Origin of the sequence: Acetobacter musti (genome assembly GCF_011516835.1) — a bacterium.
Lineage (GTDB): Bacteria > Pseudomonadota > Alphaproteobacteria > Acetobacterales > Acetobacteraceae > Acetobacter > Acetobacter musti.
Genome location: NZ_WOTB01000001.1, coordinates 115,169 through 170,058, shown reverse-complemented (window position 1 = coordinate 170,058; position 54,890 = coordinate 115,169). Strand labels below are relative to the sequence as shown.

Genomic DNA, 54,890 nt, shown 5'->3' with positions numbered 1-54,890 from the left:
GTCAGCCTCCGGCCGATCTGGTTCAGCACCAGACGGATCAGCGGCTTGGTGCGGCTGATGTCAGACGGTGGCACGGTAAGGTAGAGCGTCACCGGGCGATCGGCGCCGACGATGTCGGCGATCCGCCATTCGCAGCGCCGCGTCACCTCCGCGACCACCGGGTCGCGATAGAGGCCGAGGAAGGACATGGCTGTGGACAACACGCCCGAGCGCTCGTTGGGGGACTTGTTCAGCAGTTCGCGCGCGGCCGAGGCCACGACGGGATGCGGGCCGGCATCGCCAAGATGCTTCGTCCGCATCATCGCTGACAGCGTGGTGGCGATCGGGCGCTTCGGGTCCGACAGGAAATTGGCGACACCGGCCAGAGTCTTGTCGGGCTCGGCATAGAGGACATGCAGGATGGCGCCGACGAGAAGGGAGTGCGAAGTCTTCTCCCAGTGGTTGCGCTTCTCCAGGCTGCCTTCCGGGTCTACGAGGATATCGGCGACGTTCTGGGCATCACGGACTTCCCACTCCCCGCGCCGAATCTCCAGCAAAGGATTATAGGCGGACGAGGCTGCGTTGGTGGGATCGAACAACACGACACGTCCGAAACGGGCGCGGAATCCCGCCGTCAGCTCCCAGTTCTCACCCTTGATGTCGTGGACGATGGCCGAACCGGGCCAGGTCAGGAGCGTGGGGATGACCATGCCGACACCCTTGCCGCTGCGCGTTGGTGCGAAGGTCAGGACGTGCTCTGGCCCGTCATGCCGCAGGTACTCTTGACGATAGCGGCCTAGTACCACGCCGTCGGGGTCAAGTAGGCCGGCCTGGGCGATCTCCTTGGCGTCAGCCCAACGGGCCGAGCCATATGTCTCGATCCGCTTCGCCTCGCGCGCGCGCCAGACCGATAGCCCGATCGCAGTGACCGCAGCCAGGATGCCGCCCGACGCGGCGATATAGGCACCCCGTGCGAAGACCTCCGGCGCATAGGCGTCATACGCATACCACCACCAGAAGAACGCGGGCGGAAAGTAGAATGGGAACCGCAGGATTACGAACCAGGGTCGCCCGAGTTCAGCCTGGAAGGCCAGCTTCCAAGCGATCCATTCGGTCGCAGTCCACATGGTCAGCAGGACGATCGCCAAGACGACGATGATCTGCCCCCAAAGAATCTTGGTGCCCGACATCGGGAGCCCTCCCTTTTAGAGGAGGAAGGAACGGCGGATTCCTGCGTTCAAGTGCTTTTAAGCGTTGTTCGCAGCCGGGCAAACCAGAGCGAAAAAATACTTGCGCTGTGCGGACAAGGTCCGCCCAGCCGATCCTGGGACACACCGGTAGCAGGCGATTCGGAGATAGGGCTGAGCTTCAAAATTACGGTGACGGCAATGACAATGAGGAATGGACGATCGGCAGCGCAGCCTGCATCGGATGGAAAATATGTTAAAAAGAATAGGAATTATAGGAAATATAGAGACATGGAATTTCTTTTTAGAAGAATGGCAGAGTATAGGAACTTCTGAATACAGTGTTGGTCAAAGCAGAGAATGCTACGACTTCATTAATCAATACTCGCTTCATCTCCAAACTTTTTGCCGAGTTGACGGATATGCATCGCGAAGGTGCAGCGCGCACGCGCGCTTACGTAAGGGTGACATGGGGATATCCCATGTGCTATCCTGAAATCAGCGTGTCGAAACGCTTTTTTGCAACTGGGCGGCCTCCTATGTCGGGTGGCCTGCCGAATAGAACACCCGGACCTACGGTCCTGCGGTGAACAGCTTTGGCTGTTCTCAGCAGGGGAATAGGCAGGAGGTGGCTACGCCCAGTGCAAAACACCTTTCGACCCGCCCGACGCCAGGCGGGTACGGGGAGTCACGCCCTCAATTCGCTTCCGTCGTCGTCATGTCGTGCGAGACGGAGAGCGGATTTGGCGATAGAAAACGATGACGAAACTTCCGATAAGTGTTCTGCGTCAGACATGGCAGACGCCTTGATCCGATCCTTCGGATGGAGTGGAGCGCGGAACAAAGCGCATACGCATGTCTTGCGATGTGTTGACGCGGGTCAGAGCGACAGCGCGCAATTCTGGATGAATGTACGAAATATCGTGGATCACCTCATGACGTTGGGGCCGCAGGACCGTGACTTAATTCACTGATCGGTCATGGAAGGTATTCGGAGATGGACATCGAGTCTGAGGACCAGATCGTCAAATTCTGGATAAAACAGCATTTTCGTGCGCGGTTTGGTAGCATTATCAATGAGCCCGTTCCTGATGCACTTCTAGGTCTTCTTCGTGAATCGAACGAGTGTACAGACTTTGAAATTCCTGATGATCGGCCGCATCCTAACCGACCGACATCCACCGCACAGGAAGGTTAGTGTGGGATGCAAACGCCATGGTTGGCGGCAACGGTGAAATGAAGTAGTCACAAAAGGCTCGTATGTCCTCTGAATTCAGCGCTTCCGAAACAGGCTAGCATAAAGGGTTGGTAGAACAAGCAAAGTGAGCAGGGTCGATGTCACAAGACCTCCAATCACAACAGTCGCAAGCGGCCGCTCGACCTCCGCGCCCATGCTTCCCGAAAACGCCATCGGGAAGAAGCCCAGACTAGCGACGCTTGCGGTCGCGATGACAGGCCGGAATCGGGCGCGTGCTGCCTCGAATGCCGCCGTTGCCGCATCAATGCCGGCTTCCTGAAGCGCGCGGATCTGACTTACAAGAACGACGCCATTGAGAATGGCCACACCAAACAGCGCAATGAAACCGATGCTGGCAGCAATACTAAACGGCAACCCACGCAAGGTCAGTGCGAAAATTCCTCCCGTCGCTGCTATAGGGAGATTGATGAATACCAGGGAGGCCGCCCTGAATGATCCTAATGCTGCAATCAGGAGCGCAAATATCAACAAGAGAGCGATGGGTAGAACCAGACCCAGACGTTGCATTGCCGATTTCAGGTTCTCGAACTGTCCGGCCCATTCAAGACGATAGCCTGACGGGAGTCTGACCTTCTCCGCAACCGCTTTTTGCGCCGCTGCGACAAAGGAACTGACGTCCCGCCCCCGGACATTGGCCTGAACAATGACGCGCCTATGAATACGGTCCCGATCAATCCGGGAAGGGCCGTCTATCACCTGTAGTTTCGCAATATCCGACAGCAAGACCCACCCTTGTCCGTCCAACCTGCGCACGGGCAGATTTCCGATCATCGAAACTGACAGGGTCGAAGTCGGATCAAGGCGGATCTGAGTTGGTATGATCGCGTTGCCCACAACAACAGGTTTTCCGATCAATCCACCGATAGCCGTGATCTGGGCAAGAGCGTCGGACACGGCCACCCCACGTCTGGCTGCGGCATCCCGATTGATGTCGATATGCATGAAGGGCACTGTTCCGTCGCCCTGTGGGGCAACATCCGCAGCCCCCGGAACCGCCGCCACGGCTGAGGTCACTTCATCGGCCAGTTTCGCCAGTTCCTCCAAGTCATCGCCATAAACGGAGATAGCTATTTGAGTGCGAACACCTGAGAGCAATTCATCCATTCGCATCTGGATCGGCTGTGACCATTCGTAATTGGCACTGGGGAGCTTCGCCTTGAGGGTGTCGGCCATCGCCTGAACCAACTGATCCTGGGTCCGCCCGGTCTTCCACTGCGAGAGGGGCTTCAGAATGATGAAACTGTCTGACTCGTTGGGGCCCATAGGATCTGTCGGAACAGCCGGTGTGCCAATATTTGTTACCACCGTCTGAACTTCAGGGAACGAACGGATGATTCGTTCCTGTTTCCCGATTTCATCAATGACGGTAGGCAGTGAGGCGCTCGGCCAGCGCGTGACCGTTGTCGTCAGGGAGCCTTCTTCCAGCGTCGGTACAAACTCCCCACCCAACCGCGTGGCCAGGCCAACCGAAACGAGGAACACAGAGATCGTGACGATGATCACTGTCCTGCTATGCTTTTCGCTCCAGGCCAGCATCGGCTCGTAATAGCGTCGCACAAACTGCACGAACCTCGTCTCCTGGTGAGACTTCGGATCACGCAGGAGTACTGCTGCAAGGACGGGGATGCAAATGAAGCAGTAAATCAGTGATGCCAGCAACGCCATGGCGACGGTCTGCGCCATGGGGCGGAACATCTTGCCCTCGATATCTTCCAGAGTGAGGATCGGCAGGTAGACCATAATGATCACGAAAATCGAAAATGTCACCGGCCTGACGACAGACTTCGCCGCTTCAATAGCTGTGTCCCGCATGGAACGCTTTGTGCCTTCAGCCTCCCTCAACGTCATGAAGTGCTCGACGACAACGAGAGAGCTGTCGACAATCATACCGAAATCAATTGCGCCGAGGCTCAGCAGGTTGGCCGAGACCCCGAAAACCCTCATGCCGATGAAGGCTGACAACAGCGCGGCGGGGATGGCGGAGGCAATGACCAGCGACGCGCGCCAGTCACCCAGAACCACGATAAGAACGACAAGCACCAGAGCCGCGCCGATCAGGAGATTTTCCTTGACGGTGGAAATGGTTTCTCCCGTTAGCGTCGAGCGCATATAGTAGGGGTCAAGCGTCACGCCGGCTGGCAACAACTTCTGGATACCAGGAAGTGCTTTGCGGATATTTGCAAGAACGGCATTCGAGCTTGCTCCGTCCTGCATCATTACCGCGCTCAGGACGATCTCTCCGTTTCCGTCCCGGGTCGCCGCGCCGAGGCGCGTCCGCGGACCCAGTGCGATACTCCCCACGTCCTGGACCCGGATGACATGCCCGTTCCGGCCGATTCTGACCGGGATCAGACCGAAATCATTCAGGTCGCCGACCAGGGCACGGCCAACAATCACCTGCTGCTCGGCCTGGTGGGCAATCCAGCCACCACCAGCCGAGGCGTTATTACGGTCAACTGCCTGATAGACGTCTGTCACCGTGACTCCGTAGGTACGCAGCCGAAGCGGGTCGAGCGTGACCTGAAAGGTCTGTTCCGCGCCACCATTGATATTGACCTCGGCCACGCCCGCTAGAAGTCTCAGTTCAGGCGCGACCGTCCAGTGCATGATGCGGTTGAGGTCCATGAGCGAATAGCCAGGTCCGCGGATCTGGAACTGCATGATCTCGCCCATGCCGGTCGTCCGCGGCCCCATCTGAACGCTGACACCCGGAACGGCGACACTCTCACGAGCGGCCGGCAGACGTTCGGCGACACGTGCGCGGTCCAAGTCGATGTCTGTCGCATCGTCGAATTGTAGATAGACCGCAGATACACCCGTCCTTGATACCGAGCGCAAATCAATGAGACCCGGAAGAGCAGTCAGACTGGTCTCGACCGGAAAGGTAATCAACTTTTCGACTTCCTCGGTCGCAAGCCCGGGAGCAGTAACCGTCACCATGACCTGGCGGGGTGAAATGTCGGGAACAGGCTCGACAGGAAGCCCTTCGACACAGGCCAGTCCGGTTATCGGGAGGGCAAAAATCAGACCGAAAACAAAAAAGCGTTGCTTCTGGAAGAATTCAAAGAGCATTTTCAGTCTCCATCGAGACCGGACAGAAGCGCCATCGCCTTGAGCGTAAAGCTCCCCTTTGCGACGATAGTGTCATCAGGCTTGAGATCTCCGGACACCACGCTCTGCTCTGGCCCTTCGAGGAGCACACGAACGGGAACAGGTTGAAACGTATCGGCGCCGGTCTGCCGGTACACCACCATATGCCCGTCGACATTCTGCGGGGCGGCGGACGGCACGATCAGACCGCTGGCCTGCTCCTGCGCAGGAAGCCAGGCATTGAGCTGGGTGCCGGGCCGGAATCTCCGACGCGGATCCGAAAATGTCGCGACAACCTTCACCAGCCCAGTTTCGGGATCGGCAGTACCTTCAATGGTCTGAACCTTTGCCATCGCGGCTTGCGCGGGATCGGCTCCCACGGGCATGAACGTCATCTCAGTGCCAATTGAAATGTCTGATGCATCTTCGGGGCGGACGTTAGCCACGACCCATACGGTTTCCAGACTCGTAATCCTGATTACGACGTCTGTGGGCGAAATATCATTATCGACAGCCGTACCGACCTGTTCGACCATGCCATCAACCGGCGCGATCAGGACCGAATTTTCGAAGTCCACGATCCGTTCCGTTGGCGAGGTGAATTCTTCCTCAAGACGATGGGTCAGGGTTTTGACCGCAGCGTCCTGAAAGTGGACAGCGTTCTGCGCCTCGTGCATCACGGCAAGGCGACGCGACACTTCGCCCGCGGAGACTGTGGCCCCGGCCAATGACTTACCACGACGGTACGCCAGTGCAGTATCAGCGAGGTTGGCCTGGGCGCTGGCCAGACTAGCTTTCGCCTGGGCAAGCTGGAGATCGACGACATGCAATGAGTGATCAATATAGGAGACGAGCGTCTGGCCGACGGTGACTTGCTGGCCGGGCAGGACGGAGACCGCGCGGACTTTGCCATCGCCTGCCGGCCGTATGGACACGGAACGCGCGATGTTCTCCGTTACACTCGCCATCGCCTGAATTCGGGGTCTTACGGAGCCTTTTTTAACCTTGACGGTTTCAAGACCCTCGGCCTGCCGGGCTTCTGCATCCATGGTCACGGTCTGCTGCCACCCCTCTGTTTCTTCCGCCAAAGCCAGGTGAGGTAAAGCCACGAATAGGGCTGCGACAACGAGGATACAGGTCGATCTCATGGTATGTACCCCAAGGCGATAACAGTTCTGACGATCGCAATGCGATGATCGATTTCGGCCTGGCTGAAGGTCAGCAGGGCGTTATAGGCATCCATGCGGGCACGAAGCGCCTCTATGAGTGATGTTTCACCGGATCGCCACGACCGCTCCATGGCGTCCGCGCGCACAAGCATCTCGTGCGCGGCCTGAGCCGTACTGACGATCGAGGCCGATGTGTTTTTCAGATGTGCCTGGACGCGCGCCATCTCGGCCCTGACGGTCCTCTGGGTGGCGATCTCCTGCCGGATGGCGGTGGAAAGCGCACTCTGAGCGGCCGTTCTCACGGGAACCGATGTGACGTCACTTGGGATCGGCATCCTGAGACTGACCCCAACCTGCGTGTCCCATGGCGAACCGTACTGGCCCTGATTGATCACGCCGACGCCGATTTCCGGATTGGGCATATAACTGTGAGCGGCAAGATGATCCTGTTCCGTGGCGACCGTGACGCTCTGGTGAGCCGCACGCACGCGCGGGTCGTTCGCCTCGCTCCATGGCCGCGCGGTCGCTCGCAGGAATAGCGGCCAGTGCGTGTCGATTTCCGACAGACCGGCTTTCGTCGGATGGCCGGTCAGAATATCCAGATTGGCCTGGCCGGCCTCGACTTCCTCGTCGATGGCATTGCGATCGCTTTCCGAAAGAGCGATCCGCGCATCCACCGCCTGCTGTTCCGCCGATGTGCTTTCTCCTGCATGGCTCGATGCCCGCACGGCCCTGGCCATGCGTCGCAACGCAGCCAGTGTGGAATCCATGGCAGATCGCCGTCGCTCGGCGAGCAGGACAGCCCCGATGGCATCCGTGGCACGAATGGCCACCGCCATATGGGCGACATCCTTCTGTACTACAGCGGCCTGTGCATCGGCTTCAGCCACATGCTCAGTTGCCGTTCCTTGTCCTGGCAGCCAGAGAGGAACGGAGAGACCCACCTGTGTCGTGCGGTACGCATAGTTACGGCCGCTGGGTCTGTCGTCATAATATTGAGCATCGACCGATGGCCCACCTGCGAACCAGGATTTCGCGGCACGCTGGCGTTTCTTTGCCCCAGCTTCCTGAGTCGCGAGATCATTCTGGGCAGGATCATTCGTCCATGCTGCTGCGATGACATCATGCAAGGTGGCGGGAATCGCTGTCGTATCGTCGGCTGTGGCCACGCCACCCGACACCAAAGCCATTGCGAGGCTCGCCGCCACAGATTTCCACCGACACCGAACACAACACACGGACATTCGACTGAAAATTCTCATAATATTTTACGATGTTGCATCGAGGCTGCGGGAGCGCAGCAGCCTCAGCGCGTTGAGGGTGACGAGAACGGTTGCCCCGGTATCGGCCGCAATGGCGATCCAGAGCCCTGTCAGCCCCGCGATGGTGGCAATCAGGAACACTCCTTTCAGCCCAAGAGCGATCGAGACATTTTGACGAACATTTCGCATGGTCGAACGGGCGAGGCGGATCAGCGCTGGAATATCGGAGACTCTGTTCCGCAGGATGGCGGCGTCGGCTGCCTCCAGGGCAACATCGGTCCCCGAGCCGATTGCGACCCCGACAGTTGCCTGTTTGAGTGCAGGCGCGTCGTTGATGCCATCTCCGACCATCATAACACCGCCCTGCGCGGCCAGAGCCCGTATTTCGGCCAACTTCTGCTCCGGCAGCAGTTCGGCCTTGTAATGCGCCCCCAGCATTGAGGCGATCGCGGCGGCTGTCCGGCTATTGTCGCCCGTCAGGATGACCGGCGTAATACCGAGGTTGCGTAACTGGCGCATGGCTTCTGCCGCGTCCGCGCGCGGCTCGTCACGGAGGGCAATCAACGCGAGTGCCTTGTCACCATACAAGACGGCAACGGTTTTTCCTTCCGCCTCAAGTTCGGTGGCACGTGCGGTGTCAGTAGCTGACAACGCGCCGTCGCGTACCGCCTGAAGGGGGCTGGAGATCGTGAAATCCATTCCGTCAATGCGGCCTGTCACCCCTCTTCCGGGAATTGCCCTGCTCTCCTGTGCAACGGGAATGTCGATACCCGGCCCGTTACTCTGGGCTCGGCGCAGGATAGCCTGGGCCAATGGATGGCTGGACGCGCCTTCAACGGCGGCGGCGACAGCAAGAACCTGAGTTTCGGGCAAGCTGTCCAGCACGATGATGTCGGTGACGTCAGGCCGTCCCAGTGTGAGGGTTCCAGTCTTGTCGAGTGCGACTGTCTTCACCCGCGCAGTGGCCTCGATGACCGCTCCTCCCTTGATGAGCAGCCCGTTATGTGCCCCCAGGGCCAGCGCGGACGCTATGGCTGCGGGAACCGATATGACGAGCGCGCAGGGGCAACCAATCAGCAGAAGGGACAACCCGCGATAAACCCAGACCGACCAAGCCTGAGCAAACGCCAGTGGGGGAAGGCATACGACGACCGCCGAAAGCACGACGATCGTCGGCATGTACCAACGGCTGAAGCGGTCGATGAACCGTTGAGTCGGTGCGCGTGCCTCCTCGGCCTGCTCTACAAGATGGATGATGCGGGAGATGGTGTTGTCCGCCGCAGTGCGGGTCACGCGAACCCGCAACGCAGCTTCCGTGTTGACCGAGCCGGCGAAGACGGCATCCGTCGGCCCACGCGACACTGGCACGCTCTCACCAGTGACCGGACTTTCATCAATGCCACTTACGCCGGAAATAATCTCTCCATCCGCCGGAATGCGGTCTCCCGGCCGGACCAGGACCACATCGCCTAGTCGGAGTTCGACAGCAGGAACCTCCCGGATACCGGCAGTGTCTTCGCGCAAGGCGATTTTCGGTACCAACGCTCCGAGCGCGCGGATACCATCACGGGCATGACTGACGGCAACGCCCTCAAGGAGTTCCCCGACCGCGAAGAGGAAGACGACGAGTGCAGCCTCCTGGGCCGCGCCGATAAATAGCGCACCGATCGCCGCGATCATCATCAGGGCTTCGATGGAAAACGGCTGAGCAACCCGGAGCGAGGCTAAGGCGCGGCGGGCAACCGGAAAAAGCCCTACCAGGCAGGCCCCGACAAATGGCCAGGGTTTCATCTCGTTTGGTGCGATCAGGCTGATACCCCAGGCCAGCACCAACAAAATACCGGTCGTGACAACAAGTCGTCCCTTTCCGGTTTTATACCAGGGCGTATCAGGCGCGCCGGCGTCATTCGTCGCATCCTGAGCAAATACAATGTCAGCTACAGTGGCAGGATTGAGGCGCCGGATACCATATCCCAGGCTCCTGACCATCTCTTCGACTTTGGTCACGGAAATCGCATTCTCATCCATGGTCAGTCGCAGTTTCTGAGACACCAGGGAAATCTCTACATTCTGGACGCCTGCGATTTGACCAAGCGCGCCCTTCACCTTGCTGACACAAGCAGCACAGTCCATGCCCGTGACATCCCACTCGCGCCTGTCCGGCATCCGGATTCTCCTGTTCACCCAGCAGCGAATCCGTTATCTACTTCCTCTAGTCGCTAGAGGTTCAAGGGGGCTTTTATGTTCAGTATCGGAAAATTATCCGGGTCAACTGGCGTCAAGGTGCCGACCATCCGCTATTACGAGCAGATCGGCATCCTTGAGGAGCCCGACCGAAGTGAAGGAGGGCAGCGTGTCTATGGAGAGGAAGCAAAAGAGCGCCTGAGTTTTATTCGCCATGCGCGGGAACTTGGATTTTCACTAGATGAAATCCGTGAATTACTAGATCTTGCTGACGATCCCAATCAAAACTGTATGGCCGCATATGAGATAGCAAAACGCCAATTGATCGAGGTCAGGAACCGTATTGCCCGCCTGACGGCTCTCCAGGGCGAATTGCAACGCATGTTGGATCAGTGTTCATGCAACACAATCGGGACCTGTCGGATCATTCAGGTCCTGAGCGATCATTCTTTATGCACGTCAGAACATCTCGGCACGGAGGCAGGGTGCAAAGCGTCGTAAACAAATCATCGAGTATCGCAAACGGGTCGCAGCATGCAGGAGTAGTCCCCATGAACCGCACCATAAAGACCGCATGGGGCACACTTGCCGTCAGTCTGGTCGTTCTGGCCCTGAAGCTTGCCGCCTACTGGATGACGGGCAGCATCGCGCTTTACTCGGATGCGCTGGAAACAATCGTCAATGTAGCGGCCGCCGTCGGCGCGCTTATCGCCCTGTGGGTCAGCGCACAACCCGCAGACGCAAACCATCCCTATGGCCACCAGAAAGCGGAATATCTGAGCGCGATCATCGAGGGTGGCCTCGTGCTCGCAACGGCAATTCTGATCTTCCAGGAAGCCTGGATCGGCTGGCAGCACCCGAAAGCACCGGACACGCCGCTTCTGGGCTTGGCCCTGAATGGCAGCGCCGGGGTTATAAACCTGTTCTGGGCGCTGCTACTGATCCGCAATGGCAAGCAGTGGAAGTCGCCCGCGCTCGTCGCGGGCGGCCGGCACATCCTGACGGACGTCTGGACGACCATTGCGGTCCTGATCGCTTTTGCGCTGATCCCGGTGACTGGTTGGCTCCGGCTTGACCCGGCCATCGGCGGCCTGGTCGCAGTCAATATCCTTTGGGCAGGTTATGGTGTCGTGCGGGAAGCCGTCGCCGGGCTGATGGATGAAGTCTCCGATCCCGAATTGATTTCACGCCTGGACCGGACGATCGCAGGGAATGCATCAGGGGCGATCGAAGCCCACGACGTGCGGGCGCGTGTCGCGGGCAACACGACATTCATTGAATTTCATCTCGTGGTCCCGACGGGGATGACCGTCGGCAGGGCGCATGAGATCTGCGACCACATCGAGCACGCACTCAGGACACAGCTCGGGCAGGCTGTGATCAACATTCACATCGAGCCCGAGGAGAAGGCGAAGCATGGCGACGTCATCATTCTGGACCGACACGCACACGTCAAAAATCGCGAAGAACTGATTTAGCCGCAGCAGGACTTTCGCTCGGCCTGAACCGCCGGGCGCGGAGCCGCTCCGTGATCCGCAGCGTATCCACTCCAAAGCCGCGTTTGCCAAACCTTGTGGTGTCTGCCCCGTGGCGGCATCGAACTGGCCACCTCTAAATGGGTCAATTGGATCAATAATCGTTGCCTTCTGTCATCCATTGGAAACATCCCGCCAGAAGTGGCTGAGGCACGTTTCCATGCACAACAGAAATCGCATGCATTGGCCGCTTAAACCGGATAGAAAACGTCTCCGAAAACCCGGGGCCATTCAAATGGCGGGATATGGTGATCGTGGAGTGGCTGCTTCACGATCCTGACTGGAAAGTATGTAACAGTGGGGTTTGTGCTACCTTTCATCATCTATGTCGTCGCGGGTTTTGCAGAGATCGGCGGATGCTTCGCCTTCTGGAGCTGGCTCCGGCTGGGGCGTTCGCCGCTGGTTCTCGTTCCGGGCATGGTGTCGCTGGTCCTGTTCGCCTTTCTGCTGACCCGTATCGATACGGATACGGCGGGGCGGGCCTATGCAGCCTATGGCGGCGTCTACATCACCGCCTCGCTCATGTGGATGCGACTGGTCGAGGGGCGCACCCCGGACCGGTGGGAGATTGTTGGTGCCCTAGTGTGCCTCGGCGGGGCCAGCCTGATCCTGTTCGCGCCCCGGACGTAAATTGAGGGGGCTATGCTGCCGCGCGGTGCTCATTGCGCGCGGCCTGCCAGACTTCGCGGGCGGCGTCGGCGTTCATCGCGGCGATACCGAGCCCGACAAGTAGGTCCGGCCATGCGGCGTGCCACAGAAAGGCCGTGACCAGGCCTGCGACGATGATCGCGATATTGGCCAGCACGTCGTTGCGCGCCGACAGGAAGGCAGCGCGCGTCAGACTGCCTGCATGATAGCGATAGCGGGTCAGCATGAGCGCACAGGAGAAATTTACCACAAGCGCCCCCAATCCTGTCACCGACAGGACGAGCGGCTGGGGCGGTGTCGGAAGATTGAATTTTTGCCATGCGGTCCAGAGCGTCGCGAGCGCCGGAACCAGCAGGATAGCGGCAAGGGCCATTCCGACCCGCGCCCGGCTGCGCGCCGTCCAGCCGAGTGCCGCTACGATCAGGAAATTGACGGAGGCGTCTTCCAGGAAATCGACGCTATCCGCGAACAGGGAGACCGAGCCGATGGCAAGCGCTACCGTGAATTCGATGCCAAAATAGGCAAGATTCAGAAGTCCCACGAGAGAGATGACCCGTCGCAGGGTGCCGGCCATGTCGTTCGGTGGTGTGGAATTCATCGTTTTTATCTCTTTCGTTCTATCAGGTTTCTCCCATCCGAAGATGGATTATAGGCGAAGATCAGACCGCACTTTCGCAGCATGCGCGGTTCCCCGCCGGCTCGATGGTGGCAAGTTCGTCAAGAATCACGCACTCGGAGCCGGGACCGCCGGCGCATTGTGCGTCGCAGGTCGCGACGAACCCGGCGATGCTTTTCTCGAGCGCCTTCAATTCGCGCAACTTCGCCCGGACGTCCATCAGGTGAGTATGCGCGAGGTCGCGGGCTTCCGCACAGGATCGCGTACGGTCCTGTACCAATTCGACCAATGCCCGAACCTGATCGATCGAAAAGCCAAACGCCCGGCAGCGCCGAATGAAGGTAAGCCGTCGAACATCGTCTTCAGCATAACGCCGCTGATTGCCTTCCTGTCGTTCCGGACGTGGAAGCAGGCCGATCTCTTCATAATAGCGGATCGTGGGGGCATTGGTACGGGTGCGCTCGGCCAACTCGCCGATCTTGTATCCGGGCATGGGGGGAAACTCGCGTAAAAAATATCTTGAACCTCAAGTTACTTGAACTCGTAAACAAGCGCCAGACCGTCACGCGAACGGGCGGAACGGCATCGAAGTAGTATCGTGACGAAGCCAAACGAGCCTGCCCCACTTGCCTGCACACTGGAGAACAGCGATCTGGCGAGGCGGCTGGAGTGGATCGCCAGTCTCAACGCCAGGGCGCTTCGGTCAGCGCACCGAGATGGTCTTCATCTCGTGCTGGATTATGATCCTGCCGCACGGGACGATATCGCGCGTATGGTCGAAGGCGAACGAACCTGTTGCGCGTTCCTCGCGTTTGACATCGCTGAACGTATGGATGCGCTGACTCTGACGATTACTGCCCCGGAGTATGCGCGTGAGGCTGCGGAAACGCTGCTTGAGCAGTTTGCGTCGCGCAGTCAGCCAGCAACCGCGCCGATGAAAAAGACCTGCGGGTGCGCGGCGGAGTGCGGCGCATGAGCGAGGCGAGCGCATCGGGAAACAAGGCGGCCAGCGCGGTTGCCATGACGGCGTCCAGTGCGGCGCTGGCCTGCGGCGTGTGCTGCGTCGTGCCGCTCGCGCTGCCGGCCGCGATCCTCGGGTCAGTAGGCGGTATTCTCGCCTGGTTCGCCAACGCCTATCGCTGGCTGACGCCGGTCGCGATCCTGGCGGTTGCTGTCGGTTGGTTCTGGGTGGGTTATCAGGCGTACCGGACAGGACACAGGCCTGGCTGGCAGACGCTCGGCATCATGGGGTTCGCCACGATCATGGGGTGTCTTGCATGGCTCTGGCCACGGATCGAGCCGGTGGCGATTGGGTTCTTGCGCGGGTAGCCTGCCGCGGATCGGACGCCATTATTGGACCCACGCCAAGACCTTAACCGCCTCCCGGAACGATACGTCACGGGTTGGGCGTGCTTCCGATCGCAGAGGCACCCAGCATATCGAGCACCGGGCAAGTCAGGGCCTCCGACTCACGGCATTGTTCGATGCTTGTTGTCAGGAGCGATGCGAGCCGTTGCAGGTCGGAGATCTTGCTCTGGATGTCGCCCAGATGAGCTATGGCGAGTGTTCTGACCTCGTCGCAGGAGGGTAGGCCGGGTTCTGCCAAGGCGAGCAGGGTTCTGATTTCCTCGATGTCGAAACCAAGATCCCGCGCGCGTCGGACGAATGACAGGCGCCTGACATCCTCGGCCCGATAATGGCGATAGCCATTACGCGCCCTTCGCGGCGCGGGAATGAGGCCGATGCGCTCATAGTAGCGCACCGTCTCCAGATGAACGCCGGTTTCCGATGCCAGCTTGCCGATCGTGATGGCGACCATGCGTCACTCCTGCTCTTGAGTCCGTAGCCACTACGGGGTGTAGCATGAAGCGCGACGCAATGGGAAAGTGACGATCATGGATGAGACGGCGGACCTGCCTCAACGAACATCACGTAGCCGCATGGGCATGGAAAGAGGTGGAGTCCTGTGTGTCGCGGGCGGTATGGCCGCCGGTGTGGGTGCGCTGATCGCGTCGTCCTGCTGCCTCATTCCGCTCGCCTTCGCTTCTCTGGGCGCCGGTGCGGGGGTTTTCAGTGTTCTGTCGAGACTTGCGCCATGGCGCGTGCCATTGATTGCGCTGGCGGTCGCGGCGCTGGTCAGCGCCTGGGCGCTCAATCGGCGGCAGGCCAGGGTCTGTTGTGCGGGTGTGGAAAGTGGGTCTATCCGGCGACGCATCGGGGTTATCCAGATGCTATCCTTTGCCACCGCGCTCATCGTGCTGGCGGCATTGGTGTGGCCACGCCTGGAACCCGTCCTGCTCAGGAGCCTGTCTGTAAGATGATTCGGCCTGCCTCGCTTCTGACCTGTCCCGCATGTGGCCAGCAATCACTGGAAACCATGCCGACCGATGCCTGCCAGTTCTTTTACGATTGCCCGCATTGTGGCGTCGTCTTGAAACCGAAGCCGGGGGATTGCTGCGTCTTCTGCTCCTATGGCGACGTTCCTTGCCCGCCGGTTCAGGAACATGGGCGACTGGCATGCTGCGGAGACGGTTCGACATAGACCTGGGGCGGCAGCGGCGATGAAGTAATGGTGTCGTCCTGGCCAGTAATGTGACGATCGCCGTTTGACGGTGCGGTCCATGCATCGTGTATCCATTTGGAAAACCGGCACGTTATCATCAAAATCGAAGCGTAGAGCGCGGGCGGTAGTCTGCTCATCGCTTGCAGCGGGGCCCATTCTCGATTGAGCCACCGTGCGGTAGGATCGGGCCATGAACCGCATTGGCATCCTTTTCGCATTATTGTCCGCGATCCTGTTTGGAGCCAGCACACCGTTCGCCAAGCTTCTCCTTGGCTCCGTCGATCCGTGGATGATGGCCGGGCTGCTCTATCTCGGTTCCGGGATCGGTCTGGCGGCGGTGCATCTGTTGCGCTGGATGCGTGGACGCCCCGTTGCGGAAGCGCCGTTGCGGCGTGGGGACTTGCCCTGGTTGGCGTTGGTGATCCTGGCGGGTGGGATTGCCGGCCCATTGCTGTTGATGCTGGGGCTGGCGCGCACCGACGCGGCCAGCGCGTCGCTGTTGCTCAATCTCGAAGGGCTGGCGACGATGGGGATTGCCTGGATCGTATTCCGCGAGAACGTGGACCGGCGGCTTCTGCTGGGCGCCTTCGCCATTCTCTCGGGCGCCGCGTTATTATCATGGCAGGGGCATGCGATGCTTGACCAGGGCGCCCTGTTCATCGCAGCGGCCTGCCTGTGCTGGGGGATCGACAACAACTTGACCGGCAAACTTTCTGCGGCCGATCCGATGCAGATCGCAATGCTCAAGGGGCTGGTCGCAGGGACGGTCAATCTTCTGCTGGCGTTCGGGAGGGGCGGTGTCCTGCCGACTGTCGGGGGACTCGGCGCCGCTGGAGCCGTGGGGTTCATGGGTTACGGGGTGAGCCTTGTCCTGTTCGTGCTGGCCCTGCGCCATCTCGGTGCCGCGCGCACGGGGGCCTATTTCTCGCTTGCGCCGTTCGTCGGCGCGCTGCTGGCGGTTGTGGTGCTCCACGATCCCTTGTCGCTGAGGTTGCTGATCGCCGGCGGCCTGATGGGTTTCGGGTTGTGGCTCCACCTGTCGGAGCGCCACGATCACGAGCATGCGCACGAGGCCATGGAACATGAGCACCGGCATCGCCATGACGAACACCATCAGCATGCGCACGGGCCTGGCGATCCGACGGGCGAACCGCACACGCATCGGCACCGGCACATGCCGATGGTCCATCGGCATCCGCATTATCCCGACCTGCATCATCGGCACGGCCACGCTCACTGACGCGGTGCCAACGCCTCAATGATACGGCAGTCGGCGACGGTGCCATGGTGGCATTGCCCGATCATCGCGACCAGTTCCCGACGCAGGGCCTGCAAGTCACGCATCTTGCCGTCGATCTCCGCCAGATGCGTGCGGGCGATGACGTCGTTCTTCGCGACGTGCGGGGAACGCATCCGGGAATGCCCTTCTTGGCATTGAAAACAGTCGGGACAATGCCAACGTCGTCATGGTTCGTGCGGATCGCCATGGCGGGCCGCATCATTGCCTCATGGGAGGCCGTCATGATGACAAACTGCATGCAGGGCATGGGATGGGGCATGGGCCTGTTCGGCCTGCTCACGCTGATCGTGCTCGTGCTCGCGATCGCGGCACTGGTCAAGTATCTGTGGTGCGCGGAGGGATGGAGGACGCGGATCGGCCGAGTCCCTTCCGCAGATCGGACATTCAAGTGAGTTGCCCGGCCTCGCGTGGCGAGGGATGTCCCAGCCCAAACGACCGGCCCAAGAGCGCGGCATGACTTCCGCTCCGTGCATAAGAGATTGCCCCCTTTGCCTGTTTGCGAGATGATGGCCGGTATGCGGTGGTGCTTTCTCCGACGTCTGGTATTCGTTATCGTTGGTCTTGCCTTTATGGGCGCGGCCACCGTGCAGGCTATGCCGCCGCAGAATGCCGAGCAGGCCACGAGCCTGGATGCGGCCATGCCATGCTGTGATGGGTCGGTCTCGATGCATCCCGCCGGAACGACCGCACCGTTCAAGGGCATGACGCCGGAGTGCCTGAAAACCATGCAGTGCCTCGGCGTGCCTGATCGCCCAACGCAGGCCGCGGCGATCGGAAGCCCGGTCCGCTACAGCATGATCGCCTATAGCCTTGCCGAACGTGTTCCTGTCGGCCGCTCGCCCGAGCCGCTTTCCTTCCCTCCCAGAACCGCCTGATCCCACCGGCGCCGTGACGGCGTTGGTTTCCGCACGTCCTGCGTTCAGGAGCGCGCGTATTCGCGCGTCCTGACCGCAACCGGACGTCGATCAGCGCTCTATCCCCGGATTTCCGGGGCGGGAAGGATTCCATTATCATGCGTACATATCTGATCGCGGGTGCGTTGGCGCTCGCCTCCTGCGTCGTCGTGACCGGTGCCTTTGTGTCACCGACATTCGCGGCAGCGACGGATTATCGTTTCGAGGCTGCCGGCAAGCAGGCACATCTGAGCGGTGACAAGGCTGTCATGATCGTGCGGCTTGTGCATGTGCCCGACGGCAAGCCGGTCATGGACGCCGTCATCTTCGAGAGCAAGGCCGACATGAGCCCCATGGGCATGGCGACGATGACCTCGCCCACGACCATCGAGCCGGCGTCAGGCGATGGGCTCTATCGTATCGACCTCGATGCCGGTGCTCCCGGCCCGTGGGCGATCACGCTCGCGGCCAAGGTGCAGGGTGAAACCGAGACGGTGCGCGGTTCCGTTGTTGTCACGCTGGAGAAATAGCATGGCAACCCGGCGGAACCGTGACGCGGCGGGGCGCCTGCTCCTGGCTGCGGCTGCTCTTATCGTTTCATCCGGGGCTGCTCGTGCGGCTGAAGGGCCGCCGGGTGCCACCGTAGAGAGCCTGCTCGCGCTCGGCGAGCGCCTGAACCCCGCGGTGCGGGCCGCCGGACTCGATACGACCGCCGCTGCGGCCCAGGCGGAAGCGGCCGGTGCGCTGGACGATCCGGTGCTGACGGAGAATTACCAGAATTATCACTCCGGCGGCCTGTTCAGCATGAACTTCATCACGATCTCGCAAACTTTCCCGCTCTGGGGAAAGCGGGATCTGCGTCATCGTGCGGCGCTGTCCGAGGTGGACGCGGCGCGCGGCCGGGAGCGGGCCGCCCAGGACGAACTCGACGCGCAGATCAAAATTGCCTTCGCGCGCTATTACGCTTTTACCCGCGCGCTGGTGGTCAACCGGCAGATCCAGACGCTCGCCCGCAAGATGCGGCAGGCGACCATGGTGCGCTACGGCCAGGGCGACGGTGCCCAATCGGGCGTGATCCAGGCCCAGGAGGAGGAGACGAACACCGTCATCGAGGCGAGCCGGCTGGAGGCCGAGCGAGAGTCCGCCGCCGCCCAACTGAATGCGCTGCTGGCCCGCCCCCCGGGCGCCCCATTGGCCGAGCCCATGCGGCTACGTCCGATCCCAGCGGTTCTGCCGCGCGTGGAGAGCTTGCTCGACCGGGCGCGCAGCGGGAATGGCGCCGTCCATGCGAACAGCGCGGCAATCGACGAGGCGGAAAGCCGGAGACGGCTGGCCGAGCGGGCCTGGTATCCCGATGTGACGGTCGGCGGCGGCCCGGTCGTGCAGACCAATGCCCCGACGGGGTTCAGCGCCATGGTCTCGCTGAGCATCCCCGTGCAGTTCGGTGCCAAGCGCGCCGACGAAGACGCGCAGACCGCGCGCCTTGATGCCGCCGAGCGCCGTCGCGACGGAACGATGGCGACCATCCAGGCAGCCTTGGCCGAAGCCTTGGCCCGCCTCAAGGCGGCGCGCGATGTGGAGAGCCTCCTCCGTCGCCAGCGTATGCCGCAGGCGGACGCGCTCTCGCGGACGACGCTGGCCAGCTACAGCCAGGGGCATGGCGATCTCGCGGCAGCGATCGCGGCGGAACATCAGATGCACGACACCGAGCTGGAGCTTCTCCGGACCGAGACCGACGAACAGACGGAACTGGCCACCATCGAGCGCCTGATCGGGGGTGATCTGTGAAGGTGCGTCTTCTGTCCCTGGTCCTGGCGTTGCTCCCGCTTTCGACCGCTACGCCAGGACCGGCGACGGCGACTGACCGAACGCCACTCTATTACCAGGATCCGGACGGCAAGCCCGCCTATTCCGCCAATCCGAAGAAGACGTCGGAGGGTCGGGATTATGTTCCGGTCTATGCTGACGGGTCACAGGGGTCTGGTGCCGCGTCCTCGCGATCCTCCGGTCCCTCGGCCCGGTCGGCGGATCGTGGCCGGGTGCTATTTTATCGCAATCCCATGGGGCTGCCCGACACTTCGCCGGTGCCGAAGAAAGATGCCATGGGGATGGCGTACCTCCCTGTCTATGAGAACGAGATCCGGGATGCGGGAACGGTTTTTGTGCCGCCCGGTCGTTTGCAGATCCTCGGCGTGCGGACTTCCGTTGCCGCAGTGCAGCCGGTGCTGAACCGCAGCGTGCATGCCACCGGCATTGCCCAGTTCGATGAACGGCGCATCGCCTTGGTGACAAGCAGGGTCGGCGGCTGGGTCGAGCATCTCGATATCGCTGCCACAGGCGATCCTGTCTGGCGTGGCCAGGTCATGGCCGAAATCTACGCGCCGGATCTGGTTGCATCCGAGCAGGAATATCTGATTGCCACCAGTTTGGACCCGGCTATGGCAACGGCCGCGCTGGAGCGCCTGCGCTCTCTTGGGGCGCCTGAGACCGAAATCGCGCGGCTGCGACGCACCCGGCATGCCGTGCGGCACATCCCGGTCGTTGCGCCGGCGGACGGGGTCGTGACCGAAAAGATGGCGGTGGAGGGCGCGCGCGTCGGGCCGGATCAACCGCTGTACCGGACGGCGGCGACCGCACCGATCTGGCTGATTGCCGAAGTGCAGGAGCAGGATCTGGGCGCGGTGCGGGTCGGTCAGCAGGCGCACGCCAGCCTTGTCGCCTTTCCCGGTCGTCGCTTCGACGGAACCGTCGATTTCCTCTATCCGAGCGTCTCCACCGAGACGCGAACCGGACGTATCCGGATCGTGTTGCCGAATGCGGATAGTGTGCTGCGGGCAGGCATGTATGCCGATATCGCGATCGATGTCCCTGCGTCCATGGCGGGGCCGGTGCTGGTCGTGCCGTCCTCGTCGGTTATCGACAGCGGCACCCGTCAGGTTGTGCTGGTCGAAACGGGGGAGGGCCGTTTTGCACCCCGTTCGGTGCGCGTCGGCGCGCGTGGCAATGACGAGGCTCAGATCCTGGATGGCCTGAAGGCGGGGGAAAGCGTGGTGGTCGGCGCCAACTTTCTGATCGATTCCGAAAGTAATCTGCGCGCCGCCCTACAGGCCTTTACCGTGCCGGACAGCAAGCCTGCCCGGGCAGGGAGTGCCGGTCGATGATTGCCAGAATCATTGCGGTGTCGGCGCGTAACCCGCTGCTGGTGATACTGGGAACGTTGTTCCTCGTGGGGGCTGGTGTCTGGGCGGTGATGAACACGCCGCTCGATGCCATTCCCGATCTCTCGGACACGCAGGTGATCGTCTATACCGACTATCCCGGCCAGGCGCCGCAGGTCGTCGAGGATCAGGTCACCTATCCCTTGACCACGGCGTTGCTGGCGGTGCCGCATTCGAAAGTGGTGCGCGGTTTTTCGACGTTCGGCACGTCGTTCGTCTACGTCGTCTTCGACGACGGTACCGATCTCTACTGGGCGCGTTCGCGCGTGCTGGAATATCTCAATTTCGCGCAGAAGCGCCTGCCCGCGGGTGTCACGCCGTCGCTGGGGCCGGATGCAACCGGTGTCGGCTGGGTCTACGAATATGTCGTCCAGGGTAAACAGCGCACGCTGGCGGAATTGCGCAGCCTGCAGGATTGGGTGATCCGCTTTCAATTGACCAAGGCGTCCGGCGTCGCCGAGGTGGCCGCCATTGGCGGGTTCGAACGGCAATATCAGATCGTCGTCGATCCCCGGAAGCTCCAGGCCTACGGTATCCCGCTGTCGCGCGTGGGCGATGCGGTGCGGCAGGGCAATCAGGATGTCGGCGGTCGCACCATCGAGCTGACCGAAACGGAATATATGGTGCGCGGTCGGGGCTATGTGCGCGATGTCCGCGATCTGGAGCGGATCGTGCTGAAGGTCGACGCCGTCGGAACGCCAGTCACGGTGGGAGACGTCGCGCGCGTCGAACTCGGCCCCGACGAGCGGCGCGGCATCGCGGAACTGGACGGTGTGGGAGAGGCGGTCGGCGGCATCGTCGTCAAGCGCGACGGAGCGGATGCCTTGACGACGATCCGGAGCGTCAGGCAGCGGATCGCCGAGCTGCTGCCTAGCCTGCCGCCGGGCGTTTCCATTGTGCCGGTCTATGATCGCTCGGCCCTGATCCTGCGTGCCATCGCCACGCTCCGGCACACGCTGATCGAGGAGAGTCTCATCGTCTCCTTCGTCTGCGTCGTCTTCCTGCTGCACGTCCGCAGTGCGCTGGTCGCGATCGTGACCCTGCCTGTCGGCGTCCTGTTCGCTTTCCTGGCCATGCACATGATCGGTGTCGGGTCGAACATCATGAGTCTGGGCGGCATCGCCATCGCGCTCGGGGCGATGGTGGATGCGGCGATCGTGATGATCGAAAATGCGCACAAGCACGTGGAGCGGCTGGCGCCCGGTGAAGCGCGTGGCCCGGCGCTGCTGGCGGCGGCGAACGAGGTCGGGCCGTCGCTGTTCTTCAGCCTGCTGATCATCACCGTGTCCTTCCTGCCGGTGTTCGCCCTGGAGGGGCAGGAAGGACGATTGTTCAAGCCGCTCGCATACACAAAGACCTTTTCCATGGCGGGCGGCGCGCTGCTCGCGGTGACGCTGGTGCCGGTCCTGATGCTGGCCTTCGTGCGCGGCCGCATCCTTCCCGAAGCGCGTAATCCGATCAATCGCGTGCTGATCGCGCTCTATCGTCCCGTAATCCGCGTCGTGCTGCGGGGACCGGTCCTGCTCGTCCTCCTTGCGATCGGGATTGGCGCCGGTACGATCTATCCGGCGGCCCATCTGGGCAGCGAGTTCATGCCCGATCTGAACGAGGGGACATGGCTCTACATGCCGGTCACGCCGCCAGGTCTCTCGGTCACCAAGGCGGTCGAGCTGCTGCAGGGTCAGGACCGCATCATCAAGAGCTTTCCCGAGGTCCAGTCGGTGTTCGGCAAGGCCGGGCGCGCGGCGACGGCCACCGATCCGGCGCCCACGGAAATGTTCGAGACGGTGATCACTCTCAAGCCGCAAAGCGAATGGCCGGCCGGCATGACCCCGGACCAACTGAAGGCCGACATGAACCGGGCGCTTGACCTGCCGGGGGTGAGCAACGCGTGGACGCAGCCGATCCGCGCCCGCATCGACATGCTCGCCACGGGGATTCGTACCCCGGTGGGGGTGAAGGTGTTCGGGCCGGATCTGGGACAGCTCGCCAGAATTGCGGAACAGGTCGAGCAGGTCGTGCGCACCATTCCCGGAACCACCAGTGCGTTTGCCGAGCGCCTGGAGGGTGGCCACTATCTGGAGATTATACCCGACCGGAACGCGATCGCGCGCTATGGCCTGTCGGTCGACGATGTGATGCAGGTGGTGGCCACGGCGCTCGGCGGCCAGACGGTCACGACGACCGTGGAAGGGCGCGAGCGTTACGGCGTGAGCGTCCGCTACCCGCGTGACCTGCGCGATGACCCGCAGGCGATCGCCGAACAGGTGCTGCTGCCGACGCCGGGCGGGGCGATGATCCCGCTGGGGCAGGTGGCGGTGATCCGTCTCACCGGGGGACCGCCCTCGATCCGCACCGAGGATGCCCAGCTTGTCGCCTATGTCTATGTGGACCTGAACGGACGCGATATCGGCGGCTACGTCAACGACGCGGCCCGCGCCGTGCGCGAGCGGGTTACGCTCCCGCAGGGATACCGCGTCGCGTGGAGCGGCCAGTTTGAATATATGCAGCACGCCATGGCGCGGCTGAAGCTGGTCGTGCCGGCAACGCTGGTTCTGATCTTCGTGCTGCTCTATCTCAATTTCGGACGGATCACGGAGACGCTGATCGTGCTGCTGTCGGTGCCGTTTGCGCTGGTCGGTGGGATCTGGCTGACCTGGTGGTTGGGCTACAATGTCAGTGTCGCTGTCGTGGTGGGGTTCATCGCCCTCGCGGGTGTCGCGTCCGAGACGGGCGTGATCATGCTGATCTATCTCGACAATGCCTTGGCAGACGTCAGCGGCAGGGCCCAGGCCGAAGGGCGCGCACTGACGCGCGCGGACTTGAGGGCTGCGATCATGCACGGCGCGGTGGAGCGCGTGCGGCCGAAAATGATGACGGTCACGGCGATCATGGCGGGCCTTGTGCCCATCCTGTGGAGCGCCGGCACCGGGTCCGAGGTCATGCGCCGGATCGCGGCCCCCATGGTGGGCGGCATGGTCTCGTCGACCGTGCTGACCCTGCTGGTTATTCCGGCGCTCTATGCTCTCGTGAAGGGATGGCGGCTGTCGCGTGGGTAAACATGGCAGACGTGTCGGCATATAATAGGGCATTATCTCCATGCCGTCTTCCGCCCTCATCCTGATCATAGAATGAAGACCTTCAAGTTTTCTACAAACGGACATCCTGTGTTGGCGACGCAAGCCAGGCCGCCAGTTGCCGGACCATGGATCTCGCGACACGGCCCGCCCCCAGCAGGGTGGCGCATGCGGGGCCGCACCAGGAGCCATAACCCAGCAGCCAGAGACGTGGCTCCCTGATGGCCTGCTGGCCGTCAACGCGGATCAGCCCGTCCGGCTCGATCACGTCGAGCGGCGCAAATGCACCAAGCGCGGGTCGGAAGCCGGTACACCAGATGATCGCGTCAATGGCCTCTTCCTGGCCATCGGGCCAGACGACGCCCGTAGCCGTCATCCGCACAAACGGGCGCACCGCGTGGAGCGCGCCTCGCTCCCTGGCGGCGCGCACGGGTGGTACCATGACGATATCGCCAAAGCCGCCAGTGGGCATGGCCGACGGGCCGCCGAGAACGCGAGCGGTCGCCCGCTCGAACAGGACTCGTCCGTCCACGTCATCGGGCAGGAAGACGGGATCATGCAGCGTGACCCATGTTGCCTGGGCGACAAGCGACAGTTCCGCCATAATCTGCGCACCGGAGTTGCCCCCGCCCAGCACGAGCACACGGCGACCGGCAAAGGGTACCGCGTTGTGGTAATGGGAGGAGTGGATTTGCGCTCCCGCAAACAACCCTTGGCCCGGATAATCGGGGATGAAGGGCGCAGACCATGTGCCGGTGGCGCCGATGACCGCGCGGCTTAGGAAATCACCCACGCTGGTGCTGACATTCAGGAATTTCTGGTCAGTGCGTTCCACACGTCCGACCATTACGGGGCGGTGGATCGGCGGCGCATAGCGCGCTTCGTAGCGGTGCAGATAGTCAAGCACCTCGTCGCGGGTGGGGTAGCTGCCATCCGGCGTGTCGGGCATCGGCCAGCCGGGGAGAGAACTGTAGGACGCGGGCGAGAACAGATGCAGGGAGTCCCAGCCATGCACCCATGCACCACCTGCCTGGGTCCCGTTATCGAGAATGACGTAACGCAGTCCGGTCCGTCGTAGAAAATACGACGCGGCGAGGGCCGCCTGACCGCCCCCCACGATCACGACATCGAACTGCTCGCCCATTGCCCGGCTCACAGGCTTTCCGGGAGACGGAATTCCGTCTTCCGTTCGCTATAGCGGTCCACGAGGTAGTCGGCCCGGTCGCGCAGCAGCCATGTGAACTTCATCAGTTCCTCCATGACATCTACCATCCGGTCATAGAGGGGGGACGGCTTCATGCGGTCATCGTCACCGAACTGCGTATAGGCCATTGGCACGCTGGACTGGTTGGGGATGGTGAACATCCGCATCCATCGGCCCAGAACCCGCAGGGCATTGACGGAATTGAAGCTTTGCGATCCGCCTGAGACCTGCATGACCGCCAGCGTGCGGCCCTGCGTCGGACGGATCGAGCCTTCGGACAATGGCAACCAGTCGATCTGGTTTTTGAACACAGCGGTTATGTTGCCGTGCCGTTCGGGGCTGCACCAGACCTGGCCTTCCGACCAGATCGACAGTTCCCGCAGTTCCTGCACTTTCGGATGCGTGGCAGGCACGGAATCCGCTATCGGCAGGCCGGTCGGGTCGAACACCCGTGTCTCGGCCCCCAGCACCTTCAGGATGCGTTCCGCCTCAAGCACCAGCAACCGACTGAAGGATCGGGGACGCAAAGAGCCGTAGAGCAGCAGGATACGCGGCGGATGGTCCACACGCGGTTGCGGTTCGAGCCGCGCGAGATCGACCCGTTCAAGATATTCGGGGTGCAGGGCTGGCAGGTCAGGAGCGGTCATATATATCGGTCCTTTCTTGTATTACGGGTGGCTGATCAGGGGCAGCCACAGGGCCAGCGCCGCGAGTGTTGCCAGCAGGACGGGCGGCGTAATCGCCAGTCCAACTTTCATATACTGCCCCCATGTGACCCGATGGTTCTTGGATGCCAGCACATGCAGCCACAGCAGTGTTGCGAGACTACCAATCGGCGTGAATTTTGGCCCGAGGTCGCAGCCGATGACGTTGGCATAGATCATCAGGTCGCGTGTCAGCGGCGTGATGTCGTGAGCCTGCTGGATCGCCAGCGCCCCGACCAGCACACTCGGCATATTGTTCATGATGGACGACAGAACAGCCGCCAGAAAGCCGGTGCCGATGGTGGCCGTGAACGTCCCTTGATGACCGAGCCAGACCAGTGCGGTCGCAAGGTAGTCAGTCAGCCCGGCATTGCGCAGCCCGTAGACCACCAGATACATGCCCAGGGAGAAGATCACGATCTGCCACGGGGCACCCCGCAGCACCTTGCGAACAGGGATCACCCGGCCATACCCGGCGACGAGCAACAGGGTTCCGGCGGCCAGGCAGGCTACGACACAGACCGGGATATGAAACGGCGCGGTCAGGAAATAGGCCGCCAGTACGAGGGCCAGTAGCGGAAATGCCGCCCGGAACACATGGGGGTCACGAATGGCCGTGGCAGGTGCGGGCAGTTCGGCGACGGGATAGGTCGCAGGCACCTGCCGCCGGTACCACAGCCACAAGACGGCCAGCGTTGCACCAAGTGCTACCAGATCGACAGGGACCATGATCGCGGCATAGCGATCGAACGCAATGCCAAAGAAATTGGCGCTGACGATGTTCACCAGGTTGGAGATGACGAGCGGCAGGCTGGTGGTATCCGCGACGAAGCCAGTGGCGATAATAAAGGCCAGCGCCGCAGCAGGACTGAGGCGAAGCTGCGTGAGGATGGCGATGACGATGGGCGTCAGCAGCAGGGCCGCGCCGTCATTGGCGAACACAGCCGCAATGGCCGCTCCCAGCACCACGATCAGCGGGAACAGCGTACGGCCTCGCCCTTTGCCCCAGCGCACGACGTGCAGGGCGGCCCAATGGAAGAATCCGGCCTCATCCAGCAACAGCGAGATGACGATCAGCGCGATGAAGGTGAAGGTCGCGTCCCAGACGATGTGCCACACGACAGGAATGTCGTGCCAGTGGATCACACCAGCCGCCAGGGCCACGGCGGCACCTGCCATTGCGCTCCAGCCGATACCCAGCCCCCGAGGCTGCCAGATGACAAAAACGAGCGTGACAACGAAAATCAGAAGCGCCAGCATCAGACGATCCGCTTGCCGGATTCATCGACGATCTTCTCGCCGTCTTCTTTGACGAAAGCGCCTCGCTGCGGGTTGGGCAGGATGTCCAGAACTGCCTCGGACGGACGGCAGAGTGCCGCACCCAGCGGGGTGACGACGATGGGCCGGTTGATCAGGATTGGATGCGCCATCATGGCGTCGATTAGGTCGTCATCGCTCAGGGCCGGATTATCGAGGCCAAGCTCATCATAGGGCGTGCCCTTGCGCCGCAGGAGATCGCGAACCGAGATCCCCATGCGCGTGATCAGACTGACCAGTTCGGCGCGCGATGGCGGTGTTTTGAGATATTCGATGATGGTTGGCTCGATCCCCGCATTTCGGATCAGGGCAAGCGTATTGCGCGATGTGCCGCAATTCGGGTTATGATAGATTGTGACGCCAGTTGGCTCGGTGCCAATGTCGCGCAATTTCGTCACCAAACTGGCAGTCTCAAGCTTGGCCAGCGGCAATGCGACAAGCAGGGAAATACGATTCTTCAGACCCTTGAACGCCGAGACGAACGCTCGCTCCCGGTCGGCATCGGTTCCCGAAACATTACTCGGATCGGGAATGCCCCAATGGGCCGTGATGGGTTTCCCCGGCCATACCGGACAGACTTCTCCAGCAGCGTCATCGCAGACGGTAAAAACGAAATCCATAACGGGAGCGTTCGCAACAGCAAACTCATCCCAGGGCTTGGAACGCAGTCCCTCGGTCGGGTAGTCGAAGCTCGCCAGCACTTTCAAGGCGAGAGGATTGACCTGCCCCTTGGGATGGCTACCGGCGGAGAAGACCCTGAAATGGCCAGCACCATCCTTGCGAAGGATGCTCTCGGCCAAAATCGAACGTGCGGAATTACCCGTACACAGAAACAACACATTGAAGACGCGATCGGTCATTGGGGGGTTCACTCGGATGGGCAGCAGGACGACAGTTCTGCAACCAGTGGCTCACAAAGTTCAGGGCTTTGCCCGCAGCAGTCCTTGACGAGAAACAGCATCAGTTCCCGCAGGCGCGGTAGGCAGGCACGATAGACAATCACACGGCTATGGCGCTGCGAGGTCAGCAGGCCGGCACGGGTCAGAGTGGCGAGGTGGGCCGAGATCGTGTTCTGCGGGACATCGAGATGCCGCGCGACGTCTCCGGCCGGCAGCCCGTTCGGTTCATGGCGCACCAGCAGGCGGAATATCTCCAACCGCGTGGATTGCGACAGTGCGCTCAGGGCCAACAGGGTCGATTCGGTATCCATATATCCTTACTCGTGGATATATAGAATATTGTCAATTCCCTTTCGCCCGATGGGCCGTTCCTGTCGCCGGATTGTGCAGTGTCATTGCCGATTTCCGATTGGCTGCTTTCCCGACATATTGGCCGTGTCGGTCGTTCATCATTCTCTATATCCACTGACGAACCGAGCGTCGGCAACTTCCTTTCCCTCGGCGGGTCTATCTTCAATCCAGGGGAATTTAACTGTCCTTATCGCCACGACGACTATAGCCCGAGCCCCCGGTTCCGGGTGAAGCTCCAGTCGATCCCGCCATCGTCGCGTGCGACGCCGGAGACGTGCTGGCCCCGCTGCTTCTCCAGCGACGGCGTCCATGGCACGAGCTGGAACTGGAGGCCGTCATCGATCATCGCATAGCGGCCGGAGGCCAGGGCCATGCGTTGCCGATACGTGCCGGTGACATACTCGCCCGATGCCGACTGACTGAACGTCCGGCCCGTCTCAGCGGCGAGCCGCTCTCCCACTTCGTGAAGCTCGCGGTCCCTGAGTTTCCCGATCAGGTTGCGCGCCAGGATCACCCCCTGCGTCCGGCGTTCGGCAAGACCCTGCTCAATCAGTTGCTCGGTCCGCCGCTCCATCGCCTCATGCACTTCGGCACCGAACCCCGCCTGCCCCAATGCAACAGGGTCGCGCGCCACTGCCTGCCGGTCGAGCCAGGTAGCCCCGCGCGCCGTCACCTGATCCTCGATCGACAGGTCGGAACGGACGGCCAGCGCCACGCGACGCTGCCCCTTCCTGTCATCGAAGGCGCGAAGCTCCACGACCGACCCCATGCTGCCATCACCGGTCGCGTCGAGATCGGGAAAACGGATATGATGCGTGCGGCCATCCACGCCGTCGATGACGGCGTAGGCCGTGCCTTTCAGCTCGTCGTCCAGCCCCCGATCGACCAGCCTGCCGACGACAGGAACGTCGAGGCTTTCACCCGCCAGGACGTAGCTCGATGTGCTCCGCTCGATCCCGCGCTCCGTCAGCGAGCGGTGGATACGCTTGATGATGTCGCCGCGCTCCCCGAACTCGCGGAGCGTCGCCTCGGCGGATTCATCCAGCATCCATTGTCCCTGACCGACCTGATGGGCGAGACCGAGCCCCTCCAGGTGGCGCAGGCGCCCGACCTTCAGGGCCTCGAACGGATCAGGCTGCCGATCCGGCGCTGGCGCCATGTCGATGATGCCGTTGCGGCCCGCATCGCGGGCGAGTTGCCGGTCGAGCTGGGTCCAGTGCTCGGCGCCGACCTGGCGTTCGAGGGCACGATGGATTTCGACGTCATTGCGTAGCCCGAGTTCCTGCGTCACCAGATCCTGGGCACGGGCGCGCAGGCCCTCCCGGATATAATCGCGGGAGATCACGAGGTCGCTGCCATCCTCGGCTACGCCCCGCACGAGGATGTGGACACGGGAATGCTGGGTGTTCCAGTGATCCACCCCCACCCAGTCCAGCTTCGTGCCGAGGTCTTTTTCCATCTGCCCGACCAGTTCGCGGGCATAGCCCTTGAGGTCGGCCATGTCGGGCGCGTCCTCGGGTGAGATGATGAAACGGAAATGGTGGCGATCATCCTCGCAGCGCTCGGCGAACGCCTTCGGGTCGGCATCGTCGATGCCAGGACCGAAGAGCCGCGCCTTCTCGCCGTCCTTCGTCACCCCTTCCCGGCGCAGGTAACGCAGATGGGCGGCGAGCGGCGCCTTGCGCCCGCTGTGGCGCACGACACGGGCCTTGACGGTCACGCGGCGGACACGGCTGGTCAGCAGACGATTGGCCCTGGCTGCTGCGACGCGGCCACGCCCGAAGGACGAGCGGGAACCGCCGCCGCTGCGGCCCGATCGGAAGCCACCGCCTCCGGCACGCTGGGCCGAGGCGAGGGCCTGGGCGACGAAGGGCTTGAGCCGCTGGGCGCGGGGCGAGCGGATGCGGCCCAGACGGGGCTGGAAATCATTCTCGCGGGCCATTGGCGCCCCCAATGTGCGAAAAAGACAGGTGCAACAAGGAAAAGTAGGGTCGGCAAACATTGGCGGAGAGGGAGAAACATTGTGTAGGAAAGGAAAAAACGCTGGAAAACCAACACCCCAACCGAGGCGCAATGTGCGCCCTTTTATCTCGCCTCTCCTTTGCCCAGACCCAGTGCGGTCCCTGATCCCTGCTACGATCCGTCATGAGAAACGCTGGACCACGCCGGACCACGATTATGCGCTGACCTGCGACCGGCTGCGAATGGGCGGTAAGGAGAGGCGGATTCGGCATGGTCATGGTGCCGACTCCCTGTCAGAAACCGTCACGAACAGGCCAGCGGAGTGCGGTGCAATAGGCAACAGATCGCGTGCGGTGATGTTGGCAGACGCATCGTTCGCGCGTGCGAAAAAGATCGGCGCGCGTCTCCAGGCCAGGGGATCGGGACGCGCCGCCGGAAGCGGTATTGCGTCACCGTTCTGGCCGAGAAGAGGCAGAAGACCGGCGACATAGGCGAGGGTTTCGGGCGGCAGCGGACGTTGCCGATCGCGGAAGTCCTCGTAGCGTCCCGGTCCGGCATTATAGGCTGCGAGAAACCCCGGTGATCCGTAGCGATCGTGCATCTCGCGCAGATACGCGGCACCCGCGAGAATGTTGTCATGCACATCGAATGGATCAGTTCCCAGCCCATAGCGGACACGCAGGTCGGCCCAGGTCGCGGGCATGATCTGCATGAGGCCGAGCGCGCCTTTCGACGAAATCGCACTGGTATCACCGCCGCTTTCAGCACGCATCACCGCCCGTATCCAGGTGGTAGGAACGTCGAAACGGCGGACTGCCTCAGCGATTTGGGCAGCAAAAGAATCGGTGTCGGCGAGTGTCGAAACCGACGCCGCCCGTGTCTGGTCGGCAGCAGCTAATACGCCGATCGCGGTGATGCCGACAGCGAGGAAGAACGCGGGTCGCATCGTCTCAATCTCCTCTTTCGGCGCGCTTTGACGGGCGCGTCCAGTTCAGCACCCAGACCGCGCGGTCGTCGGCGGTGCGGAAGAGATTGGCCCGGATGGGCTGCGTGAAGGCGGGATCGTCGAGTGCTACGGCGACGTATTCACCGGCCCTCTCGCCGGTGCGTTTCCAGCCTGCGCCGACCTCCGGACCGTCGGCATCGGTGAGATGGATGCGATAATCCGGTGCATGTTCGGCGTCGGAAAAATCGGCCGGAATGAGGATAAGATCCTGCGTCACGGTAAGGGTGCGAATACGCCCGGCAAAGCCGGTTTTGGTGCGGGTGAAAAGACCGATCTGTGCCATCTTAGTGTCCTTTCGCGGATGGATTGGAGGATAAGGCGACGGCCTGGCCGCTCCCGGATGGAAGCCAGACCGGAGTGGCTCGGCCGATGACGGTGGAGAGGGGCAGCGCGCCAAAATATCGGCCATCGAGACTGCGTGGCTCGGCCGGATTCATGACGAAGACCTGGCCGGGATCGAGGTGTTGGCAACCCCGCCAGACGGGCAGCGGGCGACCACGATGATCGACGGATCGCGCGTCGCCAGCGAATTTTCCGTCGATGGTGATGCGTTGTCCGGTACGGCACACGAACTGCCCTGCGATGGCCGCTACAGGTTTGAGCAGGGGCACACCGAGAGGGAGGTAGCCGCGCGTCGCCAGCAGCATCGCCTCGCGCTCGGGCAGACGGACAGCGGCCAGATCGCCGACATGCGGCGCAGGGTCCGTGTGCAGCCGATAAAGCCCGACGGGCACGCTCGCCGTTTCGTTCCAGATCAGCCGGGGCATAGGATGCAGGGCCAGCGAAACGCCCACACCGAGCACCGCGAAATAGGTGGCGAAGAACCAGCCACGCCGGGTCATGACGTCACCTGCCGCCGCTTGAGCCAGGCTGCGTGCTGCTCGCGCGTGTAGCTGCGGGGCTCATGTCCGGCAGTGATGCGATGGTGGAGATGCCGCCAGTAATCGGGCGCGGCATCCGCCGGGTCGATGCCCAGCGCGTCAACAGCGTCGATCGCCCGAAGCACGCGCTCGACCCTCGGCCAGCTATCGACACGCAGGAGGATTTCGCCACCGGGACGCACAAATGGCAGAGTCTGGAATGGACTTCCTGCTTCCACCGCCCGCACGATGTCCACGCGGGAGACCGTGGCTCCCAGATCGTTCGACGCCCAGCGGACGAAGGCGAAGATGCTGCCCGGCGCGAAACTGGAAATGCGGCGGCGACCATCAAGGATCTGTTCGTCAACGCGGTGGCCGAAGCGCAACCAGTGCTCGATACGCTTCTCGATCCAGGTCAGTTCGACATGGGTCAGCGACGCCGCGCGGCGATGCGGCGGCGTAGAAAATCGTCCGTTCATGGCACGTCTCCGGGATTGTCAGGGAACTCACGGGCGAGCAGCGCGCGCAGCATGTCGGCGACGGTCATGCCGCGCTGGAACGCCGCGACCTTGATGCGGGCGCGCAGCGCCGGCGTGACGTCGATGGTCAGCCGGGCGGTGAAGTGGTTGGCAGCCGCAGGCTTGTCCGGCGCCTTGACCCAGCGTTCCGGGTCGGCGGGGCGCGACGCGAAGCCGGGTAGCGTGCGACGCTCTGTCATGGCGATATTCCCTCGCCGAGCGGCAGCACGGACGCGATACGGTCGCGCGCTTTCTGCGCCATGACAGGATCGATCTCGCAGCCGACATAGCGCCGACCGGCGAGCCGACAGGCGACGCCAGCAGCCCCCGAGCCGGCGAACCAGTCGCCCACCAGGCCACCCGGTGGGCAGCTCGTGCGGATCAGGATCTCCAGCAACGCCACCGGCTTCTCGGTCGGGTGGATGGCCCGGCCATGCGTATTACGGACCGGAATCACGGAGCGCATCAGGCGCGGGCCACCGTCCTCGCTGACGTAACGACCGGCATCGATCCGACCCATGTGGGGCGGCCGGTGTTTCCGTCGTACCGTGCGTGCCCGTGCGTCGGACGTGGTCGGAACCACGTTGTAGACGGCGCGCCAGGGCGTATCGTCGCGATAGAACTGGACGATCAGTTCATGCACGCGCCGGAACCGATCGGCATGGAAGCTGGAACCGTTCTGCTTCTCCCAGACCAGTTCCTGGGCATATTTCCAGCCCGCATTCCGAAATGCCGCGTTGGATGCAAGGAAACTCCGCAGGGAGCCGAAAACCCAGAGCGAGCCGCTGGGTTTCAGGGCAGCGAGCGCCTTGCCGGGCCAATCCGCTATGCGCCGGTCCCATGCGAGCGACGTATCGCCATAGGGGGGATCGACCAGGATCATGTCGTAGGGGCCGTGCCAGGGCATCAGGAGCGCGCTGTCGCCGGTCAGCAGGGTCATGACACCAGCCCCCCAATCTCGGCTGTCAGTGCGGCGATTTCGCGGGCGGCAATCCCCTGCGGGCGCAAGTCGCAGACCAGGCGGCCGGTGCGCGCCATGTCGGCGAACGCGACCCGCTGGCCGATCCGCGCTGCCAGCGCCGCCGGCTCATGCCCCACCAGCGCCAGCCGGGTTTCGCGGGCGATCACCGTGCGCGCGGCGCAGCGGTTCAGCACGAAACGGGCCAGCAGACCGGGACGGAAGAGCCGCGCTTCCGCCAGCAGCCGCAGCATTTCGGCCGAGGCCCAGCCGTCGAACGGCGAAGGCTGCACCGGGATCAGCACCAGATCGGCCGCCAGCAGGGCGGAGCGCAGCAGCGCCGCCACCCGAGGCGGACCGTCGATGACGACGTGATCCACCCCCTGAGCCAGTTCCGGCGCCTCGTGATGCAGCGTGTCGCGCGCCAGGCCGATCACGCCGAACAGGCGGGGCAGTCCCTCCCGTGCGCGCTGCGCCGACCAGTCCAGCGCCGAGCCCTGCGGGTCGGCATCGATGACCGTCACGCGCCGGCCTTCCCGAGCCCATTGGCCCGCGAGATGCAGCGCCAGCGTCGTCTTGCCGACGCCGCCCTTCTGGTTGAGGAGGGCCACGATCATGGCCCGTCTCCGCGTGCTTTTGGGCCGGAAACGGAGGGACCAGGGCCGTTATCCGCAAGGCGGCCCGCCCCATCAACATAAGAGTTAGATTCTAAGTTAGATAAGTTAAGGGCCGGAATCGCCGTTTCAGGCCAAAGACTTAGCTGCGATTCGTGCGTGCGAAGTCCCGATAGTCCTGCGTGTGATGTCCCGATAAGGGTTGCGTGTGAAATCCCGATACCATTCACATGGTTATCCACAGGAATTGTGGATAAGTCGGCCGGCAGGATGCGGAGCAATTCGCGCGCGCCGTCGCGCTCGATGCCCAGGCGATAGCCGGGCAACGACTGGCGGGCGGCGATATGCCGGATCTGGATGGCGAAATCCGAGACACGCACCAGGCTGCCGGATTTCGCATGCAGATGGGCGATCTCGAAGGTCCAGCCCGCACGCTGGCGGCCAGCATGCTTGCGGGCGATGCGATAGAGCCAGCGTTCGATGCCGCCGGTGAGGCGGAAATAGGCCGGGTCGATGGCAAGCACGAGCGAGCGGTCGATCACGCCGCGATAGAACCATTCGGGAATGACGATCTCGACACCAGCGGCGCGGCCCGTCTGGCTGGCACAGATCTCCCATTCGGTGATCCAGGAGAACTGCTGACGGCGCCAGTTCTGGCCGTTGCGGATCGTAGTGGCGACCACGGTGGACTGGAGCCGGGTCAGTGCCGCCTTGAGTAGCCCATAATCCCGCGCTCCCGTCTGACGCCCGATACTGCTCAGAAGCTGATAGGGCGTGAAGCGCAGGAAGCGCGATGTCGTAAGACCAAGATTTTCCGCCTCGACGATCTGGCTGGCGGCCCAGATCAGCACATCGGCGTCCCAGATCGTCGCCATGCCATGGTCGGGCATGCCGAAGACTTCGACACGGACGTCACCGGCTTCATAGAAGATCGGCACCGTGCGCTTTGTCTTCGCGAGCGAGAAGAACGGTCGCTCCATCAGGTCGCGCTGATCGCGCGGGCTGGCATCCCCGCCGGAGACCACGAACGGGTCGAGCCTGTTGCGTTCGCTTGCGCGCCTGGAACGCGGAATACCCGGCGCGGCATTCATCGTGGGTCATGCCCGGCGGCACGCGCCGCGTCATAATTCGGGTCGGAGGTGGATTTGCACGCACCGGCGGCTGCCCATACGTCGAGGTCATCGATCAGATAGACGACGCGACCACCAAGCTTGCGGAACGTCGGTCCTGTACCGTGGCAGCGATATTTTTCCAGTGTGCGCGGCGAAAGTCCGAGAATTTGCGCAGCCTCATGGGTGCGCAGATAGCGCGCCGGTGAGGGCGTGGGTCTGTTGAGCATGATATGCCTCCGTCCGGTTTTGAAGCGTCGCGGCGAAGTCGCGGCGGATCGGGATGACGGTGGCGAAGAAAGCAGGCGTTGGGGGTGGACGAAGATTTTTCAGACTCAGTGTCCACCTTCGGCGGACCATGACGCGCGCAAGAGTTACCGTGCGCAGCCGGGCGCAGGCCAGCGTCGAAAAAATGGAGGGAAACAGCGCAGGAGAGCGAAAAACGGCTGATGCTATTTGCCGTGTAAGAAATCCAGGTAACCGCCGTTTACCCGGTTCTCTGCGTCCTGAATCAGGCGATCCGCAAAGCGCCGCGCCGCAGTGTTCTTCCACTCGATGGAAGGTAAAATCGCCTGCCATGAACGGCCGGCGGCTATGGCGACCTCACGTGGGCCGCCACCAATTTCCTGAATGTCGAAGGCGATCAGAAGCTGAATCTGCCGCGCACGCTGGAGCGGCGTGAGCTGGAGCGCGCGTGGAAGCAGGGCAACGCGGCTGCCACGCAGATGCCGGAAAAAGCGCAACGCCACGTCGAGACGAAGCTCGCCGGCAGCGTCCAGCGGCAGCAGCACGGCGGGGCGTTGCAAGGCCGAAGGGTCCAGAAGCCGAAGAAAGAGATCGCCAACCGCGTCGCCGATCGTAAGCCACCCGCCATCCGCATCGTCGTGACGGGCCAGGATATTCCCCAGCATGGCGGGTTCGATCGGGGTCACCGTCGCGAAACCCGAGGGTGCCGGCGTGAGAATCAGCGTGGCCGGGGAGACCTCGGGCCTCCAGACCATGCGGCCGCGGCGGGCGGGTTCATCGGGAGCATGGACAAAAGCCCAACCCCCAGCGTTCGGCGAACGCCGCGCGCTCTGCGGCGGCGTCCGTTGCCCGGCGGGCGATGCGTCGTTGCAGGCGGGCATACTCGCGACGGTACGTCGCGTTGCGGCGCAGGAACTCGACGGCGAAACCGGAACGGTCCAGAGTGCTGATACGGTCGCGTATTTCCTGTGAACGCCAGAAGGATGTCGGCATGGTGACCTCCCTGTCTGGCCCCTCATACGGCAAGGGGGCAGCCTCAATTAGCCGGATCGGAACCGCGAGCGCATAGACCCTGATTTTCTATTGGGGAGAGTGCCGTGGGGGACCAGCGCGTGGGCCGGCGAAGCCCGGCTATTGCAGGCGCGGCTCCAGCAAATGCCGGTAGCCGGCTTTGGTCATCCAGCGCGCCCGTGCAAGATGGTTGTCGTAAACAGCCCTGGCGCGCACGGGTTCACAGACAGGATCGATTTTGAACAGCACCGCAACGACTTCGCGCCAGTCGGCACCTTCCTCGTCGGCGATCAGGAGGCGGAGATAAAGGTCGAGATGCTGCTCGTCATAGGCGTTCACACGCGCCGTCAGAGGCGGGTGATCCTGGAAGGATGGGTGGGTCATGACGATCCCTCGTGATAGCGCTGTTGGATCGGTTCGATAACAAATTCGTGGAATGACGACCGTTCGACGGTTCCGCGCTGACGCAAAAAACAACGCGGGGCCGAGTGGGAAGGCTGCGCGGCCAGGCCGATCAGGACGGCGCGCGTCTGCGACGGCCCGCATCCTGTCGCGTCTGTGGATCGGAAGTCTCGTGAAGAAACATGACACCACGCCCTTGCCCGGACTCGATGAACAGGATGCCCGCTGCTTCCAGCGCGCGGCGGACCTGGTCGATCGTGCCCTCATGGACACCAAGGCCACGCTCGGATTCAAGGCGCTTGAGCGCGGTCAATGCTACGAGGGCTTTTTCAGCGAGCCGTTCCTGTGTCCAGTTCAGGAGTGCCCGTGCCGCCCTTACCTGTCGGCCAGTGATCATCCATGATCACATCCGACATGCAGGGCATGCACACCAGAAATACGACTATAATAGTCGTATAATGGAGATTCAATATCGTTCTTTCAGTTGGATAGTGAGGAAACACCGGCGTCCTGCTTCTGATAGGACCGTCAGTGGGGTCCGCCGTCGGTACGGGCGACCAGACGAAAAGACCCCCGCTTACGCGGAGGCCTCCCCGTCGTGGCATTTTGCTGCGAATTGCGCGCATACCTGGTTCAGTTCACGCTCGATTTTGGCCCGCTCACGACGGCTGAGGTGAAAGCTGGTCAGTTCGGCGCGCAGCATCTGGATCTGGTCGTGTAGCGTGGTCATCGTCCTGCTCCTTTCGTTTTTCGAAGACAGGCCGTCGCCTCATGCGCGCGTGAATCGGGTCAAGGATCGCCGCAGGCGACCGCCCCAGCGGCGCGCGGGGGAGCCGATTTTGTCTGGTGTGCCCGTAGGGTGCGCCGGGCAAAATTGGGGGGACCGCGCGTCCTTGAGGCGGTTCACGCCGGGCATGGTACAATGGGAAGGCTGAGGGAAGCCCTGTTCCCCTTTCTTGCCCACACATTGGCAGATTGGGCGCGGCGCGACTGGTGCGCCCACCCGCCGGTTCGCGATCGGTCATGCGAAGGCCCCACCCGGACCGGCCGGGCGGGGGATCGCTGGCACCTCAGTCGCCGTTGCGGCGGCCGTTGGGGCGGGACCAGATCAGGCTGTAGCCCTCGCCGTCCTCGTCATCGAAGAGGTTGGCGAAGATCGGGGCGTTGAAGCTCGGATCGTCGAGCTTGAGGCTCAGATAGTCGCGCCCCTCGTTGGAGCGCCGGGACCAGGCCGCTCCGATCTCGACCCGGCCGACGAAGACGCGGTGGCTGGGGGCATTTTCGTTCAGGCGCGTGGTCTCGGGGGCGATGCGGACGTTGGGGGTCTGGAGCGAGAGGGTGACGATCTCGCCGTTATATCCGTTGCCGACTTTCTTGAAGGTGCCGATGGTAGCCATGATACTGCTCCGTGATCTCTGTTACCGAGCCCGCACCATTGCGGCCTCGATGGCGATCGGACAGACGGAGGCGAGCGGCGGCGCATCCCGTAGGGACCGAAGCGCAGCGGAGGACGGCGGGACGGAATTTTCTTGTTTCGCGAGGAATGACGGCGCAGCCGTCAGGGGAAGAAAATTATGGACCGCTGTTGCGCCATGGCCGATCGAGGCGCAGCCGACCTTCGGCTAGATCAGCCATCTTGAGAGGCGGCATGCGTGCGCGGCCCGACAGAGCACACATCACGGAGACTATGGCCACCCGCGCCCCACGCAAGTGTCGGCCAGGAAGGGGAAGGCATCGTCATGCCCTGCTTCCGACCCTGCACACGCCCCGTTCCGGGACTGCGTTTCGCACGGACACGCCCTGCCTTCCGGGATTCCACCGGCCGATGCTGACAGGAAGCGCTGGACGTCCACGCTCCAGGGAAAGAGCACCTTCAGCCAATATGCTGCAATCAGGGCCTCATCGATCGCTCCTGCCATACCCTCCTGACAGCGAGGCGGCCAGATGCGAAAGCCCCCGATCCTGTCCTGCCTCGCCGGTTGCCAGAGCGGTGTCAGACCCGCGCGATATTGCCGCCGGACGGTCCGGGTGGGGCCACGGTTGTAAAGCGGATGAAAGCGGTGACGCCCACCGCGATCGCGCCGATGATGGAGAAAAAGAGCTGCCACGCCGGAGACGGCATCAGCATCTGGGCGATCCCATGTGTCGTGCTGTAGCCCATGATAATGGCGGGCACCGTATAGAGCAGGACGATCAGCAGCTTGAGCCACATCCACGGCACCAAGGCGAAGGCGATTTGGCCAATAACGAAGGTTGCAGCGCCCGCGACGAAACCGACGATGATCCCGCCGACAACACCAGCACCCGCACCATACGCCCAGAACCCGGCCATCAGACCCATGGCGCAGGGCAGGGCGAAGACTGCCACGGTAAAGAACAACCAGCACAGGAAGCCAATGCCGGCGACGAGCAGGAAGGGAGCAAGGATGAACATGGCGGCGGTCTCCGTGCAACCGACAATGTCGGACGGTCGCGCCTGCCACCACCACCACGGCGCAACCCGCATTATAGCGCAGATGATACGGTGACCGGAACGAAAATCCGCGCGGCTTACGTCCCGCCGGTGACGATATCATCGAAATCTATCGCTGGTATGCGGACGTTGCGGTCAATCAGGTCGAGCGTTATTGCCTTCCCCCGTGATCCGGTGGCGTTGCGAAGAACCTTGCGATCCATAGCACCTGGTGCTACATAGGAGGTCATGACCAATGCCGAGCCATCCCAGCGGGCATTCAAGACCGCCTGGTTCGCCAGGGCGGCCCGGAAAGCTCGCATCAAAGACGATGAACTCTGCAAAGCGATCCGGGAGGTCATGAAGGGTCAGGCCGTCGATCTGGGTGGTGGTGTCTTCAAGAAGCGCCTGAACAAGAACCTGCATCGCAGCATTATTCTTGCGAAAGGCGGTCGATACTGGATCTACGCCTATCTGTTCGCGAAGAAGGACCGGGACAATATCGATAGCGATGAACTGGAAGACTTCCGGACCCTCGCCAAAGCCTATGCCGTGCTGACCGGGGAACAGGTCGAACGGCTTTTGAAGGATCGAGACCTGACGGAGATATGCCATGGCGATGAAGAGAAAAAATAGCTTCCGGAGCGACATTTCCGAGGCCATTCATTCCGGGGCGGTAATGCTGCACAAGGTCGGCGCGCTCGACAAGGCGACGATGCGTGATTTTGACACGCGCCATCTGGTGGTGCCCCCTGCGATCGAGCCGATCGAGATCAAGCGTCTCCGCGAGGCGAACAATGTCAGCCAGCCGGTCTTCGCGCGGTATCTGAACACGAGCGAAAGCACGGTCGAGAAGTGGGAGAGCGGCGCCAAACGGCCGAGCGGGATGGCGCTCAAGCTGTTGAGCGTCATTCAGAAGCACGGTCTTGAGGTTCTTGCCTGAGACGCTGGCTTGCGGGGAAGGAGAGAGCGCTCACGCGCCGCCTCCGAACCGCAGGACCGGGATACCGAGCCGCTTTGCCTTGTCGGCCAGATTTTCCTGGATGCCTGAACCGGGGAAGACGATGACGCCGATCGGCATAGTGTCGAGCAGCGCATCGTTACGACGGAAGGGCGCCGCCTTGGCATGCCTGGTCCAGTCCGGCTTGAAGGCGATCTGCACGATATCGCGGTGATCGGCCCAACGTGAGGCAATGAACTCAGCACCTTTGGGCGAGCCACCGTGGAGCAGCACCATGTCGGGATGCTTGGCCCGCACCTTATCCAGCCGGTCCCAGATCAGGATATGGTCGTCGAAGTCCAGGCCCCCGGTCACGACCACCTTGGGGCCGGGCGGGACCAGCAACTCGCCCTCGGCGCGGCGTCGGGCGTTGAGGAAATCGCGGCTGTCGATCATGGAGGCCGTCATGGTGCGACGTGACACCAGCGAGCCGGCCTTCGGACGCCACGCGCTCAGGGTCAGGCGCTCGAACTGCTCCTGCGCCTCGTCGCGGAAGATCTCGTAGGCGTTGCGGCGCTCGATCAGGGTCAGCCCTTCGGCGATCAGCCGCTCCAGTTCCACCGAGCGGATCTCGCTGCCATCCTGTTCCTGCTGGCTCCGTTTCTGCGCCTGCTCGTTGCGGTCAAGCTCACGCTCAACCTGGCCGACCATGCGGTGGAAGATGTTCACGGTGGACCAGAGCAATGCTTCGAGATCGGCTTCCAGCCGTGTGTCGGTCAGCGTCGCAGCGATGGCGTCGAAGATGTCGGCCACAGCACCCCCGATGCGCTGCGCTTCGGGTAGCGGCCTGGGGTCCGGCTCGTCCGCGAAGGGACGGTAGCCATACATCTGGAGTTCGGTCAGCACATGCGCGGTGGATGAAGCGGCGTGCGGCGGTTCGAAATCGTCGGTCATGCGGGTCATGAGGCTGTCCTCCCAGGTCTCCGGCTGCGCCCTTCGCGGCCTTTCCGGGGGCGGACAGCGGCAGACCAGGGACGGGCCGGAACCGCGCGCTGGCGCGCGGCCGCAGCACAGCGAAGGATGGCAGGGGGCCGGCTATTTTGCCTCGCGATGTAAAGCGCCCCCACAGGGCGCGACGGAAAATAGCCGGCTCACGCCATTGAAGGCCCGGCCCGGCTGACGCCCGCTCCCCACTTGAAAGGCCGGGGCGCGGACCTGCCGGACGGGAGGCAGGACAGGCCCGCCGACAGAAGACGGCCCCCCCACTCCTCTTTCCGGCCCGCTCAGGTATCGGCGGCCTCCAGAAAGCGTGCCACGTCCGCTGGCGCGAGTTGCGGATGCAGGATCGCCCGCAGCGCGCCGCGTCCCAGCGCACGGAGATCATCATTGAAATCGCCCAGCCGTGGCGACAGGCCGATCAGTTCGATCCCGGCGTCACCCGCGCGGGCGTGCAGCGTCGCCAGCGCCTGATCCCCGGCCGGATCGTCGTCGCGCAGGACGTAGAGACGGCGTAGCAGCGGCGGAAAGATCAGGGCAGCGAGATGTGCCGAAGACAGGCAGGCGGCCAATGGCAGATCGGGCAGAACCTGCCGCAGCGAAAGCACCGTCTCGATGCCTTCCCCGGCGGCGAGCACGTCGGATGCCACCCCGAAGCGCACGGCATGACCGAGCAGCCCGCCCAAGGCACGGCGCGGATGGTCGACCGGTGCCTTGCCACGGCCGTCCGCCGCCAGCCAGGTGCGATGCACACCGGTCAGAGTGCCGTCGAGGTCGGTGACAGCGGCGATCATGGCGGGCCAGGTCTCGGTCAGACCGTCCTCGTCCGGGCGGTAAAAGCAACGCGGATGGAAGCGCAGGGCTTCGGTTCCGTGCAAAAGCGTAATGTCGCGTCTACGGAGATACGCGTCTACGGATGTGCCTATGATCGGCCCGGACATGGCCCAGAGCCGTCGTGCCGCTTCGGAAGAACTGGCGGAAGCACGCTCACGGGCAGGTCGGTCCTGTGACGGCGGCACTGGGTCAGGATGCGGCAGGCTGAGGAAGGCGCGTGCCTCGTCGGCCACGTCGCGGAAATCCACCAGGCCGAGGCTTTCGCGGATCACGTCGAGCAGGTCGCCATGCTCACCCGACTGAGCGTCCGTCCATTTTCCCGCCCTGCCGTTGGCGGTGTCGTGGAGCCGGACGAACAGCGACCGGCCGGGCGTATTGCGCACGTCACCGACCAGCCAGTAATTGCCGTGACGGCGACCGGCGGACAGATACTGCCGGCACACCGCCTCCGCGTTCTCCGCCAGACGACGGGCGAGATCGCCTGCATCATGCAAGGTCATCGCCCTGCCCTCCTGTGTCGGGATTGCCTCCGTCCAGGGCGATCGCCAGCCAGCGATCGGTGGTCATCCATGAAATCGTTTTGCGCCTGCCAAGGTCAAGCAGATGCGCACCGCCGCTGAAGGCGCCGATCCGGGGACGTGAACAGCTATTGGCCCACTGGAATCCCCATCGGCCCCGAAGCCGGAAGGCCCGCGCACAGCGTAGCACGAATTCCACGACCTGATGCGGATCGCCAGTCACCTCATCGCGCATCCAAAGCTTGGTGCCACCATATTCCGGTTCTACAGAAAGCCGGAACCCATCAGATGGCGGGTCTTCCGCCGCCAGTTCGTCCATGAATTCATTGTAGAGATCGAGCGCCTTGGCAGCGTTTTCCACCGTACCCACATCGAGAACGCACGAGAAATGCGTGAAGAAATCAGCCATCGGAATGACTCCCGAAACGAAAAAGCCCGGCGCAGTGGCCGGGCTCGTAAAAACGTCTTTACGGAAAGACAGAAAAGCGGCTTTCAGGAAGCACGCTCCATCAGCCTGCGGGCCTTCTCTTCCAGATCCAGCCGCGTGTCCTGGTTGGCCTTTGTCCGCGCCAGCGCCGTAATCCCCTGCACGAAATCGAACACACTCTCGGGCTTGCGGCCTTCCTCGTGCAGCACGGTTTCGATGATCTTTGCGGTTTCCGGTTTCGAGAACCCGCGACGACGCAGGAAACTTTCGCGGTCTTCATCTGTTTTCGCGACCAGCGCCCGACGCGAGGCCTGAATGCCGGAGACGAACGAGGCCGGGCTGGCAGTGGCGAAATTCCGTAGTGCTGGTGTCGCCTGATGCACGAAGCGCGAGGCCGCGAACTTACTATGCCGGATGGTGATCTGTTCGAAATTTTCCACGCCCCACAACATCCTGTTTTGACACACCCCGCGCAGATAGAATGACGCAATGCCTAGGCTCTTGCTGCCGACTTCCGAATTCCAGGCGTAGAAACCCCGGAAATAGAGATCGGGATCGCCATTGGGCAGGCGTCCGGCCTCGATGGGATGCGTATCATCCACGAGGAACAGGAACACGTCCCTGTCTGACGCATACAGCGTCGTAGTTTCCTTGGTGATATCGACGTAGGGATTATGGGTCATGGTGGCCCAGTCGATGACGCCCGGCACCTTCCAGTTGGTATCGCCTGTGCCGTCACCCGCGATCTTGCGCACCGCCCCGACCAATTCGTGATCCCAGATGCGGCCATAATCCGGACCGGTCACGGCGCGCAGTTCTACCCGTCCGTCTTCGGTCTCCAGCGTTTTCACCAGTTCGGCGCGGTGCGACAGCAGCCCGTGCTGGAGATTGATCGCCGCCAGCGGTGCCGGCAGGTCGCGCAGATAGGAGGACGGCGCGCTGACCAGGCTGCACATCTGGCCGAAGGACCAATGCGTCGGCGCGATCGGCTCATGCTGTCCTGGCACGGTCAGGGTCAGACGCTCGACACTGTCGCGCGAGGCCTCGACGCGGATGGCGCGGCTTTCCACCGTGCGGGCCGTGGCCCGGTCTGCCCGCGCCAGCGTGGCAGCATGCAGGTCGGACAGCGACAGATAGCGTTCGTCATCGGGGCGCGAGAACCATTCGGACGATACGCGGGCGCTGCGTTCGCCACGGGAGGGATCAATCCGGAAGCCCGTGCGGGCGGAAGACAGAATGGAAGCGGACATGGGGACTCTCCTCTCTTGCCGGATATTCGGCATCAGAGGCGAAGCCGCCCTCTCACTCCTTCCCGGCCGGACCGGCACGAAAAAAGCGGCTTCCGGATAACGGAAGCCGCTTTCTCGAAATCCCGCATCAGCTCATACTGTGCGGTGTTTCATGCTCTACATCGAGAGGCCTGGCGCGTCCCATCCATGGACAGGGTCGGATTTCCTTCACCCAGTCCGCAAAGCTCGGGATAAACCCGAAATCTTCCCGGACGTGCTGTTCGCCGATCAGCCGGGTCGGCACTGCCCGCCCGGTCGAAAGCGTGAGTGTGACACCGAACAGTTTTTCGGCAAGGAAGATGCCTTCCGCATGGTGTCGCAGCGCCCGGTGCCGGAAGTCCGCCGTGATCAGTTTCGATTCATCGAACCATGTATGCAACGGCAGGTAATCCTCTACCGTACCGCCCCATTTCCGCACAGAGGAGAGGGCATGATGATAACTATGCGCCATGGTGCCCTTCCTCCGTCCATTCATGGCCGTAGTTTTCGACGGCGGTGTAACGCTCGTTATACTCCAGGGCGATGGACCGTCCCGCGACGTCAAAGGTAAACTCGCCATACGCACCATCATTGTTTTCCCAACCACCGTGCGCTTCGGAAAGCAGGTCGTAGCAGACGTTCTCAATGACATCCTTGACGCTGCAATCATCAGTTTTCGACGTGGCACATTGCCAGTCGACAGAGATGTAAGGCATGCAGTTTTCCAGAACCGTATTATCGGTTTCCGGAGTGACCGCCATATCTTCGATCTGGCCGCTATCTCCGCAACCATCGAAGGTGACCACCGCTGTTTCGATCCCAGCAGCATCAAGGCAATCAAACAGTGCTTTGCGATTGACTGCTCCAAATTCCTGTTGCCGTTTCCGATAGGCCTCATAATGCTCGGAAAAGGCGGTGAAGGTATCGGCCCGTTCAGGCGTATTTCCTGGATTGGTCATGTCCTGTTTCTCCTGGATCAGCAGGACGGCCCTGACCGAAGCCAGGGCCGGTTAGGTTCGGAGTCATGAATTACGAGGCGCCCGTCATTCGGCCGCGATATTCGTGGCGGTTTCGATGGGGATAACAGCGACCTGTTTCTGATGACCGTCGGTCAAACCAGCAGTTCGCAATGCTTCGGGCAGCCAGCCGGAGCCGTCCAGCAACTGCTCGGCCTCACTGGCCATGTCCATTTTCTTGAGATGCGCAATGCGGGCCGCTGCCTCATCGCCGCGTGCTTCGCGTACGGCTTCGAGGATACGCGCCTTGGTGACACGGCCGAGATAGTTCTCCACCGTCGGCTGCCATCCCGCTTCGGCCGGATTGAGTTGGAGCACTGTCGCCAGCCGGCCGGCTCGCGCCAGGCGCTCCCTGACGCTACGTGCCAGAGACGGACCATGGGACGATTCATGCAGCGCGTTGACGCCAAAAGACAGGCAATGCGCCAGTAGGGCCAGGCGACTGGTATCATCCAACCCGTCGAGCCACTGCCAGAGTGCATCCTCGTCATCGGGAAGATCATGCTTCCAGCCCTCGTTGCGCTGGCGAAGTTCATGAGCGGGAACACTGCCCGGCATGTCTGGCGAATGCACCCGCAGCGGGATTTCCCGGACATAGGCTTCCAGGCAATCCGCGCCCGACACCTGCCAGTAGAGATCGCGCACCAGCGTGTGGAGCAGTTCGGTCAACGCGATGTGCGGATTGCCGGCGAACGCGTCACGCAGGGCCAGCGTGCGCCAGGCCGTCAACTCTGTCAGCAGGCGGTCGGGCAGCGGCTTCAGCCCATCTTCCTCTTCGGGCTCGGTGCCGGGGGCGCCTTCCGTCCCAGTTCCTTCGACGTCATCACCCGCGCCGTGATGGACGACCGCGTCATCATCACCCTCGGGTGTATCCGGGCCGTCCTCGGGCTCCGCCGGCACATCTTCAGGGCGGACGAAGCCCCGTTCGACCAGCAGCGTGGCATCAGTATCCAGGCTGATAAAGGCCCCTGCCCGGACCACCTCCGCCGGATCGAAGGACACAGGGCGTTCTTCCAGCGCCTCAATAGCCTGTTCGATCTCCCCCAGCCGGGTATCGACGTCGTCGGGGAACTCATCGGCCTGTGCGTATTCCGCCTCGATGGCTTCCTGCTCGCTGTGCAGAGCGGTTAGACGGGCGGCTTCTTCTTCCGAGAGCACAACCGGCGAGCCTTCAATCCTCGCGAAGCCCCGCGTGTGTCCCCACGGGAAGGACAGCGCCGTCTCGACCCACTTCCAGCCTTCGGCGCGGATGTCATCGGCCGCCCCAGCCAATTTGTCCATCACCAGCCGGTCGAGGAGGGTCGGATCCTGCAGCCAGCCGCCGTCATCGGCCTCGAACAGGTCACGCATGACATGGCCACCGGCAGCGAGATAGGCATCCAGCCCGACGAAGCGCACGCGGCGATCCGATGCGCGCACGGTTTTTTCCGTCAGCATGCGGCGGATCAGATAGGGCTCGCGGTTATGGCTCTGGGCGATAATCTCCCAGACCTGCTCCTGACGGGCATGGTCATCACTGATGGAAAACGCCATGAGCTGATCGAGCTTCATGCCGTCCTGCTCGTAAATCTCGAGCAGTTTGTCGGACACGGTCATCAGGCGCAGGCGCTGTTTGACCACGGTGGGCACGACGAAGAACGCGGCGGCGATCTCGTCCTCGGACATGCCCTTCTCCAGCATGTCCCGAAAGGCACGAAACTGGTCCAGCGGATGCAGCGCCACGCGCTGCACGTTCTCGGCCAGGGAATCATCCTCGGCGAGAATGGCCGATCCGGCCTCGCGCACGACACAGGGCACCGGGGCAGTCTTGGCCAGTTTCTTCTGCTTGACCAGCAGTTCGAGCGCGCGGAAGCGACGGCCGCCAGCCGGCACCTCGTAGGAACCTGTCTCCGTCCCATCATCGTTCAGAACAGGGCGTACGTTGAGGCTCTGGAGCAGCCCGCGACGTTCGATGTCGCGGGCCAGTTCCTCGATCGACAGGCCGGCCTTCACACGCCGCACATTGGACTGCGACAGCACCAGTTTGTTGAAAGGGATATCACGGGACGCATTGAGAGCGATTTTCTGGATGGCGCTCGCCATGGCGGAACACTCCGTGACGGACGGGCGGAAGCCTCTCTCCCACCCCTGAATCCGTCATGAAATCACTCCCACCCTCTGACTTTTCATGAAAAACCCGAGGCCGATTAAGTCGCTAACCGTCCTCTTGTCGGTCGTCCAGCCTGTGTTATCTGCTCCCCGAAACTGGACATGTGTACTCGCAGTATACATCACAAAAGATGCGATGTCCGATCTGTATCCGAGTCAGAACACCAACATGAACCGCACCGTCGACAGAATATGTTAGACCACCCGTAATCCACAGAAAAAGCTACCGAATGTCTCAAACAAAAACGACGCCTCACCATTCGGCGCTTCTGACTCAAGCCGGATCGCGACATCATGACACCTATTAATTATATAATGATATACACAAACGATGTTTCACAACATAATAAACGGCGTATTCAGGGCAATCTTGTGCAGTCCAGCGATGCATCGTGATGTTCGCCCCACCCCTTTTGCCGGGAAGTGGCACACCTTCTGGCATTTAAATCCGCCAGACAGTTCTTGAACTCAGCCGTTCCCGGAGTATGCCCCATGCTCCGGCAACTTTGTTCGTCCTCAGTGAGTCGACGATCTGTCGTCGTGCCACATGCAGAAAGCAAAGCGATCAAAGAGATACACGTCGTTATTTTAAACGAATTCCTCAAGTATGCGATCATAACGTTCCTCCGCCATCATCAATGGTAAGCATATAGTAAAGCCTGAACCCTTCTAGGAGTGTCCTAATAATTATAGATTTTTTTGAAGAAATGTCAATTTTTCTATCTAGCCGTAACCTGGAAATAACCCTATTCGGGCCAGAGTAAGCCAACTGCTTTCTTCAAAGGTTTACGACGTGCGAAATAATCATACGTAACGTTCGATATATTTTCTGATTTACAATATCTTTTTTGGGCAATGTCGCCGCTTCTAGTGATTTCATCATCACACACGCGCGTTAAATGGCGATATTCTGACGCAAATTTCGTAAGATTTAATGGTGCTTATACCATCCATACCCTCGAATATTGTTCCATGCATCGGTGGTATGGCAGGCATAGCAATGCTCCACCGGGGCATCCTGATGCGCGACGTGCTGCGAAATCATTTTGAAATGCATCATGTAATGGCTGGGCGGCGCCTTGTGACAGGCGTTGCAATCCGTCGATATCTGATCGGCGGGATGTTCGAACGCGGCGATCAGCCATGTCTTGGTGGAGTGACAACTCGCGCAATCAGGACCAAAGCGGGCGCGATGAGGATCCACGTTGGAGTGACAGCTTGCGCAATTCAGATGGAGAACGGCATCACGGTCAAGTCGATGATCAGTCGGAATAGCCGCAGCGCTTCCCGGAATCGGCGACGCTCCAACCAGCCCGGCCGAGCGAAGTTGCGCAACGGTGTCTGACCAGAAATCCGCCCTCGTCAATGCACTATGATCCATCACGGTCATATGTGGCCGCTCACCGTGCTCCACATGACAGGACGTACATTGCGTCGCCGCGACATGAAACCGGGTGGATTGCTTGTCGGCGAACGACGCCAGAGAATGACAGGTCACGCAGTTATTGGTCACCACACCTGTGAAAGGCCTGTGACATGTCTCGCACTGGCCCGCGATAAACTGGTGCGCTTTCGAGATCGGTCCGGGATTCACCAACCCTTCCCAACCAGGAACTGCGTTACTGCCGGAACGATGCACGGCAAGGGGCACAACCAGTCCGACGATCAGAGCCGCAAGCGCAAAGACCGTATAGAGTATGACAGCGGGCTTCATAGCCACCTCAGCCCGTAATACAGGCCTGACCAGATATGCAGAATCAGCAGAAAATAGAGGATGACCACAAGGATGACGTGAATCTTGCGCCAACGCCCGAACAGTGCGTTCGCCACCCTCTCCGACCTGACCGCATACTCAACATCGGCCAGCGCCGAGGCAATCGTGGCCTCGCGATCCGATGTACCCCGCGTACCGGGATAGGCCGAGGTCAGAAAAAGGCGCTGGACGATATTATGGGGCACATCCGGCGTCTCGGGCATCAGATGCGCCACCCCGGCATCTGCCAGAGACGTGCGCAGTTGGGCCAGTTCCTGGGTGCGACCGCGCAATCCGCGCCCGATCTGGATCAACATGTAGCGCCCGACATAGCCACTAATAGCGAGGACGAGCATGATGCCGGTTAGCGAGATCCCCATCGGGCTATCGAATTTATGGGCGGCGTGGATCAGGCCCAAAATGGGTGCAAGGACGCCAGCATAGATATGCACCGACAGAAGGGTTCGGCTCTCGACACGCGGCGCGAAATAACGATGCACGACGGGAATGCGTTTGCCCGCTACGTAAATCAGCGGCACCAGCATCAGGATGGCGGCGCAAATGCCAATCAGGCTGCCAGCCAGACTCCCAGGAAAGCGTGGCGCGACATGCACCAGAAAGCCCAGCGGGAACAGCACCAGCAGGACGACCAGGGCGCCGACAATGATTTCGCTGCGCTCCTGCATCACGCCTCCACGACCAGCGGACCACCCGTGGTCTTCGCCTGACAGGCCAGGATGAAACCCTTGGCCTTGTCAGCCGGATCGAGCCCATCCTCGACCGCCATCGTCACCTCACCTTGCTGCAGGTGAGTCGTACACATGCCGCAGATACCGGATCGACAGGAGGATGGAATATTGACACCTGCCGCATCAGCCGCGTCGAGAACCGTTTCATCCAGTTGCAACGGAGCCGATTTCCCTGAAGTGGAAAACGTAATGGTCGTTGCGGCAGGCGTAACGGCCGGGGATGAGGGGGCCGCCACAGGCCCGACCGCAGGTTCGGCCTTCATCGCGGCTGGTCCGAATGCCTCGCTATGAACATTGGCTTCCGGCACAGCGAGATCCGTCAATAACGCTCTCATGCTTGCCATCATCCCGGGTGGGCCGCAGACATGGATACGCCGGTTTGTGAGATCTGGCACCGATTGCTGAAGCAGTTCCTTCGTGATGCGCCCTTCCGGCCCCGACCACTCTGTCCCCGGCGACCGCCGCATGGTGGCAATAACGTGCAGTTTGTCATTGCGACGTTCCAGCCACTCGATTTCCTGGCGAAACACATAGTCGATGCTGGCATGAGCGGAATAGACGAAGTAGATCTCGCCAGGCCAGACGATATCGGTCAGGTATCTCAGGACCGCCATCATCGGTGTGATGCCTACGCCGCCGGACAGCAGGACGATCGAGTCTGCCTCGTCACCCGTAAAGGTGAACATACCCGATGGACCCGCGATCTTTAAAAGATCACCCTCTTTGACCGTGTCGTGCAGGTAGCGCGAGACCAACCCATGTTCCTCGCGTTTGATCGTTAGTTCGAGATGTTCGACCTGCCCCGGCGACGATGCGATCGTATAGGACCGGCTCGCGGGCTTGCCAGACGTCGGCTCGATGGTGAGTTGCACGAACTGGCCGGGTTTGAAGTCAAAGGGAATCCGCCCCCCATCGGCCGGAACTAGATAGAACGTCACGATCGCCGGTGTCTCCCGAATGATCCGGGCCACTTTCAGACCGCCACGCCAGAGGCCGTGTCGAGGTGCGCCGACGATCGGAGTGGCCGTTCCACCGCCTGGTCCCGGTACAGGGGGAGGCGGCGGAACAGGAGGTGTTGGACCGCCGCCGGTCGACGATGGTGGCGTGGGCGGGACCGTTGGTTTCGGTGCGAATGCCGTGGTGGTCCTGAGAATCTCTTGCACGCGATGCAACCGCAGGACCTGCAAGATCAGCAGAGCGATCGATACCAGGATCAGGATCGTCATGAACACCAGGTGGGCCGGCGTCAATCCGAAAAACAGGCCGTTCTGCTGGCTCGCCGCGACTGTCGGCAGACCCATCTGTGCCGTGAACCAGTTGAATGCCACCATTTGAGGATTCACGAGGCCGGTCGCGGCCGCGCGCGCGGCCATTCCGCTATCGAGCAACGCAACGCCTTCATGGAGATGCTGGCTGGATCGACGCATCGTCTCCCACGACAGGGACTGAGCGGCATCGACCGATGCGGCGCCGACTTCGCGAAGACCGTCCTGAAGCCTCTGTGCCGCAATATCGGCCAGCATCTGACGTTCGGCGTCGGTCAGCTTCGGATGCGTCATCATGAAAGTATAAAGCGGCGTGCGACCGCGCGCTCCGCAACAACCCGCGTCGGCCTTGTCTGCTCCGGGAACCGCACTCAATGCCTGCCCAGCCTGAGGCAGCATGCGGCTCATCATATCGCCCTGCACCGCCGGCCCGGATGGTGGCGCACCGGGGTTCCCCGCCGCGCCCATGCCAGGGTGATGGCTTGCATGCTCGTCACCACCCATCGACATCATGCCGTCCATGTCGGACATACTTGAGTCGGGTCGAGCGGTGGTCGTCTCCATTCCGCCGGACGACTCGGCGCCATGACCGGCATCCCGGGGCGCTGCCATCGGCCCATCGTCTTCCGGCTGATCCCGCCGCAGCGCCAGCGAAGGTGGCGGGCTGCCTGTCGTAGGCCCCGTCATAGTGCCGCTGGACATGGCCGGAACGGCGGGAGACTCACCCGGTGCCTGAGCGAATCCCTCGGACATGCTGACGAGCAGCGTCATGATCACGACACTCACGCTCAAAAAGACACGCCTCATGGTTTCTCCAACACGCCATCATCCTCGGCAAAGCCCATACCGGCCCGCTTTCCGGATGTCGTCAGGGCACGGGTTATTACCCTACAGGGGTATGGCATATTTTCCTTGATCTCGATCAATTATCCCAGCGGCATCTATTGTCGGGGCATCGGCATATCCATGTCGTGATGCATATGATGTCCGCCAGCTGCTCCTGCCTGGGCGACCAGCGCCTGGTAGTCGGAACTGTTCATTCCCGGAAGCTTTTTGAGAAACGCGACAATGTTCCAGAGATCATCATCACCATGATCCGCCCAGGACGGCATGCCCGACATCTTGATGCCATGCTTGAGGATCCAGAACAGTTCGCCTTGCGTATAGCGTTGCGCCACATCATTCAAAACCGGCGGCTTCGGATACATCCCCTCCGCCATATCCTCGGCCTCGACGCCCGGCGCGGAATGACAGGAGGCGCAATGCGTCGAAAAATGCGATGCACCGCCGACGAGCCGTGCCTGCGTCTCAAGATCGACAGGTGTGGTAATGCCCTCGGCGTGATGCCGGATTGAATGGAAGCGTGCCGTTTCCAGAACACGATAGGTCAGCCGCCAATGCGGCGAGGTGGCGCCTACATCATACAGACCACCGAAAACGACGGCCGTTCCCGCGCCGATCCCGACCAGCAGAATGCCGGCGAGACTCCAGGCTAATCTTTTCATGCGTGCCTCCCTGGGCATGTCCAGGGGCGACGCTTATGACGCCGCCCCGCTCCATCAGGAACCGATCAGCGCTGATGAACCGCGTCGGGCATGCTCTGCGGGCCCATCGGCATTTTCATGCCGTCGCCCTTGTCGCCGCAGCCCATTTTCATCTTTTTATCCGATGGTGCCATTGCCTGACCGTTCGGCATGGCCATGCCCTTCATCTTCATACATCCCCCCATCTTTCCTTTCATTTTCATGCCTTTCTCTGCCCCCTTCATGCCGGATCCGGGCATGCCGTCCATTTTCATCTTGTCGTGGTCCATTCCTGACATGCCTGACATACCCTGCATTCCGGACATATCCTGGCCCTGCGGCTGGGCTGGTGCCGGAACCGGTGTCTGGGCATGCGCAACTGAGACCGTGGCCAGGAGTGCTACCAGAAGGGCCGATGATCTGAAATTAATGGTCAGCATTGGTCTTTTCCTCATCATTGGTTATCGGATGCGAAGGCGCACAATGCGCCCCGCGACGATTTCACATCGGGCAGGAATAGTCAGAACCACGTCCTGATCCCGAAGGTGAAATTCAGGTCATGGACACGCTCATTCCTTGAACGCGCCATGTCGGCGGCCTGACCGAACGTGCCGGAGTAACTCACGCCGATATAAGGCGCGAATTTCCGATGCCATTCGTAGCGAAGCCGCAATCCCGTATCGATATCGGACAGCCCGGTTCCGACCCCGCGCGCACGATCGGACGCGGAATAGAAGTTCATCTCTACCTGGGGTTGGAGGATCAGGCGATTGGTCAGCAGAATGTCGTAGGAACCTTGCAGACGCCCCGCAGCGCCTCGGTCACTGAAATAGGCCGTGGCCTCCACATTGAAGAAATATAGCGCCAGTCCCTCGACCCCGATCGCGCCCCAGGCCCGTGTGGGGCCGTTGTCAATATCGAGACGCACGCCAGTCTGGACATCGAAATACCGGGAGATGGCACGATCATAGAGGGCCTCATGATCTCCATCACCGAACTTGCCGTTTGTGCCGACCGTGCCTTCGGATTTCAGCCAGAGCTTGTCGTAGTCGGTGCCGAACCAAGCCTGCCCATCGTAACGGAACTGCCCGCCATCGGCACCAAAGCGCGCCTCGAACTGGTCGAGCAGCGCATGCACATAGATGTTATGGTCCATGACCGGCTGGATGCCGTTGACATAGACCACGGGCGCGGGAGCCGAGGCGGTCTGCGCTTCCTGGGTTCCTTCGCTCTGGCGTGCCGGGACTGACTGGGCGCGTCCCGTGCCAGGTACCGCGGTAGCCAGTCCAGCGGCAAGGACCGTGCCACCTATCAGACCCCGGATCACGACACCACCACCGTGCGGAACATGCCCACCTCCATGTGGTAGAGCAGGTGGCAGTGATACGCCCACAGCCCGGGTTCGTCCGCCGTGACCAGGTAACTCAGCCGCTCACCCGGCTTGACGGTAATCGTGTGCTTGTAGGGTCGGCAGTCACCCTGCCCATTTTCCAGTTCGCTCCACAATCCATGCAGATGGATTGGGTGCTCCATCATCGTGTCGTTGATCAGGACGAAGCGCACCCGCTCGCCCAAAGTCAGACGAATCGGTTCCGCTTCCGAGAACTTCTTGCCGTCAAATCCCCAGATGAAGCGTTCCATGCTGCCGGTCAGGTGCAGGGTGATCTCGCGCGACGGCGGGCGTGGGTCCGCGCCCGGGATCGTGGCCCGCAGATCGGCATAGGTCAGAACGCGGCGACCATTATTCTCCAGCCCGTCGCCCGGCTCCGCCAGCCGGTTGATCGGCATCATGGCGACACTCTGCACCGCGACGCCGGGCTTCAGCTCTGTTTTATGCCGCGGCGCAGCCGCCGTGCCCGGC

Annotated in this window: 63 protein-coding genes and 1 pseudogene (2 of these 64 running past the window's edge); 17 read left to right on the top strand and 47 right to left on the bottom strand. The window is 61.9% G+C overall.

Translation table 11 applies throughout. From position 1 onward, the window contains the following. The 5 genes from GOB93_RS00775 to GOB93_RS00755 all read right to left on the bottom strand — a co-directional run. Window positions 1-1,169: the 5' portion of a conjugal transfer protein TraG gene (locus GOB93_RS00775; RefSeq protein WP_010666656.1), read on the bottom strand. The gene continues 823 nt to the left of window position 1, outside the view; the window shows 1,169 of its 1,992 coding nt (coding positions 1-1,169); it begins with the start codon at window positions 1,167-1,169; its stop codon lies beyond the left edge, outside the window. A 1,270-nt stretch (window positions 1,170-2,439) separates the two neighbouring features. After that, window positions 2,440-5,496 carry an efflux RND transporter permease subunit gene (locus GOB93_RS00770; RefSeq protein ID WP_018308110.1) on the bottom strand — a complete coding sequence of 1,019 codons (3,057 nt, stop codon included), beginning with the start codon at window positions 5,494-5,496 and terminating at the stop codon, window positions 2,440-2,442. A gap of 2 nt (window positions 5,497-5,498) precedes the next feature. Further along, on the bottom strand, window positions 5,499-6,662 hold the full coding sequence (locus tag GOB93_RS00765; protein WP_018308111.1) for an efflux RND transporter periplasmic adaptor subunit: 1,164 nt from the start codon (window positions 6,660-6,662) through the stop codon (window positions 5,499-5,501). Continuing rightward, window positions 6,659-7,873, bottom strand: coding sequence for a TolC family protein (locus GOB93_RS00760; protein WP_010666082.1), 1,215 nt, complete (start codon window positions 7,871-7,873; stop codon window positions 6,659-6,661). The genes GOB93_RS00765 and GOB93_RS00760 overlap by 4 nt, the downstream gene beginning before the upstream one ends. Window positions 7,874-7,951: 78 nt before the next feature. After that, the gene (locus GOB93_RS00755) at window positions 7,952-10,111 is read right to left on the bottom strand and encodes a heavy metal translocating P-type ATPase (RefSeq protein WP_010666083.1); all 2,160 of its coding nucleotides are present in this window, start codon (window positions 10,109-10,111) and stop codon (window positions 7,952-7,954) included. A 75-nt stretch (window positions 10,112-10,186) separates the two neighbouring features. On the opposite strand from GOB93_RS00755, the gene GOB93_RS00750 reads away from it, so the two are divergent. The 3 genes from GOB93_RS00750 to GOB93_RS00740 all read left to right on the top strand — a co-directional run bounded on the left by GOB93_RS00750 (window position 10,187) and on the right by GOB93_RS00740 (window position 12,294). Continuing rightward, a complete protein-coding gene (locus GOB93_RS00750; protein WP_010666084.1) occupies window positions 10,187-10,630 on the top strand; it encodes a MerR family transcriptional regulator in 444 nt (147 codons plus the stop codon). A 50-nt stretch (window positions 10,631-10,680) separates the two neighbouring features. After that, a complete protein-coding gene (locus GOB93_RS00745) occupies window positions 10,681-11,607 on the top strand; it encodes a cation diffusion facilitator family transporter (RefSeq protein ID WP_018308112.1) in 927 nt (308 codons plus the stop codon). Window positions 11,608-11,970: 363 nt separating this feature from the next. Continuing rightward, window positions 11,971-12,294 carry a YnfA family protein gene (locus GOB93_RS00740; protein WP_023979793.1) on the top strand — a complete coding sequence of 108 codons (324 nt, stop codon included), beginning with the start codon at window positions 11,971-11,973 and terminating at the stop codon, window positions 12,292-12,294. Window positions 12,295-12,304: 10 nt separating this feature from the next. On the opposite strand, the gene GOB93_RS00735 is transcribed toward GOB93_RS00740, so the two are convergent. Both GOB93_RS00735 and GOB93_RS00730 read right to left on the bottom strand, forming a co-directional pair. After that, window positions 12,305-12,910 (bottom strand): cation transporter, encoded by a 606-nt coding sequence (locus GOB93_RS00735; protein WP_010667497.1) that lies wholly within the window; start codon window positions 12,908-12,910, stop codon window positions 12,305-12,307. A 61-nt stretch (window positions 12,911-12,971) separates the two neighbouring features. Continuing rightward, complete coding sequence (locus GOB93_RS00730) at window positions 12,972-13,421, bottom strand: MerR family transcriptional regulator (RefSeq protein WP_010667496.1); 450 nt, start codon at window positions 13,419-13,421, stop codon at window positions 12,972-12,974. 105 nt (window positions 13,422-13,526) lie between these two features. Here GOB93_RS00730 and GOB93_RS00725 point away from each other — a divergent pair, with 105 nt between their 5' ends. Beyond that, window positions 13,527-13,904 (top strand): hypothetical protein, encoded by a 378-nt coding sequence (locus tag GOB93_RS00725; RefSeq protein WP_010667495.1) that lies wholly within the window; start codon window positions 13,527-13,529, stop codon window positions 13,902-13,904. After that, a complete protein-coding gene (locus GOB93_RS00720) occupies window positions 13,901-14,257 on the top strand; it encodes a hypothetical protein (RefSeq protein WP_010667494.1) in 357 nt (118 codons plus the stop codon). Before GOB93_RS00725 ends, GOB93_RS00720 begins: the two co-directional genes overlap by 4 nt. Window positions 14,258-14,324: 67 nt before the next feature. On the opposite strand, the gene GOB93_RS00715 is transcribed toward GOB93_RS00720, so the two are convergent. After that, window positions 14,325-14,747, bottom strand: coding sequence for a MerR family transcriptional regulator (locus GOB93_RS00715; protein WP_018308113.1), 423 nt, complete (start codon window positions 14,745-14,747; stop codon window positions 14,325-14,327). A 76-nt stretch (window positions 14,748-14,823) separates the two neighbouring features. Here GOB93_RS00715 and GOB93_RS00710 point away from each other — a divergent pair, with 76 nt between their 5' ends. The 3 genes from GOB93_RS00710 (at window position 14,824) to GOB93_RS00705 (ending at window position 16,731) form a co-directional block, all read left to right on the top strand. Further along, window positions 14,824-15,249: a hypothetical protein gene (locus tag GOB93_RS00710; protein WP_231367962.1), complete on the top strand. Its 426-nt coding sequence runs from the start codon at window positions 14,824-14,826 to the stop codon at window positions 15,247-15,249. Next, on the top strand, window positions 15,246-15,470 hold the full coding sequence (locus GOB93_RS21895) for a GDCCVxC domain-containing (seleno)protein (RefSeq protein ID WP_035979039.1): 225 nt from the start codon (window positions 15,246-15,248) through the stop codon (window positions 15,468-15,470). Before GOB93_RS00710 ends, GOB93_RS21895 begins: the two co-directional genes overlap by 4 nt. A 211-nt stretch (window positions 15,471-15,681) precedes the next feature. After that, complete coding sequence (locus tag GOB93_RS00705; RefSeq protein WP_010667673.1) at window positions 15,682-16,731, top strand: DMT family transporter; 1,050 nt, start codon at window positions 15,682-15,684, stop codon at window positions 16,729-16,731. Here GOB93_RS00705 and GOB93_RS00700 read toward each other — a convergent pair. Next, a complete protein-coding gene (locus tag GOB93_RS00700; protein ID WP_010667674.1) occupies window positions 16,725-16,904 on the bottom strand; it encodes a MerR family DNA-binding protein in 180 nt (59 codons plus the stop codon). The two genes, GOB93_RS00705 and GOB93_RS00700, sit on opposite strands and share 7 nt — an antisense overlap. 15 nt (window positions 16,905-16,919) lie before the next feature. Between GOB93_RS00700 and GOB93_RS00695 the strand changes: the two genes are divergently transcribed. From GOB93_RS00695 to GOB93_RS00670, 6 genes are all read left to right on the top strand, one after another. Then, window positions 16,920-17,183 (top strand): SHOCT domain-containing protein, encoded by a 264-nt coding sequence (locus GOB93_RS00695; protein ID WP_231367963.1) that lies wholly within the window; start codon window positions 16,920-16,922, stop codon window positions 17,181-17,183. Window positions 17,184-17,279: 96 nt separating this feature from the next. Then, window positions 17,280-17,666 (top strand): hypothetical protein, encoded by a 387-nt coding sequence (locus GOB93_RS00690; RefSeq protein WP_173581638.1) that lies wholly within the window; start codon window positions 17,280-17,282, stop codon window positions 17,664-17,666. A gap of 137 nt (window positions 17,667-17,803) precedes the next feature. Further along, the gene (locus GOB93_RS00685; protein ID WP_010667677.1) at window positions 17,804-18,214 is read left to right on the top strand and encodes a FixH family protein; all 411 of its coding nucleotides are present in this window, start codon (window positions 17,804-17,806) and stop codon (window positions 18,212-18,214) included. Between the two features lies 1 nt (window position 18,215). Beyond that, window positions 18,216-19,472, top strand: coding sequence for a TolC family protein (locus GOB93_RS00680; protein ID WP_010667678.1), 1,257 nt, complete (start codon window positions 18,216-18,218; stop codon window positions 19,470-19,472). Beyond that, entirely contained in the window at window positions 19,469-20,845 is a 1,377-nt protein-coding gene (locus tag GOB93_RS00675) for an efflux RND transporter periplasmic adaptor subunit (protein WP_010667679.1), read from the top strand. The genes GOB93_RS00680 and GOB93_RS00675 overlap by 4 nt, the downstream gene beginning before the upstream one ends. Next, the gene (locus tag GOB93_RS00670) at window positions 20,842-23,961 is read left to right on the top strand and encodes an efflux RND transporter permease subunit (protein WP_018308116.1); all 3,120 of its coding nucleotides are present in this window, start codon (window positions 20,842-20,844) and stop codon (window positions 23,959-23,961) included. The genes GOB93_RS00675 and GOB93_RS00670 overlap by 4 nt, the downstream gene beginning before the upstream one ends. Before the next feature lie 91 nt (window positions 23,962-24,052). On the opposite strand, the gene GOB93_RS00665 is transcribed toward GOB93_RS00670, so the two are convergent. The 22 genes and pseudogenes from GOB93_RS00665 to GOB93_RS00565 all read right to left on the bottom strand — a co-directional run bounded on the left by GOB93_RS00665 (window position 24,053) and on the right by GOB93_RS00565 (window position 38,537). Continuing rightward, window positions 24,053-25,123, bottom strand: a complete 1,071-nt coding sequence (locus GOB93_RS00665) for an ArsO family NAD(P)H-dependent flavin-containing monooxygenase (RefSeq protein WP_018308117.1) — start codon at window positions 25,121-25,123, stop codon at window positions 24,053-24,055. 8 nt (window positions 25,124-25,131) lie between these two features. Next, window positions 25,132-25,830: an arsenical resistance protein ArsH gene (arsH, locus tag GOB93_RS00660; protein ID WP_018308118.1), complete on the bottom strand. Its 699-nt coding sequence runs from the start codon at window positions 25,828-25,830 to the stop codon at window positions 25,132-25,134. 21 nt (window positions 25,831-25,851) lie between these two features. After that, window positions 25,852-27,147, bottom strand: a complete 1,296-nt coding sequence (locus GOB93_RS00655; protein WP_018308119.1) for an arsenic transporter — start codon at window positions 27,145-27,147, stop codon at window positions 25,852-25,854. Beyond that, window positions 27,147-27,584, bottom strand: a complete 438-nt coding sequence (gene arsC, locus GOB93_RS21320; protein ID WP_029604264.1) for an arsenate reductase (glutaredoxin) — start codon at window positions 27,582-27,584, stop codon at window positions 27,147-27,149. The genes GOB93_RS00655 and arsC overlap by 1 nt, the downstream gene beginning before the upstream one ends. Window positions 27,585-27,773: 189 nt before the next feature. Then, window positions 27,774-28,064 (bottom strand): annotated as a pseudogene (locus GOB93_RS22360) (arsenate reductase ArsC); the annotation flags it as partial. Window positions 28,065-28,072: 8 nt separating this feature from the next. After that, window positions 28,073-28,414, bottom strand: coding sequence for an ArsR/SmtB family transcription factor (locus GOB93_RS00645; protein ID WP_018308121.1), 342 nt, complete (start codon window positions 28,412-28,414; stop codon window positions 28,073-28,075). A 242-nt stretch (window positions 28,415-28,656) separates the two neighbouring features. Then, window positions 28,657-30,396: a relaxase/mobilization nuclease domain-containing protein gene (locus tag GOB93_RS00640; protein WP_173581637.1), complete on the bottom strand. Its 1,740-nt coding sequence runs from the start codon at window positions 30,394-30,396 to the stop codon at window positions 28,657-28,659. A 294-nt stretch (window positions 30,397-30,690) separates the two neighbouring features. Next, a complete protein-coding gene (locus GOB93_RS00635; protein WP_173571172.1) occupies window positions 30,691-31,362 on the bottom strand; it encodes a lytic transglycosylase domain-containing protein in 672 nt (223 codons plus the stop codon). 4 nt (window positions 31,363-31,366) lie between these two features. Continuing rightward, entirely contained in the window at window positions 31,367-31,705 is a 339-nt protein-coding gene (locus GOB93_RS00630; protein WP_023979785.1) for a DUF736 domain-containing protein, read from the bottom strand. 1 nt (window position 31,706) lies between these two features. Beyond that, the gene (locus GOB93_RS00625; protein ID WP_023979784.1) at window positions 31,707-32,264 is read right to left on the bottom strand and encodes a S26 family signal peptidase; all 558 of its coding nucleotides are present in this window, start codon (window positions 32,262-32,264) and stop codon (window positions 31,707-31,709) included. Next, window positions 32,261-32,761 (bottom strand): DUF2840 domain-containing protein, encoded by a 501-nt coding sequence (locus GOB93_RS00620; protein WP_023979783.1) that lies wholly within the window; start codon window positions 32,759-32,761, stop codon window positions 32,261-32,263. The genes GOB93_RS00625 and GOB93_RS00620 overlap by 4 nt, the downstream gene beginning before the upstream one ends. Next, window positions 32,758-33,000 (bottom strand): ribbon-helix-helix protein, encoded by a 243-nt coding sequence (locus tag GOB93_RS00615; RefSeq protein ID WP_018308123.1) that lies wholly within the window; start codon window positions 32,998-33,000, stop codon window positions 32,758-32,760. Before GOB93_RS00615 ends, GOB93_RS00620 begins: the two co-directional genes overlap by 4 nt. Continuing rightward, window positions 32,997-33,740: a DNA-methyltransferase gene (locus GOB93_RS00610; RefSeq protein ID WP_018308124.1), complete on the bottom strand. Its 744-nt coding sequence runs from the start codon at window positions 33,738-33,740 to the stop codon at window positions 32,997-32,999. The genes GOB93_RS00615 and GOB93_RS00610 overlap by 4 nt, the downstream gene beginning before the upstream one ends. Then, the gene (parA, locus tag GOB93_RS00605) at window positions 33,737-34,375 is read right to left on the bottom strand and encodes a ParA family partition ATPase (RefSeq protein ID WP_018308125.1); all 639 of its coding nucleotides are present in this window, start codon (window positions 34,373-34,375) and stop codon (window positions 33,737-33,739) included. The genes GOB93_RS00610 and parA overlap by 4 nt, the downstream gene beginning before the upstream one ends. After that, complete coding sequence (locus GOB93_RS00600; RefSeq protein ID WP_018308126.1) at window positions 34,372-35,463, bottom strand: replication initiator protein A; 1,092 nt, start codon at window positions 35,461-35,463, stop codon at window positions 34,372-34,374. Before GOB93_RS00600 ends, parA begins: the two co-directional genes overlap by 4 nt. After that, window positions 35,460-35,711, bottom strand: coding sequence for a helix-turn-helix transcriptional regulator (locus GOB93_RS00595; protein ID WP_010668883.1), 252 nt, complete (start codon window positions 35,709-35,711; stop codon window positions 35,460-35,462). Before GOB93_RS00595 ends, GOB93_RS00600 begins: the two co-directional genes overlap by 4 nt. 222 nt (window positions 35,712-35,933) lie before the next feature. Next, window positions 35,934-36,482 (bottom strand): DUF2285 domain-containing protein, encoded by a 549-nt coding sequence (locus GOB93_RS00590; RefSeq protein ID WP_018308127.1) that lies wholly within the window; start codon window positions 36,480-36,482, stop codon window positions 35,934-35,936. 19 nt (window positions 36,483-36,501) lie between these two features. Then, window positions 36,502-36,720 carry a transcriptional regulator domain-containing protein gene (locus tag GOB93_RS00585; RefSeq protein ID WP_010518331.1) on the bottom strand — a complete coding sequence of 73 codons (219 nt, stop codon included), beginning with the start codon at window positions 36,718-36,720 and terminating at the stop codon, window positions 36,502-36,504. 138 nt (window positions 36,721-36,858) lie between these two features. After that, entirely contained in the window at window positions 36,859-37,122 is a 264-nt protein-coding gene (locus GOB93_RS00580) for a DNA -binding domain-containing protein (protein ID WP_010518332.1), read from the bottom strand. Window positions 37,123-37,252: 130 nt separating this feature from the next. Continuing rightward, window positions 37,253-37,537 carry a helix-turn-helix domain-containing protein gene (locus GOB93_RS00575; protein ID WP_018308128.1) on the bottom strand — a complete coding sequence of 95 codons (285 nt, stop codon included), beginning with the start codon at window positions 37,535-37,537 and terminating at the stop codon, window positions 37,253-37,255. Between the two features lie 180 nt (window positions 37,538-37,717). After that, on the bottom strand, window positions 37,718-37,870 hold the full coding sequence (locus GOB93_RS00570) for a hypothetical protein (protein WP_010518334.1): 153 nt from the start codon (window positions 37,868-37,870) through the stop codon (window positions 37,718-37,720). A gap of 340 nt (window positions 37,871-38,210) precedes the next feature. Next, window positions 38,211-38,537 (bottom strand): DUF736 domain-containing protein, encoded by a 327-nt coding sequence (locus GOB93_RS00565; protein ID WP_018308129.1) that lies wholly within the window; start codon window positions 38,535-38,537, stop codon window positions 38,211-38,213. Here GOB93_RS00565 and GOB93_RS00560 point away from each other — a divergent pair. Then, entirely contained in the window at window positions 38,536-38,766 is a 231-nt protein-coding gene (locus tag GOB93_RS00560) for a hypothetical protein (RefSeq protein WP_010517748.1), read from the top strand. The genes GOB93_RS00565 and GOB93_RS00560 overlap by 2 nt on opposite strands. A gap of 367 nt (window positions 38,767-39,133) precedes the next feature. Here the strand turns inward: GOB93_RS00560 and GOB93_RS00555 are convergent, their stop codons facing one another. Then, complete coding sequence (locus GOB93_RS00555) at window positions 39,134-39,574, bottom strand: hypothetical protein (RefSeq protein ID WP_023979781.1); 441 nt, start codon at window positions 39,572-39,574, stop codon at window positions 39,134-39,136. A gap of 116 nt (window positions 39,575-39,690) precedes the next feature. Continuing rightward, window positions 39,691-39,843 (bottom strand): hypothetical protein, encoded by a 153-nt coding sequence (locus GOB93_RS00550; protein ID WP_010668868.1) that lies wholly within the window; start codon window positions 39,841-39,843, stop codon window positions 39,691-39,693. Between GOB93_RS00550 and GOB93_RS00545 the strand changes: the two genes are divergently transcribed. After that, entirely contained in the window at window positions 39,842-40,228 is a 387-nt protein-coding gene (locus GOB93_RS00545) for a type II toxin-antitoxin system RelE/ParE family toxin (protein ID WP_010517758.1), read from the top strand. The genes GOB93_RS00550 and GOB93_RS00545 overlap by 2 nt on opposite strands. After that, a complete protein-coding gene (locus tag GOB93_RS00540; protein WP_010517760.1) occupies window positions 40,212-40,535 on the top strand; it encodes a helix-turn-helix domain-containing protein in 324 nt (107 codons plus the stop codon). The genes GOB93_RS00545 and GOB93_RS00540 overlap by 17 nt, the downstream gene beginning before the upstream one ends. A gap of 30 nt (window positions 40,536-40,565) precedes the next feature. On the opposite strand, the gene GOB93_RS00535 is transcribed toward GOB93_RS00540, so the two are convergent. The 14 genes from GOB93_RS00535 to GOB93_RS00470 form a co-directional block, all read right to left on the bottom strand. Continuing rightward, window positions 40,566-41,495 carry a DUF2493 domain-containing protein gene (locus GOB93_RS00535; RefSeq protein ID WP_010517762.1) on the bottom strand — a complete coding sequence of 310 codons (930 nt, stop codon included), beginning with the start codon at window positions 41,493-41,495 and terminating at the stop codon, window positions 40,566-40,568. 320 nt (window positions 41,496-41,815) lie between these two features. Continuing rightward, window positions 41,816-42,862, bottom strand: a complete 1,047-nt coding sequence (locus GOB93_RS00530) for a DUF7146 domain-containing protein (RefSeq protein ID WP_010517764.1) — start codon at window positions 42,860-42,862, stop codon at window positions 41,816-41,818. Beyond that, a complete protein-coding gene (locus tag GOB93_RS00525) occupies window positions 42,849-43,289 on the bottom strand; it encodes a hypothetical protein (RefSeq protein ID WP_018308132.1) in 441 nt (146 codons plus the stop codon). Before GOB93_RS00525 ends, GOB93_RS00530 begins: the two co-directional genes overlap by 14 nt. Before the next feature lie 83 nt (window positions 43,290-43,372). After that, entirely contained in the window at window positions 43,373-44,557 is a 1,185-nt protein-coding gene (locus GOB93_RS00520; protein WP_132126969.1) for a DUF932 domain-containing protein, read from the bottom strand. Window positions 44,558-44,684: 127 nt separating this feature from the next. Next, window positions 44,685-45,047 (bottom strand): DUF6915 family protein, encoded by a 363-nt coding sequence (locus GOB93_RS00515; protein WP_010669161.1) that lies wholly within the window; start codon window positions 45,045-45,047, stop codon window positions 44,685-44,687. Further along, window positions 45,037-45,534 (bottom strand): DUF6878 family protein, encoded by a 498-nt coding sequence (locus tag GOB93_RS00510; protein WP_010669160.1) that lies wholly within the window; start codon window positions 45,532-45,534, stop codon window positions 45,037-45,039. Before GOB93_RS00510 ends, GOB93_RS00515 begins: the two co-directional genes overlap by 11 nt. A gap of 84 nt (window positions 45,535-45,618) precedes the next feature. Further along, window positions 45,619-47,673, bottom strand: a complete 2,055-nt coding sequence (locus GOB93_RS00505; RefSeq protein ID WP_018308134.1) for a ParB/RepB/Spo0J family partition protein — start codon at window positions 47,671-47,673, stop codon at window positions 45,619-45,621. 997 nt (window positions 47,674-48,670) lie between these two features. Then, entirely contained in the window at window positions 48,671-49,453 is a 783-nt protein-coding gene (locus tag GOB93_RS00500; protein WP_010668178.1) for a hypothetical protein, read from the bottom strand. Beyond that, window positions 49,450-50,178 (bottom strand): hypothetical protein, encoded by a 729-nt coding sequence (locus tag GOB93_RS00495; protein WP_010668179.1) that lies wholly within the window; start codon window positions 50,176-50,178, stop codon window positions 49,450-49,452. Before GOB93_RS00495 ends, GOB93_RS00500 begins: the two co-directional genes overlap by 4 nt. Further along, window positions 50,178-52,313 carry a 2Fe-2S iron-sulfur cluster-binding protein gene (locus GOB93_RS00490; RefSeq protein ID WP_023979780.1) on the bottom strand — a complete coding sequence of 712 codons (2,136 nt, stop codon included), beginning with the start codon at window positions 52,311-52,313 and terminating at the stop codon, window positions 50,178-50,180. Before GOB93_RS00490 ends, GOB93_RS00495 begins: the two co-directional genes overlap by 1 nt. A 134-nt stretch (window positions 52,314-52,447) precedes the next feature. Next, entirely contained in the window at window positions 52,448-53,011 is a 564-nt protein-coding gene (locus GOB93_RS00485) for a c-type cytochrome (protein WP_023979779.1), read from the bottom strand. Window positions 53,012-53,076: 65 nt separating this feature from the next. After that, window positions 53,077-53,346, bottom strand: a complete 270-nt coding sequence (locus tag GOB93_RS00480; protein ID WP_242010447.1) for a hypothetical protein — start codon at window positions 53,344-53,346, stop codon at window positions 53,077-53,079. A 203-nt stretch (window positions 53,347-53,549) separates the two neighbouring features. After that, complete coding sequence (locus GOB93_RS00475) at window positions 53,550-54,356, bottom strand: copper resistance protein B (RefSeq protein ID WP_023979778.1); 807 nt, start codon at window positions 54,354-54,356, stop codon at window positions 53,550-53,552. Then, window positions 54,353-54,890 carry the end of a copper resistance system multicopper oxidase gene (locus GOB93_RS00470; protein WP_042056440.1) on the bottom strand. 1,295 nt of this gene lie beyond the right edge of the window, so only the last 538 of its 1,833 coding nucleotides appear in the window; its start codon lies beyond the right edge, outside the window; its stop codon occupies window positions 54,353-54,355. Before GOB93_RS00470 ends, GOB93_RS00475 begins: the two co-directional genes overlap by 4 nt.

Coding starts and splice junctions, on each gene's coding strand:
- GOB93_RS00770 (WP_018308110.1), bottom strand. CDS start 5,496: ATGCTCTTTGAATTCTTCCAGAAGCAACGCTTTTTTGTTTTCGGTCTG.
- GOB93_RS00765 (WP_018308111.1), bottom strand. CDS start 6,662: ATGAGATCGACCTGTATCCTCGTTGTCGCAGCCCTATTCGTGGCTTTA.
- GOB93_RS00760 (WP_010666082.1), bottom strand. CDS start 7,873: ATGGCTTTGGTGTCGGGTGGCGTGGCCACAGCCGACGATACGACAGCG.
- GOB93_RS00755 (WP_010666083.1), bottom strand. CDS start 10,111: ATGCCGGACAGGCGCGAGTGGGATGTCACGGGCATGGACTGTGCTGCT.
- GOB93_RS00750 (WP_010666084.1), top strand. CDS start 10,187: ATGTTCAGTATCGGAAAATTATCCGGGTCAACTGGCGTCAAGGTGCCG.
- GOB93_RS00745 (WP_018308112.1), top strand. CDS start 10,681: ATGAACCGCACCATAAAGACCGCATGGGGCACACTTGCCGTCAGTCTG.
- GOB93_RS00735 (WP_010667497.1), bottom strand. CDS start 12,910: ATGAATTCCACACCACCGAACGACATGGCCGGCACCCTGCGACGGGTC.
- GOB93_RS00730 (WP_010667496.1), bottom strand. CDS start 13,421: ATGCCCGGATACAAGATCGGCGAGTTGGCCGAGCGCACCCGTACCAAT.
- GOB93_RS00720 (WP_010667494.1), top strand. CDS start 13,901: ATGAGCGAGGCGAGCGCATCGGGAAACAAGGCGGCCAGCGCGGTTGCC.
- GOB93_RS00715 (WP_018308113.1), bottom strand. CDS start 14,747: ATGGTCGCCATCACGATCGGCAAGCTGGCATCGGAAACCGGCGTTCAT.
- GOB93_RS00710 (WP_231367962.1), top strand. CDS start 14,824: ATGGATGAGACGGCGGACCTGCCTCAACGAACATCACGTAGCCGCATG.
- GOB93_RS21895 (WP_035979039.1), top strand. CDS start 15,246: ATGATTCGGCCTGCCTCGCTTCTGACCTGTCCCGCATGTGGCCAGCAA.
- GOB93_RS00705 (WP_010667673.1), top strand. CDS start 15,682: ATGAACCGCATTGGCATCCTTTTCGCATTATTGTCCGCGATCCTGTTT.
- GOB93_RS00700 (WP_010667674.1), bottom strand. CDS start 16,904: ATGCGTTCCCCGCACGTCGCGAAGAACGACGTCATCGCCCGCACGCAT.
- GOB93_RS00685 (WP_010667677.1), top strand. CDS start 17,804: ATGCGTACATATCTGATCGCGGGTGCGTTGGCGCTCGCCTCCTGCGTC.
- GOB93_RS00680 (WP_010667678.1), top strand. CDS start 18,216: ATGGCAACCCGGCGGAACCGTGACGCGGCGGGGCGCCTGCTCCTGGCT.
- GOB93_RS00670 (WP_018308116.1), top strand. CDS start 20,842: ATGATTGCCAGAATCATTGCGGTGTCGGCGCGTAACCCGCTGCTGGTG.
- GOB93_RS00665 (WP_018308117.1), bottom strand. CDS start 25,123: ATGGGCGAGCAGTTCGATGTCGTGATCGTGGGGGGCGGTCAGGCGGCC.
- arsH (WP_018308118.1), bottom strand. CDS start 25,830: ATGACCGCTCCTGACCTGCCAGCCCTGCACCCCGAATATCTTGAACGG.
- GOB93_RS00655 (WP_018308119.1), bottom strand. CDS start 27,147: ATGCTGGCGCTTCTGATTTTCGTTGTCACGCTCGTTTTTGTCATCTGG.
- GOB93_RS00645 (WP_018308121.1), bottom strand. CDS start 28,414: ATGGATACCGAATCGACCCTGTTGGCCCTGAGCGCACTGTCGCAATCC.
- GOB93_RS00640 (WP_173581637.1), bottom strand. CDS start 30,396: ATGGCCCGCGAGAATGATTTCCAGCCCCGTCTGGGCCGCATCCGCTCG.
- GOB93_RS00635 (WP_173571172.1), bottom strand. CDS start 31,362: ATGCGACCCGCGTTCTTCCTCGCTGTCGGCATCACCGCGATCGGCGTA.
- GOB93_RS00630 (WP_023979785.1), bottom strand. CDS start 31,705: ATGGCACAGATCGGTCTTTTCACCCGCACCAAAACCGGCTTTGCCGGG.
- GOB93_RS00625 (WP_023979784.1), bottom strand. CDS start 32,264: ATGACCCGGCGTGGCTGGTTCTTCGCCACCTATTTCGCGGTGCTCGGT.
- GOB93_RS00620 (WP_023979783.1), bottom strand. CDS start 32,761: ATGAACGGACGATTTTCTACGCCGCCGCATCGCCGCGCGGCGTCGCTG.
- GOB93_RS00615 (WP_018308123.1), bottom strand. CDS start 33,000: ATGACAGAGCGTCGCACGCTACCCGGCTTCGCGTCGCGCCCCGCCGAC.
- GOB93_RS00610 (WP_018308124.1), bottom strand. CDS start 33,740: ATGACCCTGCTGACCGGCGACAGCGCGCTCCTGATGCCCTGGCACGGC.
- parA (WP_018308125.1), bottom strand. CDS start 34,375: ATGATCGTGGCCCTCCTCAACCAGAAGGGCGGCGTCGGCAAGACGACG.
- GOB93_RS00600 (WP_018308126.1), bottom strand. CDS start 35,463: ATGAATGCCGCGCCGGGTATTCCGCGTTCCAGGCGCGCAAGCGAACGC.
- GOB93_RS00595 (WP_010668883.1), bottom strand. CDS start 35,711: ATGCTCAACAGACCCACGCCCTCACCGGCGCGCTATCTGCGCACCCAT.
- GOB93_RS00590 (WP_018308127.1), bottom strand. CDS start 36,482: ATGGTCTGGAGGCCCGAGGTCTCCCCGGCCACGCTGATTCTCACGCCG.
- GOB93_RS00585 (WP_010518331.1), bottom strand. CDS start 36,720: ATGCCGACATCCTTCTGGCGTTCACAGGAAATACGCGACCGTATCAGC.
- GOB93_RS00580 (WP_010518332.1), bottom strand. CDS start 37,122: ATGACCCACCCATCCTTCCAGGATCACCCGCCTCTGACGGCGCGTGTG.
- GOB93_RS00575 (WP_018308128.1), bottom strand. CDS start 37,537: ATGATCACTGGCCGACAGGTAAGGGCGGCACGGGCACTCCTGAACTGG.
- GOB93_RS00570 (WP_010518334.1), bottom strand. CDS start 37,870: ATGACCACGCTACACGACCAGATCCAGATGCTGCGCGCCGAACTGACC.
- GOB93_RS00560 (WP_010517748.1), top strand. CDS start 38,536: ATGATACTGCTCCGTGATCTCTGTTACCGAGCCCGCACCATTGCGGCC.
- GOB93_RS00565 (WP_018308129.1), bottom strand. CDS start 38,537: ATGGCTACCATCGGCACCTTCAAGAAAGTCGGCAACGGATATAACGGC.
- GOB93_RS00555 (WP_023979781.1), bottom strand. CDS start 39,574: ATGTTCATCCTTGCTCCCTTCCTGCTCGTCGCCGGCATTGGCTTCCTG.
- GOB93_RS00545 (WP_010517758.1), top strand. CDS start 39,842: ATGACCAATGCCGAGCCATCCCAGCGGGCATTCAAGACCGCCTGGTTC.
- GOB93_RS00550 (WP_010668868.1), bottom strand. CDS start 39,843: ATGACCTCCTATGTAGCACCAGGTGCTATGGATCGCAAGGTTCTTCGC.
- GOB93_RS00540 (WP_010517760.1), top strand. CDS start 40,212: ATGAAGAGAAAAAATAGCTTCCGGAGCGACATTTCCGAGGCCATTCAT.
- GOB93_RS00535 (WP_010517762.1), bottom strand. CDS start 41,495: ATGACCCGCATGACCGACGATTTCGAACCGCCGCACGCCGCTTCATCC.
- GOB93_RS00530 (WP_010517764.1), bottom strand. CDS start 42,862: ATGACCTTGCATGATGCAGGCGATCTCGCCCGTCGTCTGGCGGAGAAC.
- GOB93_RS00525 (WP_018308132.1), bottom strand. CDS start 43,289: ATGGCTGATTTCTTCACGCATTTCTCGTGCGTTCTCGATGTGGGTACG.
- GOB93_RS00520 (WP_132126969.1), bottom strand. CDS start 44,557: ATGTCCGCTTCCATTCTGTCTTCCGCCCGCACGGGCTTCCGGATTGAT.
- GOB93_RS00515 (WP_010669161.1), bottom strand. CDS start 45,047: ATGGCGCATAGTTATCATCATGCCCTCTCCTCTGTGCGGAAATGGGGC.
- GOB93_RS00510 (WP_010669160.1), bottom strand. CDS start 45,534: ATGACCAATCCAGGAAATACGCCTGAACGGGCCGATACCTTCACCGCC.
- GOB93_RS00505 (WP_018308134.1), bottom strand. CDS start 47,673: ATGGCGAGCGCCATCCAGAAAATCGCTCTCAATGCGTCCCGTGATATC.
- GOB93_RS00500 (WP_010668178.1), bottom strand. CDS start 49,453: ATGAAGCCCGCTGTCATACTCTATACGGTCTTTGCGCTTGCGGCTCTG.
- GOB93_RS00495 (WP_010668179.1), bottom strand. CDS start 50,178: ATGCAGGAGCGCAGCGAAATCATTGTCGGCGCCCTGGTCGTCCTGCTG.
- GOB93_RS00490 (WP_023979780.1), bottom strand. CDS start 52,313: ATGAGGCGTGTCTTTTTGAGCGTGAGTGTCGTGATCATGACGCTGCTC.
- GOB93_RS00485 (WP_023979779.1), bottom strand. CDS start 53,011: ATGAAAAGATTAGCCTGGAGTCTCGCCGGCATTCTGCTGGTCGGGATC.
- GOB93_RS00480 (WP_242010447.1), bottom strand. CDS start 53,346: ATGCAGGGTATGTCAGGCATGTCAGGAATGGACCACGACAAGATGAAA.